At 73.6% G+C, this 56039-nt stretch carries 52 protein-coding genes, 1 tRNA gene, 1 other RNA gene and 1 pseudogene (2 of these 55 only partly in view); 40 read left to right on the top strand and 15 right to left on the bottom strand.

Going from position 1 to position 56039, the window contains the following annotated elements:
* From mtrB to hpf, 4 genes are all read left to right on the top strand, one after another.
* Window positions 1-1026, top strand: partial view of an MtrAB system histidine kinase MtrB gene (mtrB, locus tag ACZ6Q9_RS10665; RefSeq protein ID WP_393258792.1) — the 3' portion only. Its footprint begins 762 nt before the window's first position; the window shows 1026 of its 1788 coding nt (coding positions 763-1788); the start codon falls outside the window, past its left edge; it ends in the stop codon at window positions 1024-1026.
* Window positions 1023-2816, top strand: a complete 1794-nt coding sequence (locus ACZ6Q9_RS10670; protein ID WP_396828932.1) for an LpqB family beta-propeller domain-containing protein — start codon at window positions 1023-1025, stop codon at window positions 2814-2816. The genes mtrB and ACZ6Q9_RS10670 overlap by 4 nt, the downstream gene beginning before the upstream one ends.
* On the top strand, window positions 2816-3520 hold the full coding sequence (locus tag ACZ6Q9_RS10675; protein WP_396828930.1) for a ComF family protein: 705 nt from the start codon (window positions 2816-2818) through the stop codon (window positions 3518-3520). Before ACZ6Q9_RS10670 ends, ACZ6Q9_RS10675 begins: the two co-directional genes overlap by 1 nt.
* A 249-nt stretch (window positions 3521-3769) precedes the next feature.
* Complete coding sequence (gene hpf / locus ACZ6Q9_RS10680) at window positions 3770-4408, top strand: ribosome hibernation-promoting factor, HPF/YfiA family (protein WP_393258797.1); 639 nt, start codon at window positions 3770-3772, stop codon at window positions 4406-4408.
* 97 nt (window positions 4409-4505) lie between these two features.
* On the opposite strand, the gene ACZ6Q9_RS10685 is transcribed toward hpf, so the two are convergent.
* Together ACZ6Q9_RS10685 and ACZ6Q9_RS10690 are read right to left on the bottom strand one after the other, a co-directional pair.
* The gene (locus ACZ6Q9_RS10685) at window positions 4506-5615 is read right to left on the bottom strand and encodes a GNAT family N-acetyltransferase (protein ID WP_396828928.1); all 1110 of its coding nucleotides are present in this window, start codon (window positions 5613-5615) and stop codon (window positions 4506-4508) included.
* Window positions 5612-6775 carry a GNAT family N-acetyltransferase gene (locus ACZ6Q9_RS10690; RefSeq protein WP_396828926.1) on the bottom strand — a complete coding sequence of 388 codons (1164 nt, stop codon included), beginning with the start codon at window positions 6773-6775 and terminating at the stop codon, window positions 5612-5614. The genes ACZ6Q9_RS10685 and ACZ6Q9_RS10690 overlap by 4 nt, the downstream gene beginning before the upstream one ends.
* A gap of 161 nt (window positions 6776-6936) precedes the next feature.
* Between ACZ6Q9_RS10690 and secA the strand changes: the two genes are divergently transcribed.
* Window positions 6937-9858, top strand: coding sequence for a preprotein translocase subunit SecA (gene secA / locus ACZ6Q9_RS10695; protein WP_393258803.1), 2922 nt, complete (start codon window positions 6937-6939; stop codon window positions 9856-9858).
* 79 nt (window positions 9859-9937) lie between these two features.
* Here the strand turns inward: secA and ACZ6Q9_RS10700 are convergent, their stop codons facing one another.
* Entirely contained in the window at window positions 9938-10540 is a 603-nt protein-coding gene (locus ACZ6Q9_RS10700; protein WP_396828923.1) for an Rv3235 family protein, read from the bottom strand.
* A 102-nt stretch (window positions 10541-10642) separates the two neighbouring features.
* Window positions 10643-10870, bottom strand: a complete 228-nt coding sequence (locus ACZ6Q9_RS10705) for a helix-turn-helix domain-containing protein (RefSeq protein ID WP_350685633.1) — start codon at window positions 10868-10870, stop codon at window positions 10643-10645.
* A 216-nt stretch (window positions 10871-11086) separates the two neighbouring features.
* Here ACZ6Q9_RS10705 and ACZ6Q9_RS10710 point away from each other — a divergent pair, with 216 nt between their 5' ends.
* On the top strand, window positions 11087-11596 hold the full coding sequence (locus tag ACZ6Q9_RS10710; protein WP_393455764.1) for a DUF6912 family protein: 510 nt from the start codon (window positions 11087-11089) through the stop codon (window positions 11594-11596).
* 27 nt (window positions 11597-11623) lie between these two features.
* Here ACZ6Q9_RS10710 and ACZ6Q9_RS10715 read toward each other — a convergent pair whose 3' ends face one another.
* Entirely contained in the window at window positions 11624-12697 is a 1074-nt protein-coding gene (locus ACZ6Q9_RS10715; RefSeq protein WP_393455767.1) for a hypothetical protein, read from the bottom strand.
* 243 nt (window positions 12698-12940) lie between these two features.
* Between ACZ6Q9_RS10715 and pruA the strand changes: the two genes are divergently transcribed.
* The 10 genes from pruA to ACZ6Q9_RS10765 all read left to right on the top strand — a co-directional run bounded on the left by pruA (window position 12941) and on the right by ACZ6Q9_RS10765 (window position 21924).
* Window positions 12941-14569 carry an L-glutamate gamma-semialdehyde dehydrogenase gene (gene pruA / locus ACZ6Q9_RS10720; RefSeq protein ID WP_396828920.1) on the top strand — a complete coding sequence of 543 codons (1629 nt, stop codon included), beginning with the start codon at window positions 12941-12943 and terminating at the stop codon, window positions 14567-14569.
* 107 nt (window positions 14570-14676) lie between these two features.
* Window positions 14677-15480, top strand: coding sequence for a tryptophan 2,3-dioxygenase (locus ACZ6Q9_RS10725; RefSeq protein WP_350703156.1), 804 nt, complete (start codon window positions 14677-14679; stop codon window positions 15478-15480).
* Between the two features lie 117 nt (window positions 15481-15597).
* Window positions 15598-16113: a PadR family transcriptional regulator gene (locus ACZ6Q9_RS10730; RefSeq protein ID WP_350685626.1), complete on the top strand. Its 516-nt coding sequence runs from the start codon at window positions 15598-15600 to the stop codon at window positions 16111-16113.
* A 159-nt stretch (window positions 16114-16272) separates the two neighbouring features.
* Window positions 16273-17394, top strand: coding sequence for a peptide chain release factor 2 (gene prfB, locus ACZ6Q9_RS10735; RefSeq protein ID WP_393258813.1), 1122 nt, complete (start codon window positions 16273-16275; stop codon window positions 17392-17394).
* 118 nt (window positions 17395-17512) lie between these two features.
* Entirely contained in the window at window positions 17513-18193 is a 681-nt protein-coding gene (gene ftsE / locus ACZ6Q9_RS10740) for a cell division ATP-binding protein FtsE (protein WP_091097362.1), read from the top strand.
* Window positions 18194-18258: 65 nt separating this feature from the next.
* A complete protein-coding gene (ftsX, locus tag ACZ6Q9_RS10745) occupies window positions 18259-19134 on the top strand; it encodes a permease-like cell division protein FtsX (RefSeq protein WP_393258815.1) in 876 nt (291 codons plus the stop codon).
* 134 nt (window positions 19135-19268) lie between these two features.
* Window positions 19269-19748, top strand: a complete 480-nt coding sequence (smpB, locus tag ACZ6Q9_RS10750) for an SsrA-binding protein SmpB (protein ID WP_357867720.1) — start codon at window positions 19269-19271, stop codon at window positions 19746-19748.
* Between the two features lie 106 nt (window positions 19749-19854).
* Window positions 19855-20230, top strand: a transfer-messenger RNA (tmRNA) gene (gene ssrA / locus ACZ6Q9_RS10755).
* A gap of 209 nt (window positions 20231-20439) precedes the next feature.
* The gene (locus tag ACZ6Q9_RS10760) at window positions 20440-20910 is read left to right on the top strand and encodes a hypothetical protein (protein ID WP_393258817.1); all 471 of its coding nucleotides are present in this window, start codon (window positions 20440-20442) and stop codon (window positions 20908-20910) included.
* 39 nt (window positions 20911-20949) lie between these two features.
* Window positions 20950-21924, top strand: a complete 975-nt coding sequence (locus ACZ6Q9_RS10765; protein ID WP_396828916.1) for a hypothetical protein — start codon at window positions 20950-20952, stop codon at window positions 21922-21924.
* Between the two features lie 84 nt (window positions 21925-22008).
* Here ACZ6Q9_RS10765 and mdlC read toward each other — a convergent pair whose 3' ends face one another.
* Together mdlC and ACZ6Q9_RS10775 are read right to left on the bottom strand one after the other, a co-directional pair.
* Window positions 22009-23604 carry a benzoylformate decarboxylase gene (gene mdlC / locus ACZ6Q9_RS10770; protein WP_396828914.1) on the bottom strand — a complete coding sequence of 532 codons (1596 nt, stop codon included), beginning with the start codon at window positions 23602-23604 and terminating at the stop codon, window positions 22009-22011.
* Window positions 23605-23665: 61 nt separating this feature from the next.
* Window positions 23666-24469 carry an S-methyl-5'-thioadenosine phosphorylase gene (locus ACZ6Q9_RS10775; protein ID WP_393455782.1) on the bottom strand — a complete coding sequence of 268 codons (804 nt, stop codon included), beginning with the start codon at window positions 24467-24469 and terminating at the stop codon, window positions 23666-23668.
* Window positions 24470-24619: 150 nt separating this feature from the next.
* Between ACZ6Q9_RS10775 and ACZ6Q9_RS10780 the strand changes: the two genes are divergently transcribed.
* Together ACZ6Q9_RS10780 and ACZ6Q9_RS10785 are read left to right on the top strand one after the other, a co-directional pair.
* Window positions 24620-25210 (top strand): YqgE/AlgH family protein, encoded by a 591-nt coding sequence (locus ACZ6Q9_RS10780; RefSeq protein WP_396828911.1) that lies wholly within the window; start codon window positions 24620-24622, stop codon window positions 25208-25210.
* 89 nt (window positions 25211-25299) lie between these two features.
* A tRNA-Ala gene (locus tag ACZ6Q9_RS10785) sits at window positions 25300-25372 on the top strand.
* Window positions 25373-25498: 126 nt separating this feature from the next.
* Here ACZ6Q9_RS10785 and ACZ6Q9_RS10790 read toward each other — a convergent pair.
* Window positions 25499-26038 (bottom strand): hypothetical protein, encoded by a 540-nt coding sequence (locus ACZ6Q9_RS10790; protein ID WP_396828910.1) that lies wholly within the window; start codon window positions 26036-26038, stop codon window positions 25499-25501.
* 341 nt (window positions 26039-26379) lie between these two features.
* On the opposite strand from ACZ6Q9_RS10790, the gene ACZ6Q9_RS10795 reads away from it, so the two are divergent.
* Window positions 26380-26853, top strand: a complete 474-nt coding sequence (locus ACZ6Q9_RS10795; protein ID WP_396828908.1) for a hypothetical protein — start codon at window positions 26380-26382, stop codon at window positions 26851-26853.
* A gap of 101 nt (window positions 26854-26954) precedes the next feature.
* On the opposite strand, the gene mgrA is transcribed toward ACZ6Q9_RS10795, so the two are convergent.
* Together mgrA and ACZ6Q9_RS10805 are read right to left on the bottom strand one after the other, a co-directional pair.
* Window positions 26955-27944, bottom strand: a complete 990-nt coding sequence (gene mgrA, locus ACZ6Q9_RS10800) for an L-glyceraldehyde 3-phosphate reductase (RefSeq protein WP_396828906.1) — start codon at window positions 27942-27944, stop codon at window positions 26955-26957.
* Window positions 27945-27982: 38 nt separating this feature from the next.
* The gene (locus ACZ6Q9_RS10805; RefSeq protein WP_393258915.1) at window positions 27983-28435 is read right to left on the bottom strand and encodes a GNAT family N-acetyltransferase; all 453 of its coding nucleotides are present in this window, start codon (window positions 28433-28435) and stop codon (window positions 27983-27985) included.
* A 220-nt stretch (window positions 28436-28655) separates the two neighbouring features.
* Here ACZ6Q9_RS10805 and ACZ6Q9_RS10810 point away from each other — a divergent pair, with 220 nt between their 5' ends.
* From ACZ6Q9_RS10810 to ACZ6Q9_RS10840, 7 genes are all read left to right on the top strand, one after another.
* Window positions 28656-29153: a hemerythrin domain-containing protein gene (locus tag ACZ6Q9_RS10810; protein WP_396828904.1), complete on the top strand. Its 498-nt coding sequence runs from the start codon at window positions 28656-28658 to the stop codon at window positions 29151-29153.
* Window positions 29154-29241: 88 nt separating this feature from the next.
* Entirely contained in the window at window positions 29242-30486 is a 1245-nt protein-coding gene (locus tag ACZ6Q9_RS10815) for a sensor histidine kinase (RefSeq protein WP_393258919.1), read from the top strand.
* Window positions 30483-31151: a response regulator transcription factor gene (locus ACZ6Q9_RS10820; protein ID WP_350703124.1), complete on the top strand. Its 669-nt coding sequence runs from the start codon at window positions 30483-30485 to the stop codon at window positions 31149-31151. The genes ACZ6Q9_RS10815 and ACZ6Q9_RS10820 overlap by 4 nt, the downstream gene beginning before the upstream one ends.
* Before the next feature lie 98 nt (window positions 31152-31249).
* Window positions 31250-32317 (top strand): hypothetical protein, encoded by a 1068-nt coding sequence (locus ACZ6Q9_RS10825; protein ID WP_393258921.1) that lies wholly within the window; start codon window positions 31250-31252, stop codon window positions 32315-32317.
* A gap of 62 nt (window positions 32318-32379) precedes the next feature.
* Window positions 32380-33894, top strand: coding sequence for a magnesium chelatase (locus ACZ6Q9_RS10830; protein ID WP_396828901.1), 1515 nt, complete (start codon window positions 32380-32382; stop codon window positions 33892-33894).
* Between the two features lie 2 nt (window positions 33895-33896).
* Window positions 33897-35852 (top strand): VWA domain-containing protein, encoded by a 1956-nt coding sequence (locus tag ACZ6Q9_RS10835; RefSeq protein ID WP_396828899.1) that lies wholly within the window; start codon window positions 33897-33899, stop codon window positions 35850-35852.
* Window positions 35853-36594: 742 nt separating this feature from the next.
* Window positions 36595-37059: a hypothetical protein gene (locus ACZ6Q9_RS10840; protein ID WP_350703116.1), complete on the top strand. Its 465-nt coding sequence runs from the start codon at window positions 36595-36597 to the stop codon at window positions 37057-37059.
* A 151-nt stretch (window positions 37060-37210) separates the two neighbouring features.
* Here the strand turns inward: ACZ6Q9_RS10840 and ACZ6Q9_RS10845 are convergent, their stop codons facing one another.
* Window positions 37211-38182, bottom strand: a complete 972-nt coding sequence (locus tag ACZ6Q9_RS10845; RefSeq protein ID WP_393455815.1) for a GlxA family transcriptional regulator — start codon at window positions 38180-38182, stop codon at window positions 37211-37213.
* A gap of 19 nt (window positions 38183-38201) precedes the next feature.
* Here ACZ6Q9_RS10845 and ACZ6Q9_RS10850 point away from each other — a divergent pair, with 19 nt between their 5' ends.
* Window positions 38202-39557 carry an MFS transporter gene (locus ACZ6Q9_RS10850; protein ID WP_396828897.1) on the top strand — a complete coding sequence of 452 codons (1356 nt, stop codon included), beginning with the start codon at window positions 38202-38204 and terminating at the stop codon, window positions 39555-39557.
* Window positions 39558-39608: 51 nt separating this feature from the next.
* On the opposite strand, the gene ACZ6Q9_RS10855 is transcribed toward ACZ6Q9_RS10850, so the two are convergent.
* A complete protein-coding gene (locus tag ACZ6Q9_RS10855) occupies window positions 39609-39893 on the bottom strand; it encodes a DUF427 domain-containing protein (protein ID WP_393455821.1) in 285 nt (94 codons plus the stop codon).
* 166 nt (window positions 39894-40059) lie between these two features.
* On the opposite strand from ACZ6Q9_RS10855, the gene ACZ6Q9_RS10860 reads away from it, so the two are divergent.
* The 10 genes from ACZ6Q9_RS10860 (at window position 40060) to ACZ6Q9_RS10905 (ending at window position 50459) form a co-directional block, all read left to right on the top strand.
* Entirely contained in the window at window positions 40060-41460 is a 1401-nt protein-coding gene (locus tag ACZ6Q9_RS10860) for an FAD-binding oxidoreductase (protein ID WP_396828895.1), read from the top strand.
* Window positions 41457-42800, top strand: a complete 1344-nt coding sequence (locus tag ACZ6Q9_RS10865) for a class I SAM-dependent methyltransferase (RefSeq protein ID WP_396828893.1) — start codon at window positions 41457-41459, stop codon at window positions 42798-42800. Before ACZ6Q9_RS10860 ends, ACZ6Q9_RS10865 begins: the two co-directional genes overlap by 4 nt.
* Window positions 42801-42884: 84 nt before the next feature.
* Window positions 42885-43442, top strand: a complete 558-nt coding sequence (locus tag ACZ6Q9_RS10870; RefSeq protein WP_393455830.1) for a helix-turn-helix domain-containing protein — start codon at window positions 42885-42887, stop codon at window positions 43440-43442.
* Window positions 43435-44313: an SRPBCC family protein gene (locus ACZ6Q9_RS10875; protein WP_393455833.1), complete on the top strand. Its 879-nt coding sequence runs from the start codon at window positions 43435-43437 to the stop codon at window positions 44311-44313. The genes ACZ6Q9_RS10870 and ACZ6Q9_RS10875 overlap by 8 nt, the downstream gene beginning before the upstream one ends.
* 305 nt (window positions 44314-44618) lie before the next feature.
* Window positions 44619-45509, top strand: coding sequence for a CHRD domain-containing protein (locus ACZ6Q9_RS10880; protein WP_393455836.1), 891 nt, complete (start codon window positions 44619-44621; stop codon window positions 45507-45509).
* Window positions 45510-45676: 167 nt separating this feature from the next.
* Window positions 45677-46561 (top strand): sugar phosphate isomerase/epimerase family protein, encoded by an 885-nt coding sequence (locus ACZ6Q9_RS10885; RefSeq protein WP_466021398.1) that lies wholly within the window; start codon window positions 45677-45679, stop codon window positions 46559-46561.
* A gap of 48 nt (window positions 46562-46609) precedes the next feature.
* Window positions 46610-46843, top strand: a complete 234-nt coding sequence (locus ACZ6Q9_RS10890; RefSeq protein ID WP_393258936.1) for a zinc-ribbon domain-containing protein — start codon at window positions 46610-46612, stop codon at window positions 46841-46843.
* A gap of 274 nt (window positions 46844-47117) precedes the next feature.
* Complete coding sequence (locus tag ACZ6Q9_RS10895) at window positions 47118-47603, top strand: hypothetical protein (protein ID WP_393258938.1); 486 nt, start codon at window positions 47118-47120, stop codon at window positions 47601-47603.
* A 112-nt stretch (window positions 47604-47715) separates the two neighbouring features.
* On the top strand, window positions 47716-48828 hold the full coding sequence (locus ACZ6Q9_RS10900; RefSeq protein ID WP_357699782.1) for a hypothetical protein: 1113 nt from the start codon (window positions 47716-47718) through the stop codon (window positions 48826-48828).
* Entirely contained in the window at window positions 48825-50459 is a 1635-nt protein-coding gene (locus ACZ6Q9_RS10905) for a hypothetical protein (RefSeq protein ID WP_396828887.1), read from the top strand. Before ACZ6Q9_RS10900 ends, ACZ6Q9_RS10905 begins: the two co-directional genes overlap by 4 nt.
* Before the next feature lie 306 nt (window positions 50460-50765).
* Here ACZ6Q9_RS10905 and ACZ6Q9_RS10910 read toward each other — a convergent pair whose 3' ends face one another.
* Window positions 50766-51701, bottom strand: coding sequence for a S41 family peptidase (locus ACZ6Q9_RS10910; protein WP_396828885.1), 936 nt, complete (start codon window positions 51699-51701; stop codon window positions 50766-50768).
* A gap of 55 nt (window positions 51702-51756) precedes the next feature.
* Between ACZ6Q9_RS10910 and ACZ6Q9_RS10915 the strand changes: the two genes are divergently transcribed.
* The 3 genes from ACZ6Q9_RS10915 (at window position 51757) to ACZ6Q9_RS10925 (ending at window position 53459) form a co-directional block, all read left to right on the top strand.
* Entirely contained in the window at window positions 51757-52284 is a 528-nt protein-coding gene (locus tag ACZ6Q9_RS10915) for an ArsR/SmtB family transcription factor (protein WP_393258944.1), read from the top strand.
* 98 nt (window positions 52285-52382) lie between these two features.
* Window positions 52383-53141, top strand: a complete 759-nt coding sequence (locus ACZ6Q9_RS10920) for a MerR family transcriptional regulator (RefSeq protein ID WP_396828883.1) — start codon at window positions 52383-52385, stop codon at window positions 53139-53141.
* Window positions 53142-53174: 33 nt separating this feature from the next.
* A complete protein-coding gene (locus ACZ6Q9_RS10925) occupies window positions 53175-53459 on the top strand; it encodes a putative quinol monooxygenase (RefSeq protein WP_396828881.1) in 285 nt (94 codons plus the stop codon).
* Between the two features lie 98 nt (window positions 53460-53557).
* Here the strand turns inward: ACZ6Q9_RS10925 and ACZ6Q9_RS10930 are convergent.
* Window positions 53558-54546 (bottom strand): annotated as a pseudogene (locus ACZ6Q9_RS10930) (serine hydrolase).
* Between the two features lie 339 nt (window positions 54547-54885).
* Window positions 54886-56039, bottom strand: the 3' portion of a protein-coding gene (locus ACZ6Q9_RS10935) for a gluconokinase (RefSeq protein WP_396828879.1). It continues 382 nt past the right edge of the window; the window shows 1154 of its 1536 coding nt (coding positions 383-1536); its start codon lies beyond the right edge, outside the window — the gene reads right to left on this strand; its stop codon occupies window positions 54886-54888.

Below are 56039 nucleotides of genomic sequence, written 5' to 3' on the forward strand. Positions count from 1 at the left end.
GCCGCCCGGACGGCCCAGCGGCTCTCCGCCGGCCTGCTCGACCAGCGGATGGCGGTCAACGGCGAGGACGATCTCGCCCTGCTCGCCGCGTCGTTCAACCAGATGGCGACCAACCTCCAGCGGCAGATCCTGCGGCTGGAGGAGATGTCCCGGCTGCAACGCCGCTTCACCTCCGACGTGTCGCACGAGTTGCGCACTCCGCTCACCACGGTCCGGATGGCCGCCGACCTGATCTTCGCCGAGCGGGACGAGTTCGATCCGGCGGTGGCGCGCAGCGCCGAGCTGCTCCAGGCTGAGCTGGACCGCTTCGAGGAGCTGCTCACGGACCTGCTGGAGATCAGCCGCTTCGACGCCGGCTTCGCGATGCTGGACGCCGAGCCGACCGATCTGGTGCCGGTCGTGCACCGGGTGGCCGACCGGCTGGCCGGCCTGGCCGAGCGAGTCGGGGTGCCCATCGAGCTGGACGTGCCCACCACGCCGGTGATCGCCGAGGTCGACCCGCGGCGGGTCGAGCGGGTGCTGCGCAACCTGGTCGGCAACGCCGTGGAGCACGGCGAGGGCAAGCCGGTGCGCATCACCCTGGGGATGGACGACACGGCCGTCGCGATCACCGTCCGCGACCACGGGGTGGGCCTCAAGCCGGGCGAGGAGAAGTTGGTGTTCAACCGCTTCTGGCGGGCCGACCCCTCCCGGGCCCGGCAGACCGGCGGCACCGGGCTGGGGCTGTCGATCAGCCTGGAGGACGCCCGGCTGCACGGCGGCTGGCTGGAGGCGTGGGGTGCGCCCGGGCAGGGCGCCCAGTTCCGGCTCACCCTGCCGGCCCGGGCCGGCGACCGGTTGACCACCTCGCCGCTGCGGCTGGTCCCGGCCGACGCCGCCCTGCCCTTCGGCGGCCCCCGCGAGGGCGGCCTGCTGGCCATCGGCCCGGGCAGCGGCGGCGTGCTCGCGATCGGCCCGGCCGACGGCGTGGTGGCCGCCGGGCCGGGGCGGCAGGGGACCGGGGGGCGCGCGGAGGTGGGATCGTGAGGCGGCGCCTGCTCGCCACTGTGCTCGGCGGCACGCTGCTGCTGGGCGGCACGGCCGGCTGCGGCATCCCGGCCAACACCGAGGTCCGGGTGGAGGGCGCCGGGCCGGCGGCCGAGGCCGGCTCCACCAGCGGCATCCGGGGCGAGCCCCCGAACCGCAGCGCGAGCGGCAGCGTCCCGGGGCAGTTCGTCAAGAACTTCCTCTCCGCCGCGGCGGGCGAGCCGGACCGCGCCTACCAGCGGGTCCGGAACTTCATCACCCCGGAGGACCAGGACCGCCTCCAGGTGAAGGAGGGCAGCGAGGTCGCGCTGACCGTCGTCCGGCTCACGGAGGAGCCGGTGATCGTCACCGCCCCGAGCAAGATCGAGGTCACCCTCAAGGTGCAGCAGGTCGGCCAGCTGCGCGCCGACGGCACGCTGGCCCCGCCGGAGACGAGCACCACGTCGTACACGTTCGAGCTGCGCAACCCGCCCCGGCAGGAGGGCAAGGGGGAGCCGGGCCTGTTCGTGGCCAACCCGCCGAACGTGCTGCTGCTCAGCGTCGACGCGCTCGAGGCGTACTACCAGAGCCGGACCATCTACTTCTGGAACTCCAGCCGTACCCGGCTGGTGCCCGACCAGCGCTACCTGCCCCTCGCCGTGCCCGACGAGCGGCTGGTCAGCGAGGTGGTGAAGTGGCTGACCGCCGGCCCCTCCCTCTGGTTGCGCTCCGGGGTCACCGGGCTGCCGGACGGCACCCGCCTGATCAACAACGCCACCCGGACGGAGGGCCGCTGGGAGGTCGACCTGGAGATGCCGGACGAGAAGGTCCGCCTGGAGCAGCTCGCCACGCAGCTCGCCTGGTCGCTGCACGACGTCGACGGGCAGCTCGAGATCAAGATCCGTACCCAGCCCCGGAAGGACATCCCCGACCTGGAGGCGCACCGGCAGGCGAACCCGGTGTACCGGGTCGGCGACGGCTACCAGCGGTTCTGCGTCTACGAGGGCGCCGTCCACCCGCTGTCCGACGCCGCCGGAACGGTCGCCACGGTGCCGATGGCGGCCGAGGCGAACAGGAACGTCGTGTCGGCGGGGCTCAGCCGCGCGGAGGACCAGATCCGGGCGGCGCTGGTGGTCACGGAGGCCGGCCGCCAGTGGCTGTCCGTCGGCGCCGGGCTCGACCCCGTCGCCGTCTTCCACCGCAGCGCCAGGGGCTACGGCGCGATCGGCCGGCCGGTCTGGCTGCGCTCGACGGACCGGGGCGAGCCGGCCGGGTTGGTGGTCGCCGACGGCGCTCTCTACCGGTTCGACGCCCAGGCGCAGCTCACCCCCGTGTCGCTGGGCGTCCCCGGCACGGTGACCGCGGTGGCCGCCTCGCTGGACGGGCACCGGATCGCCGTCATCGCTGGCGGCGCGCTCTACGTCGCCGCCCTGACCCCCACCGAGGGCGGGGTCACCCTCGGTCCGGCCCGTCGGCTGCCCACCCGGCTGACCGGCCTGTCGGCCGTCGACTGGTACGGCGAGGACAAGCTGCTCCTCGCGGGGGAGGTCGGCCGCCCGGCGGTCTACGAGGTCAGCGTGGACGGCACCCGGGACAGCCGGGTGGAGGACAAGATCGGCGCCAGGGTGACCCACCTCGCCGCGTACCCGGCCAACACGGAGGTGCCACGCGGCGCGGCGATGTACGAGGCGAACGAGGTGGCGTACGGCAGCGCTCCGTTCGAGCGGATCCAGCCCGAGCAGGTGCAGGTGTCGCCGCCCTCGACCGGGACGCGCGCCGGCAACCCGACCGCCCCCTTCTTCCTCTACTGATGCCGGGCCTCGGCGGGCTCTGGTCGGACCTCACCGACCTGGTGCTGCCCGTGGAGTGCGCCGGTTGCCGGGAACGCCGGCAGGGGCTGCGGCAGGGCGTCTGCCCGGAGTGTGCGGCGGCGCTGGACGCGCTGCGGCCCCGGGCGGTACGCCCCACCCCGGCCCCGCCCGACCTGCCGCCCTGCCTTGCCCTCGGCCCGTACGCGGGCCCGCTGCGGGAGACGCTGCTCGCGTACAAGGACCACGGCCGGCACGGGCTGGCCCGGCCGCTCGGCGCGTTGCTCGCCGAGGTCGTGGCGGCGGCGGTCGGCGGGGCGCGGCCGGTGACGCTGGTGCCGGTGCCGGACACCGCGGCGGCGGCCCGCGCCCGGTACGGCGACCACCTCGGCCGGCTGACCCGGCACTGCGCGGACCGGCTGCGCCGGGCGGGCTGGCCGGTGCGGGTGCGGCGGCCCCTGCGCGCCCTGCCCCGCCCCGACTCGGTGACGCTGGACAGCGCCGGGCGGGCAGCCGCGGCCGAGTCCGCCTTCCGGGTTCGCCCCCGGGTCGCGCCCGCCCCGGACGGGGCCGCGGTCGTGGTGCTCGACGACATCCTCACCACCGGGTCGACCCTCGCCGCGGTGGCACGCGCGCTGACCGTGAGCGGGCTGTCGCCGACGGTCGCCGCCGTGCTCGCCGCGACCGAGAAACGGCACCGGTCGTAACCGATCGTGTTTCCGTTTCACCCGTTGGTGTATGAGGTGTGAAAAATTTCTGGCCGTCTCCGCGACCGGGGGTGACTGCCGGGCGAACAGGCGTTAGCGTTTTCCTGTCGGGGGTAGGAGGTCTTCCCACCCGCTCCCGGCGGTGAAAGGAGGCGTAGCCGCACTGACCGGTCGACGCCGAGTGGGACCTCCCCCAGATGCGCGCGACCGGATGCCGGATCGAACGACCGTCCGAACTAGGGAGGTCACGTGGACATCGTGGTCAAGGGCCGTAACGTCGAAGTGCCGGACCATTACCGGGTGCACGTAGCGGAGAAACTCGCAAAGATCGAACGCTACGACCACAAACTTATTCGTGTCGATGTCGAGCTTTTTCACGAGCGGAATCCCCGCCAGGCGGACCACTGCCAGCGCGTCGAGATCACCTGCGTCTCCCGGGGCCCGGTGATCCGGGCGGAGGCGTGCACGAACGACTTCTACAGCGCGCTCGACGCGGCCATCGCCAAGCTCGACACCCGGTTGCGCCGGGCGGCCGACCGCCGCCGCGTCCACCGGGGTCGGCACGCCCCGCTCTCCGTCGCCGCCGCCACCGCCGGCCTGCCGGTCGCCGACCTCGACGCGCCCCTGGGGGCGTCCGTCGACGGCGCCCGCGCCGGTACGGCCACGGCCGTGGCGGAACGGGTCGAGGAGGAGCACGACGACCAGCCCTGGCACATCGCGCGGGAGAAGGTGCACCCCGCCGAGCCGATGACCGTCGACGACGCCCTGTTCCAGATGGAACTTGTCGGCCATGACTTCTACCTGTTCCAGGACAAGGAGTCCGGCCGGCCGAGCGTCGTCTACCGGCGGCACGCCTACGACTACGGCATCATCTCCCTCGCCCTCTGATCCTCCGGCGCCGTGGTGGCGGCCCGCGCCGCCGCCACGGCCGACCGGACGACGGGCCTCCGGCCCACCGCACGCCTGAGGTGCGACCAGGCGCGGGTCAGCGGAGTTCGTCGGGGAGCAGCCCGAAGACCAGGTCGTCGATCCGGGTGCCCGCCAGCCCCGGCAGCCGGCCGCGCAGCAGCCCCTCCCGGCGGAAGCCGACCTTCTCCAGCACCCGCTGCGACGCGACGTTGCCGGGCAGGGTGGCGGCCGTCAGCCGGGCGGCCCCCACCGGCCCGAACGCCCAGCCGGCGAGGAGCCGCACCGCCCGGGTGGCCAGCCCGCGCCCCCGCGCGGTGGGCAGCAGCGCGTAGCCGATGCTCGCCTCCCCGGCGGCGGCGTCGAGGTAGGACATCCCGCAGCTGCCGACCGGTTCGCCGGTGGTCGCGTCGAGGATCAGCAGCCGGGCGATGCTGCCGGTCAGCCACCCGCTCTCCGACAGCCGGCAGCGTCGCGCGATCGCCGCCCGGGTGGGCGGCACCGGCGGGGCCTGGTTCGCCACCACGTCCGGCAGTGTGTGCAGGTGGTACATCAGGTCGACGTCGTCCGGGCCGAGCGGGCGCAGGGTCACCACGCCGTCGGTGAGCCGGCCGTCGGGCAGGCCGGGCAGCAGCCGGGGGGCGGGGCCGGGCGGGTCGTCGGCGAGGCGTACCCAGGCCATCAGGTCCGCCCGGCCGCCGCCGCGGAGCTGGCCGGCCGCCCGGCGTACCCCCTCGTGGCGGAAGCCGGCGGCGAGCGCCACCCGCTGGCTGGCCGGGTTCTCCGCGTGGGTCAGCAGCTCCAGCCGGTCGAACCCGCACCGGAACGCCGAGTCGGCCAGGGCCCGCGTCGCGGCGGTCGCGACGCCGCGACGCCGCGCCCAGGGCGCGACCCAGTAGCCCACCTCGGCCTGCCGGCGCAGCGTCACGACCTGGCCGAGGCCCGCGCCGCCGACCAGCCGGTCGGTGGCGCGGTCGGCGATGGCGTACGCGGCCCCGCCGGCGGTCCAGGCCGCCGGGGCGCCCTCGGCGATCCACCAGCGGGCGTCGGCCTCGGTGTACGGCTCCGGCAGGCCCGGGTTGAACCGCAGGTTGACCGGGTCGGCGCAGGCGGCGGCCAGGTCGGCGGCGTCCTCGGGGCGGAACGGCCGCAGCCGCACCCCGTGGGCGTCGATCACCTCGGGCGTCACGTCAGGTCCCCGGCGAGCAGCGCGCCGACCCAGGCGTCCACCCGTTCGCCCCGGTGCGTGAGCCCGCCCCGGGCGGTGCCCTCGACCGTGAAGCCGGCCTTCTCGGCGACCCGGCGCGAGGCGGTGTTGCCGACGTTGGCCCGCCACTCGATCCGGGCCAGGCCCAGGGTGGTGAAGCCCCAGGTGGCGAGGGCGGTCAGCGCGGCCGGCATGAAGCCCCGGCCCCGCCTCGCCGGCGCGGTCATGAAGCCGACGTCGGCCAGCAGCGGGTCGGCGGGGGAGAGCCGCAGGTCGATCGAGCCGGCGTACCGGTCGTCGGCGTCGGCGACCACGAAGCAGGCGCAGGTGCCGGCCGCCCAGGTGCCGCGCGAGTAGACGAGGTAGGACTCGGCCTCGGCGGGGTCGTACGGGTCGGGCACGGTGGTCCACCGGATGGTCCCCGGGTCCCGGCAGGTCTCGACGACCGCGTCGAGGTCGCGCTCCTCCATCGGGCGCAGCCGCAGCTCGTCGCCGCCGGCGGTGGCGAAGAGGACGGGCTGGGGGCGGCCGAAGACGGCGGCCCGCCGGGCCTCCAGGGTGCCGGGCCCGGCGGGCCCGGTCTCGCCGGGGGCGGGCACCTCGCCGGGGAACAGCGAGCCGATCCAACCGTCCGGCCCGCCCTCCGGCGCGGGGTCGGCCAGCCGCAGTTGCCCCTCGACGCGGAAGCCCGTCCGGATCGCGACCAGGCGGGAGGCGTGGTTGCCGACCTCGGCCTGCCAGATCAGTCGGCGCAGTTTCCGCGTGTCGAGGGCCCAGCGCGCGACGGCCCGGGCGGCCCGTACGGTGACGCCCCGGCCCCGGGCCCAGGGCGCGGTCCAGTACCCGATCTCGCCCGTGCCGTGGCCGGGGTCGATCGAGACCAGCCCGCAGGAGCCGAGCACCTCGCCGGTGGCGGCGTCGCAGACCGCGAACGGCGCTCCGGTGCCGGCCGCCCAGTCCCCCGGGGCCACCTCGGTGACGAACCTGTGCGCGTGTTCGGGCAGGTACGGGCGAGGTACGGTGGTCCAGCGCTGGATGTCCGGGTCCTGGCACGCCCGGTGCACCGCGTCGGCGTCGGTCGCCCGCCAGGGTCGCAGCAGCAGGCCGTCCTCGGTGATCTCCACGGGTTCCACCCGAGCCATCGTGCCGGATCGTTCGCGGACGGCGTAACCGGATTACGGCGGAGGCGGCGCGCGTCGAGCGAGTTATGTCGGTTTCGCCGGGTCGGAGGGCCGCCACCAGTGACCATCGCGCCGATGGAGCGCCTACGATGGTTCGAGACTGTCTAGGGGAGCGTTGATCCGTGTCGATTCTGGAAAGGGTCCTCCGCGCGGGCGAGGGCCGTATGGTGCGCCGGCTGAAGGCCATCGCCGCCGCCGTCAACTCGATCGAGGACGACTACGTCAACCTCAGCGACGACGAGCTGCGCGGCATGACCGACCAGTTCAAGGAGCGGCTCGCGGACGGCGAGACCCTCGACGACCTGCTGCCGGAGGCCTTCGCGGTGTGCCGGGAGGCGGCTGCCCGGGTGCTCGGCCAGCGCCCGTACGACGTCCAGGTGATGGGCGGCGCGGCGCTGCACTTCGGCAACATCGCCGAGATGAAGACCGGTGAGGGCAAGACGCTGACCTCGGTCATGCCGGTCTACCTCAACGCGCTCTCCGGCAAGGGCGTGCACGTCATCACGGTCAACGACTACCTGGCCCAGCGCGACGCCGCCTGGATGGGCCGGGTGCACGAGTTCCTCGGCCTCACCGTCGGCGTGGTCCTGCCCAACCGGCCGGCCGCCGAGCACCGCGCCGCGTACGAGTGCGACGTCACCTACGGCACGAACAACGAGTTCGGCTTCGACTACCTGCGCGACAACATGGCCTGGTCGCGGGACGAGTTGGTCCAGCGCGGCCACAACTTCGCGGTGGTCGACGAGGTCGACTCGATCCTGATCGACGAGGCCCGCACCCCGCTGATCATCTCCGGCCCGGCCGAGCACTCTGCCCGCTGGTACACGGAGTTCGCGGGCGTGGTGGCCCGGCTCCAGGCCGGCAAGGACGGCGAGGGCGACTACGAGGTCGACCACGCCAAGCGGACCATCGCCGTCACCGAGCGCGGCGTGGCCAAGGTCGAGGACCGGCTGGGCATCGACAACCTCTACGAGTCGGTGAACACCCCGCTGGTCGGCTACCTCAACAACGCCATCAAGGCCAAGGAGCTCTTCAAGCGCGACAAGGACTACATCGTCAGCGACGGCGAGGTCCTGATCGTCGACGAGTTCACCGGCCGCATCCTGCACGGGCGCCGCTACAACGAGGGCATGCACCAGGCGATCGAGGCCAAGGAGGGGGTGGAGATCAAGCAGGAGAACCAGACCCTGGCCACCATCACCCTCCAGAACTACTTCCGCCTCTACGAGAAGCTCTCCGGCATGACCGGTACGGCGCAGACCGAGGCGGGCGAGTTCAACAAGGTCTACAAGGTCGGTGTCGTGACCATCCCGACCCACCGGCCGATGGTCCGGCAGGACCGGCCGGACGTGATCTACAAGACCGAGAAGGCCAAGTTCAACGCCGTGGTGGAGGACATCGCCGAGCGGCACGCGATCGGCCAGCCGGTGCTCGTCGGCACCGTCTCGGTGGAGAATTCCGAGATCCTCTCCCAGCTCCTGCGCCGCCGCGGCATCCCGCACTCCGTGCTGAACGCCAAGTTCCACGCGCGTGAGGCCGAGATCGTCGCCCAGGCCGGCCGCAAGGGCGCCGTCACCGTCGCGACCAACATGGCCGGTCGCGGCACCGACATCCTGCTCGGCGGCAACGCCGAGTTCCTCGCCGCCAACGAGCTCCGCCAGCGTGGCCTCGACCCGATCGAGCACGAGGAGGAGTACGCCAAGGCGATGGAGGAGGTCCTGCCCAAGTGGAAGCAGGCCTGCGACGCCGAGGCGGAGGAGGTCGCCGACGCCGGCGGCCTCTACGTGCTGGGCACCGAGCGGCACGAGTCCCGCCGGATCGACAACCAGCTGCGCGGTCGGTCCGGCCGGCAGGGCGACCCGGGCGAGTCCCGGTTCTACCTGTCGCTCCAGGACGAGCTGATGAAGCGCTTCCGCTCCGGGGCGGTCGAGGCGGTCATGGAGCGCTTCAACATCCCGGAGGACGTGCCCATCGAGTCGAAGATGGTCACCCGCCAGATCAAGAGCGCGCAGGCCCAGATCGAGGGCCAGAACGCCGAGATCCGCAAGAACGTCCTCAAGTACGACGAGGTGCTCAACAAGCAGCGCCAGGTGATCTACGCCGAGCGCCTGCGGGTGCTCAACGGCGAGGACCTCTCCGACCAGGTCCGCAACATGATCGACGACGTCGTCGAGGCGTACGTGCGGGGGGCCACCTCCGAGGGCTACGGCGAGGACTGGGACCTGGAGCAGCTCTGGTCCAGCCTCAAGCAGCTCTACCCGGTCGGCGTGACGATCGAGGAGCTGGAGGAGGAGGCCGGCGGGTCCCGGGCGGGCATCGACGGGGACTTCCTGCTCGCCCGCCTCAAGGAGGACGCGCACGCCGCGTACGACCGGCGCGAGGAGCAGCTCGGGGCGGAGGGCACCCGCGAGCTGGAGCGGATGGTCCTGCTCCAGGTGATCGACCGCAAGTGGCGCGAGCACCTCTACGAGATGGACTACCTCCAGGAGGGCATCAGCCTGCGGGCGTACGCCCAGCGCGACCCGGTGGTGGAATACCAGCGCGAGGGCTTCGACATGTTCGCCACCATGATGGACGGCATCAAGGAGGAGACGGTCGGCTTCCTCTACAACGTCGAGGTCCAGGTCAACGAGCCGGAGCCCGCGGCCGAGGAGGTGCAGCTGCTCGACAAGCCGGTCGAGATCCGGGCCAAGGGCCTGGGCCGGTCGCCGCAGCAGCAGGGCCTCCAGTACTCGGCGCCGACCATCGACGGCGAGGCCGGCGCGGGTGCGGTGGCCGTCGAGCGCGCCGACGAGCAGGCGCCGGCGCTCGGCGTCGGCCGGCCGGAACCGGCCGCCCCGGCCGCACCGGGGACGACGGCCCCGGCCGCGCCGCAGCGCCCGGCGACGGGCCTGCGCGGCCCGGCCGTCGCGGCGAGCGCCGCCCGGCGCCCGGCGCCCGGGCAGGCGGAGGCCGGCAACGGCCCGTCCCGCAACGCGCCGTGCCCGTGCGGTTCCGGCCGCAAGTACAAGCGCTGCCACGGCGCCCCCAACGGCGGCGCCTGACCGGCAGGTGAGCGGGGCTGCGCCCCGTGTCGAAGCGCATCGAGCCGCGGTCCTCGCCGACCGCGGCTCGATGCGCGTTTCACAGCACCTGGAGGGCGGTGCAGAGCCAGGTGCCGCGGCGGTGCTCCAGGCGCAGCGCCATCGCCCAGGTGCGCCCGCCCGCGCCGGCGAGCACCGCGGCCGCCTCCACGGCCGCGGCGCGCGGCTCGCAGACCCGCAGCCGACGCAGTCGCACGGCGGGCCGGGTGGACCGGCGGCGTGCCGGGCCGGACCGGGCGGTGGCGCGGGCGAGCTCGGGCAGCAGCCCGGCCGCCCTGGTCGGGTCGAGTAGCGGGCGGAGCTGCCCGGGCGGGCGGTAGCCGTTGAGCACCTCCAGGCAGGTGCTGACGAAGCGGTGGGCGGCCCGGGTGGCCTCGGGGGTGGCGGTCACCAGCGCGCCCGGAGGCAGCGGGGCGGCGGACCCGCGGCCGGGTCCCGCCGGGGCGGGCGACACCCGGGCCCGGCGGCCGGGCGGCCGGTCGGGGTCGCGGCGGGCCGGCTCGAACAGGTCGAGGACGAGTTGGGCGTGCGCCGGGGCGGGCCAGTGTGCGGCGTCGTCGTCGGCGAACGGCGGCTCGAACGAGGGCGCGGGACGCAGCCGGACGGGAGGGCGCGGCGGGCCGGGGCGGCGCGAGTCGGTCATCCGGACCTCCCGTGATCTTGCGTTTGCTTCCGTTTGCCTTCGACTGGCTCCATTCTCGGACACGGCAGAGCCGGCGGTCAATGCCTGGGAGCGTTCGGGTGGTTACTCCGGGTCGCGTTCGGCCAGCGGGTTGCTCCGCACCCACTCGGCGGTCTCGGCGTACTTGCGCTCGATGTACTCCTCCAGCCGGGCACGCTCCACGCGCCACTGGCCACGCCCGCCGATCTTGATCGCCGGCAGCTCGCCGCTGCGCACCATGTGGTAGACCTGCGAGTCCGACACGTTCAGCTCGGTGGCCACGTCGGAGAGCAGCAGGAACCTCGGTTCCACGGAAACTCCCGGGGTCGGCGTCGTTTGGCTCAGTTTGCCACCGACCGCCGACGTCGCCCAGCCGGCGGACGGGACCTGCGGCGACGCGTCCGGCGGGACACACCGGCCGGGAGCTTCCGTCGCGCAGGTCCGAGGTGTATGACGGTCACGGCGTACGGCATGATCGGCGCCGGACCGGCGGAGGCCGGCGGAGGACCTGAGCGGGGGAGACGACCGGTGACCGAGGAGCTTGTCCGGGTGTACGTGCCGGCGACCGTCCCGATGCTGACCCTCCTGCGCGGGCCCGGGCTCCCCGTGGCCGCCGCGCACGCGGTGACCCCCGCCCTGCGCGAGTGGTACGCCGAGGGCGACGAGGAGGAGTTGGAGTACGTCGCCTTCACCCGCGCCGCCCAGGACGCGCTGCAACTGCTCCGGGCCGATCCCGACGCGCCCCGCCGCCGGGTGGTCGTCTCGGTGGACCTGCCCGCCTCGGCAGTGGGCCGGGGCGACGGGGAGCTGGGCTCCAGCGCGGTCGAGCTGAGCGCGCCCGTGCCCGTCGCCGCCGTCGCCGCGATCCACGTGGACGGCGCCGACGCGGCCGAGGACGTGGCCGCCGCGGCGGAGGTGGTCGTCGAGGCCCTCGCCGGCGACCCGGACGCCCAGTTCACGGTCGACGGGGCCGAGGACCACGAGCTGGAGTGGTACGACGTCTCCGAGCTGGACCTGCTGCTCCGCGCCGCCTCCTGACCCCGCCGTCGCCGGCGGTGCCGGGCGTCAGCGGGTGGGGGCGGCCTCGGCCGGCTCGTCGTCGTCGGCGTGGGCCGGGCCCAGGGTGCGGCCGAAGGCGATCATGGCGGTCAGGGCGCCGACGAAGAGCACCCAGATGCCGTTGTCGACCCGGGAGGTGCCCAGCGAGGTCTGCGCCACCGCGTCCGCCTCGCTCAGGGCGCCGGCCAGGTCGAGCAGGGAGCGCCCGCCGACCCGGATGATCACTTCGGCGAGGAGCAGGAGCAGGCCCGGGCCGGCCCCGGCCAGCAGGTACGCCGGCCAGCGCGGCGCGGGCGTCGCCGCCTCCCGCCGGGCGGCCCGGCGCCGGGCCCAGGTCAGGTAGCCGAAGGCGAGCAGCCCCGCCAACAGGCCGGCGAGCAGCGACTCGGTGCGCGACACCCACTTGGCGGCGGTGAGCAGCGACTCCTGGGTGTCGCCGGCGCCGAAGAGGTCGAACAGGGGGTCGCGGGCCCGGCTGAAGGCCACCACGAAGACGAGCGTGCCGAGGGCGGCGGCGACCACGGCACCGACCACGGGCGCGCTGCGGGCGCCGGCGATGGCCCCGCCGATCGTCGCCGCGGCGGCGGTGGTGCCGGCGATCACGTTGGTGGTCGCGTTGTCGGCGTACGTCAGGTTGATCGCGAACGCGGCGGCCAGCGCCACCAGCAGGCCGGTGCCGATCGCGGCCACGAAGCGCAGGGTGACCCGGTCGCTGCCCCGGCGGGCGAGCAGGTCGACGCCGAAGAGGGCGAAGGCGGCGCCGGCGACCAGCGCAGCCGAGATCACCCCCGGCAGGGCGAAGGCGGAGAGGCTGATCGCGGTGATCCCGGCGGCCGCCGAGTTGATCGCCTCGCGGGTCGACCAGAGCATCGCGGTCAGCCAGCCGAGCGCCAGGAGCGCGAGCACCGGTGCGCCGGGCGCGAGCGCCGGAGCGAACCCGTCGCCGTCGGCGGCCGGCCGGTCCGACCCGTCGGCGTCGGCCGGGCCCGGCTCCCGCCCCGGTTCGGCAGCGGTGGCGTCGGCGGCCGGAACCGGCTGGTCCGACTCCGCGGCGGCGGAGCTGCCGGGCTGCTTGGTCATCGTCTTCCCTCCGACGGACGCCCGGCCCTCGGCGGGGCCGGCAGTTCACCGGCCACCCAGCGTACGCGCCCGCCGGGCCCACCCCGGTCGGTCGGTGGTGGGGGCGGGGACGGGGGTCGCGCCGTGGAACAATCGGGCGAGGTCCCGCCGCCGCGACCACCCCTGCGGCGTCCGGCGCCGGTCGTCCGGCCGGTGCCAGCGGGTCCGATTTCGCCACCGCTGTCGAGATCGCCAGGAGCCCTGATGGACGCCGTGTTCTCCGTACCCGAGCCGCGCAACGAGCCGGTGCGCAACTACGAGCCGGGCAGTGTCGACCGGGAACGGCTCCAGCAGCGGCTGGCCGAGCTGGCCGCCGAGCGGATCGACCTGCCGATGACCATCGCCGGTGAGCAGCGGATGGCCGGCGGCGAGTCGATCGACGTGGTGCAGCCGCACAAGCACGCGCACGTGCTGGGCGTCACCGCGCACGCCGACCACGAAGACGCCCGCGCGGCGGTCAAGGCCGCCAAGGACGCCGCCCCGATGTGGCGGGCCCTGCCGTTCGAGGAGCGCGCCGCGATCTTCCTGCGCGCCGCCGAGCTGCTCGCCGGCCCCTGGCGGGACACCCTGAACGCGGCCACCATGCTCGGCCAGTCGAAGACCGCCATCCAGGCCGAGATCGACTCGGCCTGCGAGTTCGTCGACTTCCTCCGGTTCAACGTGCACTTCGCCCGGAAGCTGCTGGAGGAGCAGCCGATGTCGTCGCCGGGGGTGTGGAACCGCTTCGACCACCGCCCGCTGGAGGGCTTCGTCTACGCGATCACCCCGTTCAACTTCACCGCGATCGCCGGCAACCTGCCCTCGGCGCCGGCCCTGCTGGGCAACACGGTGGTCTGGAAGCCGGGCCCGACCCAGCAGTTCGCCGCGCACTTCACCATGCGGCTGTTCGAGGCGGCCGGCCTGCCTCCCGGTGTGATCAACATGGTCACCGGGCGTGGCGAGGAGGTCTCCGACGTCGTGCTCGCCGACCCGGACCTGGCCGGCATCCACTTCACCGGCTCCACCAAGGTCTTCCAGCACCTGTGGAAGACCGTCGGGGAGAACATCTCCCGCTACCGGGGCTACCCGCGCCTGGTCGGCGAGACCGGCGGCAAGGACTTCGTCGTCGCGCACACCAGCGCGGACGTCGACGCCCTGCACACCGCGCTGATTCGGGGCGCCTTCGAGTACCAGGGCCAGAAGTGCTCGGCGGCCTCCCGGGCGTACGTCCCGCGGTCGCTCTGGGAGGGCGGGCTGCGCGACCGGCTGGCCGCCACCACGGAGTCCCTCACCTACGGCGACGTCACCGACTTCGGCAACTTCGGCGGCGCGGTGATCGACGCCAAGGCGTTCGACCGGCACACCGCCGCGCTGGAGCTGATCTCCGACGACGACGCCTGCCGTGTGCTCGCCGGCGGCACCGCCGACGACTCCGTCGGATACTTCGTCCGGCCGACGCTGTTCGAGTGCACCGACGCGGCACACGAGACGTTCACCACCGAGTACTTCGGGCCGATCCTCGGCGTGCACGTCTTCGACGACGCCCGCTTCGACGACGTGGTCGCCCAGGCCGAGTCGATCGCGCCGTACGCGCTGACCGGGTCGATCTTCGCGACCGACCGCCGGGTGGTCGACGCGGTGGCCGAGAAGATGCGGTACGCCGCCGGCAACTTCTACATCAACGACAAGCCGACCGGCGCGGTGGTCGGGCAGCAGCCCTTCGGCGGCGCCCGGGCCAGCGGCACCAACGACAAGGCCGGCTCCTGGCACAACCTCGTCCGGTGGATGTCGCCCCGGACGATCAAGGAGACCTTCGTCGCGCCGACCGACCACACGTACCCGCACATGGGCTGAGGTGTAAGGAAGGGGCCCTTCCTATCGTTTTTTGGATAGGAAGGGCCCCTTCCTTACACCCGTAGCGGGAGAGGCGGGGGCGGCCGGGCGGCGGTACCGTGGCCGCTGTGACCCACCCCACCCCCGCGCACGACCCCCGCTTCGGCGAGCAGGGTGGCCTGCTCACCTACAGCGACTACCTGCGGCTGGCCGACCTGCTCGCGGCACAGGTGCCGGAGTCCGACCCGGCCTCCCACGACGAGCTGCTCTTCATCACCATCCACCAGGTCTACGAGCTGTGGTTCAAGCTGCTGCTCGCGGAGCTGACCGACGCCCGGGACCGGATGCTGGCCGGCGAGACCTACCTGCCCCGGGTGCGGCTGGAGCGCTGCCACGCGGTGGAGCGGGTGCTGATCGGCCAGGTCGACGTCATCGACACGATGACCCCGCAGGACTTCCTGGCCTTCCGCACCAAGCTGGCCCCGGCGTCGGGCTTCCAGTCCGCCCAGTTCCGGGAGATCGAGTTCCTCTCCGGCCTGAAGGACCCGGACTACCTGCGCCGGTTCCGGGGGCTGCCCGCCGTCGAGCGGGAACGGCTGGAGCGGCGGCTGGCCGAGCCGAGCCTCTGGGACGGCTTCCTGGCCGTGCTCGGCCGGGCCGGCTTCGACGTCTCCGAGGCGGAGGCGCGCTTCGCGGCGTACGCGACGATCGCCGCCGACCGGGAGCGGTTCGGGCCGCTGTGGGACCTCGCGGAGGCGCTGGTCGCGCACGACCAGGCGTTCTCGCTGTGGCGGGCCCGGCACGTGCTCATGGCCGAGCGGCAGATCGGCACCAAACCGGGCACCGGGGGCTCGGCCGGCGGGGCGTACCTGCGCTCCCGGGTCGAGAGCCGGTTCTACCCCGAGCTGTGGGAGCTGCGCAGCCGGCTCTGAGACATCGACGCTCCGGCGCGGACTGTCTCGCGCCGACAGTGCACATAGGAAGCCCTACCGGGTGGCGAAACCGTGAAATCCTGGACGCCACGTCAGCAAAGTGGCAGCGTGATGGGCATGGCGGATTCCGGAGTCAACCCCACGGCGGCGGCCCTGCTCGGGCTGCTCCATGAGGGCCCCATGACAGGTGGCCAGTTGATGGCCGCCGCCGAGCGCCGGCTGGCGCCGTACTGGTCGATGACCCGTAGTCAGGTCTACCGGGAGCTGCCGGTGCTGGCCGAGCGGGGTCTCGTCCGGATGGGCAAGCCCGGGCCGCGCTCCAGCCAGCCGTACGCGATCACCGCAGCCGGGAAACGGACATTTTCCCGCTGGTTGACGGAGGATCCGGGGCGGGACACGATCCGCAACCCGATCGCCCTGCGGATCGCCTTCGGCGACCTGCACTCCGCCAGCCAGCTCAAGAACCTCCAGGCCGCGGCCAACGAATACCACACCGAGGCGCTCGCCAAGGTCCGCGAGCAGGTCAAGAACGCCAAGAAGGAAGGCGAGACGTACGACGCCAGCGCGCTGGAGTTCGCCGTCGCCTACCACAAGGCGGCCCTGTCCTGGCTGAAAAGCGCCCCGGTCGGCTGATCGGGCTCGCAAGCTCACTCCTCGCACGAGCTGGGTCATCTTTTTGCTCGTGACTGCGGGGCTCGCAAGCTCACTCCTCGCACGAGCTGGGTCATCTTTTTGCTCGTGACTGCGGGGCTCGCAAGCTCACTCCTCGCACGAGCAGTACCCTTGTCTGTCGTGACCGCTGCCGATTACGCCGAACAGCTCAAGGACCTCGACGCCACCCTGCGCAACATCGAGTCGGTGCTCGACGTCGACCGCCTGCAGGAGGACAAGGCGCGCCTGGAGCAGGAGGCCTCCGCGCCCGACCTGTGGGACGACCAGGCCAAGGCGCAGCAGGTGACCTCCCAGCTGTCGTACGTCAACGGCGAGATCAACAAGCTCTCCAGCCTCCGTTCCCGCCTCGACGACGCCGGGGTGCTGCTGGAGCTGGCCGAGGCCGAGTCCGACCCCGGGGTGCTCACCGAGGTCGAGTCGGAGATCGCCGGGCTGACCAAGGCCATCCAGGAGATGGAGGTTCGCACCCTGCTCTCCGGCGAGTACGACTCCCGGGAGGCGCTGGTCGCCATCCGGGCCGGCGCCGGCGGCGTGGACGCGGCGGACTTCGCCGAGATGCTGCTGCGGATGTACCTGCGCTGGGCCGAGCGGCACGGCTACCCGACGGAGGTCTACGAGACCTCCTACGCCGAGGAGGCGGGCCTCAAGTCGGCCACCTTCACCGTGAAGGTGCCCTACGCCTACGGCACGCTCAGCGTCGAGTCGGGCACCCACCGGCTGGTGCGGATCAGCCCGTTCGACAACCAGGGCCGCCGGCAGACGAGCTTCGCCGGGGTCGAGGTGCTGCCGGTGGTGGAGCAGACCGACCACATCGACATTCCCGAGAACGAGATGCGGATCGACGTCTACCGCTCCTCCGGCCCGGGCGGGCAGAGCGTCAACACCACCGACTCCGCCGTCCGGATCACGCACATCCCGACCGGGATCGTGGTCACCTGCCAGAACGAGAAGTCCCAGCTGCAGAACAAGGCGTCCGCGCTGCGGGTGCTCCAGGCGCGGCTGCTGGAGGTCAAGCGCCAGGAGGAGCAGGCCAAGCTCCAGGGCCTGAAGAAGGAGACCACCGGCGCGTGGGGCGACCAGATGCGCTCGTACGTCCTGCACCCCTATCAGATGGTGAAGGATCTGCGGACGGAGCAGGAAACCGGCAACCCGTCCTCGGTCTTCGACGGTGATCTGGACAGCTTCATCGAGGCCGGGATCCGGTGGCGCAAGCAGCAGGAGATGGCCGGCGACGCTGCGTGATCATCCGCAGGCGGAGCGCGTCTTCGATCTCCGCGTAACCCCACAAATAGATGACGCGACTCGCAACGGCGGGGCGTGGGGCTTGGCTCCACGGTTACACCGCGTAGACTCACCACCCGTGATTCAGCTTGAGCAAGTGACGAAGACGTACCCGAAGGCGTCCCGGCCTTCGCTCGACAACGTGTCCGTCTCGATCGAGAAGGGCGAGTTCGTCTTCTTCATCGGTCCATCCGGCTCCGGCAAGTCCACCATCATCAAGCTGCTGCTGCACGAGGTCTCGCCCAACAAGGGCCGGGTCATCGTCAACAGCAAGGACGTCACCTCGATGCGTTCGTGGAAGCGACCCCACTTCCGGCGCTCGATCGGCTGCGTCTTCCAGGACTTCCGGCTGCTGCCGAACCGCACCGCGTACGAGAACGTGGCGTTCGCCCTCGAGGTGATCGGCAAGACCAAGGCGGTCGCCCGCCGGGTCGTGCCGGAGGTGCTGGAGCTGGTCGGGCTCGGTGGCAAGGAGCACCGCTACCCGCACGAGCTCTCCGGTGGCGAGCAGCAGCGGGTGGCCGTCGCCCGGGCGTTCGTGAACCGCCCGCTGATCCTGCTCGCGGACGAGCCGACCGGAAACCTCGACCCGGACACCTCGATCGAGATCATGCGCCTGCTGGACCGGATCAACCGCACCGGCACGACCGTCGTGATGGTCACGCACGACTCCAACATCGTGAACCAGATGCGCCGCCGGGTCATCGAGATCGAGAGCGGCCGCATCGTGCGCGACCAGGCCCGCGGCGTCTACGGCTGAGCCGACGCCACCCCTGCGCAGCCTGACGACGAACACCTCATGCCGGAGACCCGGAGGAAATCCCGATGCGCGTGAAATACGTCCTGTCCGAGGTACTGGTCGGACTGTGGCGCAACGTGACCATGACCATCGCGATGATCATCACGATGGCTGTCTCGCTGACCATGCTCGGCGCCAGCGGTCTCATGTACCGCCAGGTCGACGACATGAAGGACCTCTACTACAAGAACATCCAGGTCTCGATCTTCCTGGACCAGGAGGTGACCCCCGAGCAGCGTGACGCCCTGGACGGCCAGCTGAAGGGTGACCCGCTGGTCAAGGAGGTCATCTACGTCAACAAGGACGAGGCGTACAAGCGCTTCCAGGAGATGTTCCAGGACGCTCCGGACCTGCTCAGCGCCGTCAAGGCGGACAGCCTGCCCGAGTCGTTCCGGCTCACGCTGAACAACCCGGAGCAGTACAAGAGCATCTACGACCAGTACAAGGACGCCGAGGGCGTCGACGAGATCGTCGACCAGAGCCGGTTGCTGGACAAGATCTTCGACATCCTCACCTCGATCCAGAACATCGCCCTGGCCGCCGCGATCGTGATGGCCATCGCCGCGCTGCTCCTGGTCGCCAACACGATCCAGGTCGCGGCGTACAGCAAGCGGCGTGAGGTCGCGGTCATGAAGCTGGTCGGCGCGTCGAACTGGTTCATCCAGGCGCCGTTCGTGCTGGAGGCCGTGGTCGCGGGCCTGATCGGCTCGCTGCTCGGCCTGGTGGCGCTGATCGCGGCGAAGTACCTCCTCTTCGACGGATCGCTGCAGGCGCTACAGGGCCTGCTCTCCCCGGTGGGCTGGGGCGACATCCTGGTGATGTTCCCGCTGATGGCCGGCGTCGGCGGCCTGGTCAGCGCGGTCACCGCCTGGGTCACCCTCCGCTTCTACCTGCGGGTCTAGCCTCCGCACGGCTCGACGGGCCCTTCCGCGCCAGGAATAAACGGCGCGGGAGGGTCCTTGTCGTTCGGGTAGCATGATCTCCGCCCCGCGGCCGGTCACTCCGGGCGCGGTCACACGGAAAGGGGGTGGCGCCGATGCCACGGGAAAAGGGGCGCAAGGTCGTCGCCTCCAACAAGAAGGCCCGGCACGACTACTCGATCCTCGACACGTACGAGGCGGGCATGGCGCTGACCGGCACCGAGGTCAAGTCGCTGCGGGCCGGGCGCGCGTCGCTGGTCGACGCGTTCGCCCAGGAGCGCAACGGCGAGCTCTACCTGCACGGGATGCACATCCCGGAGTACACGCAGGGCACCTGGACCAACCACGAGCCGAGGCGGACCCGCAAGCTGCTGCTCAAGCGGCTGGAGATCGACCGGCTGATCGGCAAGACCCGCGAGGGCGGCCTGACCATGGTGCCGTTGCAGGTCTACTTCTCCGACGGCTGGGCCAAGGTCGAGATCGCCCTGGCCAAGGGCAAGAAGTCGTACGACAAGCGGCAGGACCTCGCCAAGCGGGACGCGGACCGGGAGATCGCCCGGGTCGCCGGCCGGCGCGGCAAGGGAATGGATGACTGATCTGTCCGCCTCTGTCCGGGTCGGCGCGCCGAGCCGGGGCTCGGGATGAAACCCGTTGCGGCAGGCGTTACGCTTGTCAGTGCCGCCACAACCGGCGGCCTGTCGAGGGGGTGACTGGTTTCGACTTCGTACGCAGCGACAGGGGAAGCGAGCCGAGGAAGCCGACGTCGTCTCGAGAATCGGTCGTCGGAAACCAATAAGCGCCAAGAACAATCGCGCTGACTTCGCTCTCGCCGCCTGAGGCGAGTAGCAAGTCTGTCGGCCTGGGAGCGCCTTCGACCCAGTTAGCCGGCATCAGCTAGAAGGCTGGCCAACCGGACCCGGTCGCGGGGTCCGTGCGGCGAGATCAATCAGCGACTGGGCCCGTCACACCAACTTGCTCGCGTGAGCGGTGGGGCCGAGTAGAGGCACAGCGAGCTGCGCTCGGAGAAGCCCTGACAAACCGGCGAAGGACCCGGGTTCGATTCCCGGCACCTCCACCACCAGTCGATGCGCCCCGGTCCACCGGACCGGGGCGCATCGTCGTCTCCGGCCCCGGACGCGGGGACGGGAGGGCCCGGACGTGGGACCGGTGGGGCGCGAGGGGCTGCTGCGGCCGACGGGGCGGATGAGGTGCCCCCGCCTCTGGACAGGGCAAACGCGCCGGGTCCACCATCGCAGTACGCGGTCAGACGCGACGCGGGAGGTGCCCATGGTCACCGGTCCGATCCAGCAGCCGTCCACCGTTTCCGGGGCGCTCCGGCCGCCCGCCGCCCGCCGGCCCCCCGCCACCCTGCTCGGGGACCTGCACGCGCTCACCCGGGCCCTGGCGGCCCCGCCGGCCGAGCCGCGCTGGCGGGAGCGGGTCCTGCTCCGGCTGGGGCCCGTGCGGCAGGGCTTCGCGGAGCACGTCCGGGTCACCGAGGGGCCCGCCGGACTCTACGCCGAGCTGCTCGGCCAGGCGCCCCGGCTGGAACACGGGGTGCGGCTGCTGGCCCGGGAGCACGCCGCCATCGCCGCCGCGCTGGCCGCCCTGCACCGGGCGGCGGAACTGCCGGACGCATCGGCCGACGACCTCCTCGGCCGGGCCGGGCACCTGGCGCGCGCCCTCGCCCGGCACCGGCAGCGCGGCGCGGACCTCATCTGGCAGGCGTACGAGACGGATCTCGGTGGGGAGACCTGAGCGCGGGAACCGGCGGCGGTGCCCCGGCGTCCAACCGACATGCGCCGTACCGCCGCCCTGCTGGGCCTGCCACTGTTGATGATCGTCGCCGGGTGCGCCCCGGCCGGCTCCGAGCCGGTCGCTCCCGCCGACTCCGACTCCCGCCGGGACGCGTTCACCCAACGGGCCACCGAGGTGGCCGAGGCGTGGCGACCGGCCCCGGCGTGGACGACCGGATACGTGCCGGTGCAGGACCCGACGGTGCTGCTCGGCGATCCGGGCTTCACCGAGGCGACCAGGACGGCCTTCCAGAGCGGCTGGTACCGCGACCAGATCGACCTGCCCGCCGACCGGCCCGCCGACGGCACCATCCGGTTCCCGGACGGCACGCTCACCGTGCCGCTGATCAGCGCGGCCACCGCCTACGGGCAGCTCGACCAGGGCGACCCGCCGCCGTGCGGGGGCCGGCCGAAGGGCCCCGCCGGGCCGAACGGCCCCGGCCGGCCCGGCCCCGGTGGCCCTACCATCGAGCCGGGCCCCGACGGGCCGGTCAGCAGCACCCCGCACACCGCCTGCGTCCCGCTGACGGTCACCGCCGTGAAGCTGGGCACGGCGCCCGTGCGCACCAGCCGCGGCGAGGCGCAGGTGCCGGCGTGGCTGTTCACCGTGGAGGAGCTCTCCGTGCCGGTGGCCCGGGTCGCCGTGGCGCCTTCGGCCGTCACCGCCCTGCCCGAGCCGGTCGCGCCGGCGAGCCCGGCCCCGCAGGGCGTGGTCGGCGCCCAGGACCTGCGGTCCGTCGACGGTGCCACGCTGACCTGGCGGCTCGGCGTGGGCAGCTGCGACACCGGGATCACCCCGCTGGTGCAGGAGCGCGACGACGTGGTGGTGGTCGGCGGCGGCGTCACCACCGCCACCGGCCAGTGCACCATGATGCTGAAGCTCGAGCCGGTCACCGCCACGCTGAAGGCGCCGCTCGGCGACCGGCCGGTGCTCGACGTGCTCACCGGCGCGCCGCTGCGACTCACCACGAGCTGACGGGGCGCCGGCTCGCGGGAGGCGGGCCGGTGCTGCCAGGGTGGCGACGCACGGCCCAGGTCGTCGCTGTGCCCGGGTGGCGGGTCACAGGAGCCGGGGCACCTCGGTGCTGACCGGCACCGGCAGCACCGTCGGGCCGTCCGCCCGCAGTCCGGCGGCCAGGGCGTCGCCGAGCTGGTCCGGGTGTGTCACCACGGTGGCCGTGCAGCCGTAGCCGCGGGCGATGGCGGTGATGTCCAGCCCCGGCAGGTCCAGCCCGGGCACCCCCGGGGTGTCCTTGAAGTCGGCGAACGACTTCAGGATGGCGTACTGCTGGTTGACCGGCACGACGACGACCAGCGGCAGGCGCAGCCGCGCCGCGGTCCAGAGGGCCTGCACGGAGTAGTGGAACGAGCCGTCCCCGATGACCGCGACCACCGGCCGGCCCCGGCCGGTGTCGCGCTGCGCCAGCGCGATGCCGACGGCCGCCGGCAGGCCGTACCCGAGACCGCCGCTGGCCATGGTGAAATACGACCCGGGCCGGGTGCTGCGCAACCGGCGGCGCAGCGCCGGCAGGTTGGACGGCGACTCCTGCACCAGGATCCCGTCGGCGGGCCAGTGCCGGGCCAGGGCCGCGAAGAGCGCGTCCGGTGCCGGCGGCAGCCCGTCCGGCGGCGGGGGCGGATCGGGGCGCGGCGGCGGCGCCGGCCGGTCGGCCGCCGGCAGCAGGTCGACGAGGGCGGCCAGGGCCAGCCCCGCGTCGCCGAGCAGGCTGTCGCCCACCGGGGCGCGGGCCGCCTCCTCGGGGTCGTCGGTGACGTGCAGCAGGCGGGCGCCGTCGGGCAGATGGTCGCCCGGCACGTGCGGGTAGTAGCGGAACACCGGCGCGCCGACGACCAGCACGGTGTCGCGCCCGTCCAGCGCCTCCGCCAGCGGCCCCGTCGCGAAGGGCAGCACCCCGCGGAAGTGCGGGTGGTCCTCCGGGAACGCGGCCCGCTCCGGCGCGGGGGCCGACCAGACGGGCGCGGCGAGCCGCTCCGCCAGCGCCACCGCGGCCGGCCACCCGCCGGCCCGGTCCACGGCCGCGCCGAGCACCAGCGCGGGCGCGCGGCTGCCGGCCAGCACGGCGGCGAACTCCCGCAGCCGCTGCGGGTCGGGCGCGAACCGGGTGGCCACCGTCCGCACCTGCGGGGGCGGGTCGGCGGGCTGCGCCCAGTCGTCGAGGGGCAGGGAGAGGAAGACCGGCCCGGCGGGCGGCTGCACCGCGGTCGCGTACGCCCGCATCAGCGCCGCCGGAACGTCCTGCGCACGGACCGGCTCGTGGCTCCACTTCACGTACGGCTGGGGCAGCTCGGTGGCCCGCCTGCTGGTCAGCCGGGGCTCGAGCAGCAGCATCTCCCGGGTCTGCTGGCCGGCGGTGACGATCAGCGGGGTCCGGTTGTGCCAGGCCGTGACGAGGTTGCCCATGCCGTTGCCCGTGCCGGGCGCGGTGTGCAGGTTGACGTGCGCCGGCCGGCCGGTGGCCTGCGCGTAGCCGTCCGCCATACCGACCGCCGACGCCTCGTGCAGGGCGAGCACGTAGTGGAAGTCGTCCGGGAAGTCCCGCAGGAACGGTTCCTCGGTGGATCCCGGGTTGCCGAAGACGGTGGTCAGGCCGAGGGCACGGAGCAGGTCGTACGTGGTGTCGCGGACCGTTGCCATCGCCCCCCAATCTATCGGGGCTCCCCGGGCAGCTCGGGCTTTTCGCCGCCTCCCCCGCCCGTCAGGGGAGCGTGATGGGAAGGGTGATGCCGTCCAGCGCCCGCCCGCAGTCGCAGTCCCGTTCGGCGGGCAGCGCGGCGACCGCGTCCAGCAGGAGGCCCCGCAGCCGGTCGGTGTTCTCGCCGAAGACCCGGAACACCTCCTCCTGGGTCACCGCGCCGCCACCCTCCACGCCCGCGTCGTGGTCGGTGACCAGGGCGATCGAGGAGTAGCAGAGGGCCAGCTCGCGGGCGAGGACCGCCTCCGGGTGCCCGGTCATGTTGACCACCGCGCCGCCCATCGAGGCGAACCAGCGCGACTCGGCGCGGGTGGAGAAGCGGGGGCCCTCGACCACCACCACCGTGCCGCCGTCCACCGCCGGGACGTCCCGCCGTGCCGCCGCGGCGAGCAGCGTGCGACGGCCGGCCGGGCAGTACGGGTCGGCGAAGGAGACGTGCACCGCGCTCTGGTCGTAGTAGCTCTGCGCGCGCCCGCTGGTGCGGTCGATGAGCTGGTCCGGCACCACGAACGTGCCCGGCCCCAGTTCCGGCCGCAGCCCGCCCACCGCGCACGGGGCGAGCACCTGGCGTACCCCGAGGGAGCGCAGCGCCCAGAGGTTGGCCCGGTACGGGATCAGGTGCGGCGGGTGGCGGTGGTCCCGGCCGTGGCGGGGCAGGAAGGCCACCCGCCGGCCGCCCACGTCGGCGATGGTGACGGCGTCGGACGGCGGCCCGTACGGCGTGTCCACCTTGTGCTCGGTCGCGCCGTCGAGCAGCGCGTAGAGCCCAGAGCCCCCGATCACCGCGAGTTCCGCCGTGACGCCCATCGGTCCTCCCTCAGGTCTGTCGATCACCCGACCGTCAGACCTTAACCACCGCCCCGGGGGCAGGCTATGGTGCCAGGCATGGCGTTGACGGCGCGGACGGCACCGGTGCCCCCGGGCGTCCCGGTGCGGTCGGTCTGACGGGGGTCCGGCATGCAGGGAGAGGGGCAGGCGATCGGCGGGCGGGCTACGGGGTCGATGGCCGGGCGGCTGCTGGTCGCGACGCCGGCGCTGAAGGACCCGAACTTCGACCGTACCGTCGTGCTGCTGGTCGCCCACGAGCCCGGCGGCGCCCTCGGCGTGGTGCTCAACCGGGCGACCGAGGTGCCGGTCGCCGACGTGCTGGGCGACTGGAGCGACCTGGCCCGCGATCCGGCGGTGCTCTTCGAGGGCGGCCCCGTGCAGCCCGACTCGGCGATCTGCCTGGCCCGGATGCGCCACCCGGTGCAGCGGCTCAAGGGCTTCCACCAGATCTCCGGCGCGGTCGGCACGCTCGACCTGTCGGTCGACCCGGAGCGGCTGCGGGAGGGCATCGGCGGCATCCGTGTCTTCGCCGGCTACTCGGGCTGGGGCTCGGGCCAGTTGGAGCAGGAGATCGAGGACGGCTCCTGGTTCGTGCTGGACGCGCTTCCCGGCGACGCCTTCGTCGACCGGCCCGACGACCTGTGGCCGATGGTGCTGCGCCGGCAGGGCGGCATGATGGCGGCGGTGGCCCACTTCCCGCCGGACGTGGCGCTCAACTGAGCCGCCGGCGGGTGGGGACCCCGCGAGATGACCATGCGGCGGGGCGTGTGTATAGTTCTCTCGTGCCCGGGCGACCGGGACAACCGCAAGGGGCCGTGGCGCAGCTGGTAGCGCACCACACTGGCAGTGTGGGGGTCAGGGGTTCGAGTCCCCTCGGCTCCACCCTTGAGAAACGCCCTGGTGAGGGACATCCTCCACCAGGGCGTTTCGCGTTCCTGCTGCGCTTGGCCCGCTACGTGCCCCAGCCGGTTGGCGCCGGCAGGTGTCGGCTGGCAGTGGTGTGGCGCTTCAGGCGGATGTGACCTGGTAGCCGCCGCTTCGCACCGTGAAGAACGGCGCGGGCGCCATGACGGGTGCGTTCGGGCTCCCGGCCATGCACTTTGCCAGGTTCTCCAGTGGTCCTGTCGACCCCATCTGGTCGAGGCTGCGCCCGGAGTCGTCGTCACCACCGTCGAAGACGGTGAAGCCGAGGTGCTTGCCCAGCCAGCTCTGATTCAGCTCGGGCGAGGTCTTCGTGACGATCGCGGTCAGTGTCGAGGCCCGGCCGCTGGTCATCACGCAGTTCACCTCCCCTTCGGCCCAGAGGGTGAGATCCAGGGCGGCCACCCGGTGGTAGACGCGGACCGTTCCCTCGGCATCGGCCGGGTAAGGGACCTGGCCCGCGGCGGGGGAGACGGCGCGGGCGTCGAAATTGAAACGGACGTCGTCGTCGGGCGCCTGGGGGTAGAAGACCCGTGCGGACCCGGTCACGCTCGCGGTCGACTGCGTCCGGATGGAGGCCACCCCCGGCGTGGCGGCCGGGATGGCGGACGCGGTCACCGTCGCCACGCTGAGGGCCACCAACGTACGCAAGCCTGCTCTGGTCATGCCTTCTCCTCGGGTGAGCGGATTGTGTTCTCGACTCGCAGCATCACAAGCCCGCTCGGACCGCCGCCTCCCCCGCACGAGTGATCTCGTGACGGCGGCGGAAATTGATCGTGGGATTGGTCATAATCTAAGAACGTCAATGGAGGCGCCGTGCCGTCGCTGGTGAAATGGTCGGGGTGGCCCTCGGGCACACATCGGTTCCGTCGTGGTGTCGGGCCCGGACATACATCGTTGCGTGCCGGAATTGCCACGCTGTCCCGGCAACCAGATCGCTCGGTGAAGGGGGAGAACGGGTGTTCCGAATGATGCGGAGAATTGCGGTCGCGGTGACGGCGGTGGCGGCGCTGGTCGGCGTGGCGGGTGCCCCGGCGCAGGCGGCAGTCAACCCGTACACGCCGGAGGCGGTGTGCGGTGTCGGCTACACGCGGATCGACCAGGACCCGATCCGCAAGGACACCGGCGAGCTGCTGGGTACGCTCCACCTGCTGCGCAACAACCTGACCGGCTACGCGTGCGTGGTGACGCTCAAGTCGGCGTACGTCGGGGTGGCGACCCGCACCGGGGTCTACGCCGACACGGACTACGCGTCGCCGGTCCAGGACGAGGGGCTGAAGTTCTACTACGCCGGCCCGGCCAAGACGTACGTGGGCCTCGGTGGCTGCGTTCTGTGGGGCGGCTCGATGGCGGACTCGTCCGGCACCGTCTGGTACCACGCTCGGGCCAACCCGGCCATCGGTGGAATCGTCACCTGCGGGGACGTCTCGCACCCGCAGTAAATGAACTGCCAAGTGTGTGGACGGGCCGGTGGTGCGATTCCACCGGCCCGTCCGGCAATCACGTCGACACCATTTCCGGACCTCCCGGGAACCGGCGCGGCTCAGCCGAGGTGACGGTCGATCTCGGTCAGCTCCTCGGCGGTGAAGTCGAGGTTGTCCAGCGCGGCGATGTTCGCCTCCAGCTGGGGCACGCTGCTCGCCCCGATGATCAGGCTCGTCATCCGCGGATCGCGCAACGCCCAGGCGAGCGCGAGCTGCGCCAGGGACTGGCCGCGCCGCTCGGCGATCGCGCCGAGCGCCCGGACGGTGGCCATCTTCTCCTCGCCGAGGTCGCTCTCGCTGAGGAAGACGCTGGTGCGCACCCGGGAGCCCGCGGGGATCCCGCCGAGGTAGCGGTCGGTGAGCAGGCCCTGGGCGAGCGGGCTGTAGGCGATGCAGCCCGCGCCGACCCGCTCCAGCGTGTCGAGCAGGCCGTCGTCCTCCGTCCAGCGGTTGAGCATCGAGTAGGACGGCTGGTTGATCAGCAACGGCGTGCCCAGCTCGCGCAGGATCGTGGCGGCCCGCTCGGTCTGCTCCGAGTCGTAGTTGGAGATGCCGACATAGAGCGCCTTGCCGGAGCGGACGACGGCGTCGAGCGCGCCCATCGTCTCCTCCAGCGGCGTGTCCGGGTCGAAGCGGTGCGAGTAGAAGATGTCGACGTAGTCCAGCCCGAGGCGGCGCAGCGACTGGTCCAACGAGGAGACCAGGTACTTGCGGGAACCCCATTCGCCGTACGGGCCCGGCCACATCAGGTAGCCGGCCTTGCTGGAGACCACCAGCTCGTCCCGGTACGCCCTGAGGTCCGTGGCGAGCATCCGGCCGAAGTTCTCCTCGGCGGCGCCCGGCGGCGGGCCGTAGTTGTTGGCCAGGTCGAAGTGGGTCACGCCGAGGTCGAAGGCACGGCGGACGATGTCCCGCTGCCGCTCGTACGGGCGGTCCGGGCCGAAGTTGTGCCACAGCCCGAGCGAGATCGCGGGCAGCCGCAACCCGCTGCGCCCGCTGCGCCGGTAGGCCATCGTCTCGTAGCGGTCGTCCGCTGCCAGGTACGTCACGCCCCGACCCTAGACCCCCGCCCGATCCGACGCGGAGGTCAGAGGTCGTAGCGGAGGCGGGGCAGGGTGCGGCCGGTGGAGGGGGAGACGCGGGTGCCGGCGGGTACCGCGCCGACGTGCCGGTAGAAGGCCTCGGCGCCCGGGTCCGCCTCGATCCACAGCGTACGGGCGCCAGCGGTGCGGGAGGTGGCCACGGCGTGGTCGAACAGCACCCGGCCGGCGCCGGTGCCGATCGCCGGCGGGTCCACGAAGAGCATGTCCAGCTCCAGGTCGGGCGGCGCGCCGGCGAGCACCACCAGGCCCACCACCCGGCCGTCCCGCTCGGCCACCGCCACGTGTCGGGCAGTCACATCCGCCGGCGTCAGCGTCAGCTCCGTCCGGCAGCGGGCCAGGAACTCGGTGTCGTATCCCCAGTGGCCCTTGGAGCGCAGCGCCAGCTCGGTCAACTCGGTCGCCTCGTCGGGCCGGGCGGGCCGGATGAGGAATCGCACCCGACCATTGTGCCGGAGGTGCGGCGAGCGGCACCTGGCGCTGCCGCTCTCTGCGCGAGCCCGAACGGGCGTACCGTCCCTCTTGTCCGGGTAGGTTCGGTGCCATGCGCTTCGTCCAGCTCGACACCCCGAAGCCCCTGTCCAAGATCGGCCTCAACACCTGGCAGTTCGGGTCCCGGGCGATGCCCCGCCTGCTGCACCGAACCGGAAAGTGAGCCCGATGGACGACATCACCGCGCTGATCCTCGACGACCACGCCGCCTTCCGGCGGGGCTTCGCCCGCCTCGACGACGCCCGCGACGAGCACGAGCTGCTGGCGATCTGGGACGCACTCGCCCTGCACCTCGACATCCACGCCGAGGCGGAGGAGACGATCCTCTACCCGCACCTGGTGCGCCACGGCGACGACGGCGAGGCCGAAACCGTCGACGCCATCGGCGACCACAACAAGATCCGCGACGCGGTCGCCGAGTCCAAGCTGCACCCGGTGGGCTCCGACCAGTGGTGGGCGGCAGTGGGTACCGCCCGCCGGGAGAACAGCGAGCACCTCGCCGAGGAGGAGGACGAGGCGCTGCCCGACTTCCGCCGGAACGCGAGCGACGAGCTGCGCGCCGAGCTGGGCCGCCGCTGGCTGACCTTCTACGGCGAGCACAAGAACGGCCGCGACCTGCCCTTCACCGACAAGGACCCGCAGCGCTACGTCGACGAGCACCGCTGACGCGCCCCTCGTCCGACCGGCGGCCGGGCCACCGATCTCCCCGACGCGGGGGAGTCGGCGCGGGGCGGCCCCGGGACAGAATGGGCGGGTGAAGCCCCGCACCGTCCTCGCCCCGCTGGTGGCCGGCAGCACCTGGCGGCGCGGAGTGTTCCTGCTGCTCGGCGGGGTGCTCGTGCTGCCGTACGTGCTGCTGGCGGTGGCCTTCGCGCAGCTGCTGACGCAGCCCGACGTGCCCCGGCCGCTGGTGCTGGGGCTGCTCGTCGTCGCGGCGACCATCGCGGCGGTCCCGGTCTTCCTCGACGGCCCCCGGGCGCTGGAGATCGCAGCCGCGCGGGCCCTGCTCGGCGTCGACCTGCCCGACCCGGCGCCCGGGCACGCCGCCGACCGCGAGACCCGGCTGCGTTCGGCGCTCTGGATCGGGCTGCACCTGGTCAGCGGCGGGCTGGTGGTGGCCGCCCTGTTCAGCGCGGTGCCGATGGCGCTGGCCTTCATCGGCCAGCAGTTCGGCCTCGACACCGGGATGACCGGCGGAGACCGGTTCGGGCCGTTCGACGGGCGGGACACCGGCTGGCTGACCCTCACGGGCATCGTGGTGCTGGTGGCGCTCGGCTACACCGTCGCCGGGCTGGGCGCGCTGGCCGTGTCGATGGCCCCGGTGCTGCTCGGCCCGGCCCAGGCGGAACGGATCGCGGCCCTGGAGGCCCGCGCCGCCCGGCTCGCCGAACGCAACCGGCTGGCCCGGGAGCTGCACGACTCGGTGGGGCACGCCCTGACCGTCGCCACCCTCCAGGCGGGGGCGGCCCGCGAGCTGCTCGACCGGGACCCGGAGTTCGCCCGGCGCGCGCTGACCGCGATCGAGGAGGCCGGGCGCACCGCCATGGACGACCTGGACCACGTGCTCGGGCTGCTGCGCGAGCCCGCGGGCGGGCGGGCCGCGCCCGCCCCGCAGCGTACGCTCGCCGACCTGGACCGGCTGGTGGCCGACACCCGCACGGCCGGCCTGCCCGTCGACACGCGGTGCGCCGGCGACCTCGCCGACCTGCCCGCGGCCGTCTCCCGGGAGGGCTACCGGATAGTCCAGGAAGGGTTGACCAACGCCGCCCGGTACGGTCGGGGGCCGGTCACGCTGCGCCTGGGCGTCCACGCCGACGCGCTGGAGCTGGAGCTGGACAACGCGGTGGGCCGCCGGCGCCGCGCCGACCCGGGCCGGGGCGGCCGGGGCCTGGACGGGATGCGGGAGCGGGTGCTGCTGCTCGGCGGCCGGCTGACCGTCGGGCCCGACGGCGACCGCTGGCGGATCCAGGTACGGCTGCCGTTCGAGGGGACCCGATGACCGACACCGCGACGACCACCACCGGCGTGCTGATCGTCGACGACGACGAGCTGATCCGGGTCGGGCTGCGGGCCATCCTCGACGCCCAGCCCGACCTGCGGGTGCTCGGCGAGGCCACCGACGGCGCGGAGGTGCCGCCGCTGGTCGCCCGGCTGCGCCCCCAGGTGGTGCTGATGGACGTGCGGATGCCCGGCATCGACGGCATCCAGGCCACCCGGCGGCTGCTCGCCACCTCGGCCGACCCGCCCCGGGTGCTGGTGGTGACCACGTTCGCCAACGACGAGTACGTCTACGACGCGCTCCGCGCCGGGGCCAGCGGGTTCCTGCTCAAGCGGGCCCGGCCGGCGGAGGTGGTGGAGGCGGTCCGGGTGGTCGCGCGGGGCGAGTCCCTGCTCTTCCCCGCCGCCATCCGCCGCCTCGCCGGGGCGTACGGGGGGCGGGGCGCCGACCGGCTGGAGGCCGCCCGGCTCACCGACCGGGAGGCCGAGGTGCTGCGGCTGATGACCACCGGCCTGTCCAACCCCGAGATCGCCGCGCACCTCGTGGTGGGCGTGGAGACGGTGAAGACCCACGTCGGCAACGTGCTGGCCAAGCTCGGCGTGCGCGACCGCACCCAGGCGGTGATCGCGGCGTACGAGTCGGGGTTCGTCACCCCGTCGGGCTGAGGGCCCTTCCTGGTTCAGCAGGTGGTTCCCTCCGGAGGGGGAGTGGGTTCACCGCCGCACGGGAGGGAACGCGGGGCCCGCCGGCCGAGGCTGAAGGCATGACGACGACCCTTCCGCCCACCCGCCGGCCGGCCGTGCACCGGTCGGCCCGGCTCGCCCCGCTCGCCGCCGCCTGGTTCGGCCTGTGGGGCGTGCTCGCCCTCGTCTCCACCGTCACCGGCGCCGGCTACCCGTTCGGCGCGAACGACCCCGGCGGGGACACGAACCTGCTGCGGCTGGTCCCGACCACCGTCGGGCCACCGCTGTTCGCCGCGCTGCTGCTCGGTGCCGCCGTCGCCGCGCTCGCCATGACCGGCCCGCAGCGTCCGGGCCGGTCGCTGCGGGCGCTGCTGTCGGCGTACGCCTGGACGGTCGCGTTCCTGCTGGCCGTCGTCGTGCCGGACGTGGGAGTGCTGACCATCCTCGGATACGCCCCTATCCTGGTCATCGGTGCGCCGTTCGGCTGGCCGCCGGTGGACTACGCCGACGTCTTCACCTGGGCGCTGTTCGCCCGGTTCGCGGCCGTCGTCAGCGGGGTGCTGCTCGCCGGGGCCGTGCTGGGTTGGCAGCGGCGCACCGCCGGCGCCTGCCCGGAGTGCGGGCGCGACGGCACCGACCACGGCTGGACCTCGCCCGCCTCGGCCACCCGCTGGGGGCGCTGGGCGGCCTGGGTCGCGGCCACCATCCCGGCCCTGTACGCCGTCACCCGGCTCGCCTGGGCGGCCGGCATCCCGCTCGGCATCGAGCAGTCGTTCCTCGACGAGATGCGGGCGAGCGGGCTGGTGTGGGCGGGCGCCGGGCTGGGCGGGTTCGCGCTGGTGGGCGCGATCCTCACAGTGGGCCTGGTGCAGCGTTGGGGCGAGCGGTTCCCGCGCTGGATGGTCGGCCTGGCCGGGCGGCCGGTGCCGGTGAAACTCGCCGTGGTCCCGGCCACCCTCGTCGCGGTGGCGGTCACCGCGGCGACCCTCGGCCTGCTCGCCACCCCCGACTTCTGGGACTTCGGCGAGGTCAGCCTGGCCACCGCGCCGATGCTGCTGTGGCCGTTCTGGGGCGTCGCCCTCGGCGCGGCCACGTACGCGTACCACCTGCGCCGCCGGGGCGCCTGCGGGGACTGCGGCCGAGGCTGAGCCGTACCGACGGCGGGGGCGCCCGGTCGACGGACCGGGCGCCCCCGCCTCCGTGAGCTAGCGTGGGTCGGGTGACTGCGCCTTCCCCGGTTACCCCGGTCCCACCGGCCGACCTACCCTGCACGCTCGGCGCGCTGCGGGCGGCCGGCCACGCGTACCGCACGGTCAAGCAGGAACTCCGCGACAACCTCCTGGCCCGGATGCGCTCCGGCGCCGACCGCTTCCCCGGCATCGTCGGCTACGACGACACCGTGCTGCCCGAGGTCGAGCGGGCGCTGCTCGCCGGCCACGACATGGTGCTGCTCGGCGAACGGGGCCAGGGCAAGACCCGTCTCATCCGCTCGCTGGTCGGGCTGCTCGACGAGTGGACCCCGGTGATCGCCGGCTCGGTGCTCAACGAGCACCCGCTGCACCCGCTCACCCCGGCCTCCCGGGCGCTGGTCGCCGAGGCCGGCGACGACCTGCCGGTCGCCTGGCTGCACCGCTCGATGCGCTACGGCGAGAAGCTGGCCACCCCGGACACCAGCGTCGGCGACCTGATCGGCGACGTCGACCCGATCCGGGTCGCCCAGGGGCGCACCCTCGGCGACCCGGAGACCATCCACTTCGGTCTCGTGCCGCGCACCAACCGGGGCATCTTCGCGGTCAACGAGCTGCCCGACCTGGCCGAGCGAATCCAGGTGGCGCTGCTCAACGTGCTGGAGGAGCGGGACATCCAGGTCCGCGGCTACCAGCTGCGGCTGCCGCTGGACCTGTTCCTGGTGGCCAGCGCCAACCCGGAGGACTACACCAACCGGGGCCGGATCATCACCCCGCTGAAGGACCGCTTCGGCGCGGAGGTACGCACCCACTATCCGGCCGACCTCGACCTGGAGCTGGCCCTGATCCGGCAGGAGGCCGACCCGGTCGCCGAGGTGCCGGAGCACGTGCTGGAGGTCCTCGCGCGGTTCGCCCGCGCGGTACGCGAGTCGCCGTCGGTGGACCCGCGCTCCGGCGTCTCCGCCCGGTTCGCGATCGCCGCCGCCGAGACGGTCGCCGCCGCCGCGCTGCGCCGCGCCGGCCTGCTCGCCGCCGCCCCCCACCCGCCCGAGGTGTTAGGAAGGGCCCCCTATACAACCGAAGGCGATAGCAAGGTGCCCTTCCTTTCACCGGAGGTGCCGGTTGCGCGGGTGGGCGACGCGGTGTCGGTGACGAGCACCCTGCGCGGGAAGGTGGAGTTCGAGAGCGGCGAGGAGGGGCGGGAGGTCGAGATCCTCGGCCACCTGCTGCGGACCGCGACGGCCGAGACGTTCCGGGCCCGGCTGGCCGGGCTGGACCTGTCCGGCTTCACCGCCCTGGTCGACGAGGACGCGGTGATCGAGACCGGTGAGCTGGTCAGCTCGGCGGAGCTGCTGCGCCAGGTGGGCACCGTCCCCGGGCTCGCCAAGGCGCTGGACCGGCTCGGGCTGGGCGACGCGCCCACCCCCGAGCAGGCCGCCGCCGGCGTCGAGTTCGTCCTGGAGGGGCTGCACCTGACCCGCCGGCTCGGCAAGGACGTCACGGACTCCGGCCGGACCCGATACGGCGGCCGGGCCTGAGCATGGCCGGCAACCGGTTCCGGTACGGGCAGTGGCGCGGCGGCCCCGACCCGCTCGCGCCCCCGTACGACGTGCGGGGCGCGGTGGACGCCGTCGGCGCGGAGGTGCTGGCCGGCGGCAGTCTCCGGGAGGCGCTGCGCGACCTGCTGCGTCGGGGCCCGCACGGGCGCGGCGGCCTCGACGACCTGGCCGCCCGGGCGGGGCGGCTGCGCCGGGAGGCGCTGCGTCGGGGCGACCTGGACGGTGCGGTCACCCGGGCCCGGGCCCTGCTCGACCAGGCGCTCGCCGCCGAACGGGACGAGCTGCGCGGGCGCGACGGCGACGCCGCGCGGTTCGCCGAGGCGGTGCTGGACAACCTGCCCCGCTCGACCGCCCGGGCGGTGGCGGAACTGGCGGGCTACGGGTGGGCCAGCGACGAGGCGCGCCGGACGTACCAGCGGATCCTGGACGGGCTCCGCGACGACGTGCTGGGCCAGCGCTTCGCCGGGCTGCGGGACGCCGTACGCGCCTCGGCGGACCCGGCCGCCCAGCGGCGGCTGGCCGAGATGATGCGCGACCTGAACGACCTGCTGGCCCGGCACGCCCGGTCCGAGGACACCACCGACGCGTTCGCCGAGTTCATGCGCCGGCACGGCGAGTTCTTCCCGGAGCAGCCGGCCGACGTCGACGAGCTGGTTGACGTGCTGGCCCGCCGGTCGGCCGCCGGGGAGCGGCTGCTGCGTTCGCTGTCCGACCGGCAGCGGGAGGAGCTGGCGGGCCTGATGCGGCAGTCGCTCGGCGACCGGCTCGCCGGGGAGCTGGCCGCGTTGGACGCCAACCTCCGTGCGCTCCGGCCCGACCTGCACGGGGGCCGGGGCGAGCGGGTGCGCGGCGACCGGCCGCTCGGCTACGGCGAGGCCGCCGGCGCGCTCGGCGAGATCGCCGAACTGGACGAGCTGCTCGACCAGCTCGACCAGGAGCACCCGGGCGCCACCCTGGACGACGTCGACGTCGACGCGGTGGCCCGGACGCTGGGCCGGGACGCCGCCGAGGACGTACGCCGGCTGCGGGAGCTGGAGCAGGAACTGCGCCGGCAGGGATGGGTGAGCCGGGACGCCGACGGGTTGACCCTGAGCCCGAAGGCGCTGCGCCGGCTCGGCGGCACCGCGCTGCGGCGGGTCTTCGCCGACCTGACGGCCGGGCCGCGCGGCCAGCACGACCTGCGCTCGGCGGGCGCCGCCGGTGAGGTCAGCGGGGGCTCCCGCCCGTGGGAGTACGGCGACGAGCAGCCCCTGGACGTGGTGCGGACGCTGACCCGGGCCGTCCGTCGCGCCGGGACGGGCGTGCCGGTGCAGCTGGCCGTCGAGGACTTCGAGGTGGTGGAGACCGAGCGGCGGGCGTCGGCGGCGGTGGCCCTCTGCGTCGACCTTTCCTACTCGATGATCTCGCAGGGCCGGTGGGGCCCGATGAAGCAGACCGCGCTGGCGCTGGCGCACCTGATGGCCACCCGGTTCCCGCAGGACGCGCTGCAGATCGTCGGGTTCGGCCGGGAGGCGCTGCCACTGACGCAACAGGAGTTGGCCGCCGTCGAGCCGGACACGCAGCAGGGTACGAACCTCCAGCACGCGCTGCGGCTGGCCGGCCGGCACCTGCGCCGGCACCCGGGCGCCGAGCCCGTGGTGCTGGTGGTCACCGACGGGGAGCCGACCGCCCACCTGGACCCGGACGACGGGGAGGCGCTGTTCCACTGGCCGCCCCTGCGGGAGACGATCGAGGCGACCGTCCGCGAGGTGGACCGGCTGACCCGCTACGGCGCCACGCTCAACCTGTTCATGCTCGGCGACGACCCCGGCCTGCGCCGCTTCGTCGACGCCGTCGCCCGCCGTTCGAAGGGCCGCATGTTCACCCCCGACCTCGAAGACCTCGGCGAGTACGTCGTCTCCGACTACCTCCGCGCCCGCCAGCCCCGTCGCCGCTGACCCCGCTGCCCCTTTTGGCCCGCTCCCCTGGCGGCCCGCTGACCCCGGCTGGCCCGCTGACCCCACTGCCCCTTGGTCCGCTGACCCCGCTGGTCGACTGGTCGGCTGGTCCGTTGGCCGGGCTGGCGCGGGCGCAGCGAAATCGGACCGGCCGGCCTGATTCTGTCCTGCGGCTCAGGCTGCGCGGGCTCGACCAGCAGCGCCCCGGCCCCGGCCCCCGGCGCCCGCCTCCCACCTGTGCGGCACCGCCGTCGTCAGGGGACACCGTCGCTGTCGAGCTGCCCCGTCCATGAGACCACCGGGCCGCAGCGACGGCTGGATCCCTCGGACGGCTCGGCTCCTGGACGGGCTGGCCCGCTGGGCCGCCGCGACGGCTGGTTGCTCGGACGGCCGGCCGCACCGGCGGCGGGGCTGTACGGACAATCTCGCCGCTCGTGGATCGTTCCGGCGGTTGCTGCCGCCAGCCGGAGTGCGGCGTCAGTGCGTGGGACGGCTCGGCAGGATGGCGGCTCCTGGTCTCATTCGTGGGGCAGCTCGACAGCGCCCGCAGACCACAGGCAGGCGGCGAGGGTGGCTGGCGGCCGTTCACTCAGCGCCCGGCCGAGTTCGCCGTCCGCTGGCCGCGTTCGCCGTCCGCTGGCTCCAGGTTCAGGTCCGGGCCGCGTTCCCGGTGGGCCCCGTCCGGGTGAACCACGTGCGGGAACGCTGGGGCGGACGGCGCTGGGCGGGATTCACTGAGGGCATGGACAGCGGGGCGTTGCGAGGGGCGTACGAGGAGGTGCTCGCCGAGGTCGACGCGGGCGGGTTCGGGCCGCCGCCGGCCGGGCAGCTCAGCGCCGAACAGATCGTCGCCCACCTCGCCGCCAACGACGAGCTGATGACCGAGGCGACGGAGGCGGTCATCGCCGGTTCGCCGTTCGCGTACTACGACCTGGAGACCATCCACCGTCCGCAGGTGGACGCGCTGGTCGTCGAATGCGGCGGGCTGGACGGGCTGGCCACCCTGCTGCGGGCCACCAGCCAGAAGCTCTGCGTGTTGACCGAGCGGCTCGGCCCGGCGGCGGAGACCCCGGTCGAGACGCACCTGCGCGAGGGCTTCGACCTGGTCGTCGACGACACCCTGCCCTGGGGTCGCACCCTCGACCTGCACACCCGCGTCCACCTCCCGAAACACCTGGCCCAACTCCGCATGCTCCGCACCCCCTGACCTGACCCGACCCGTCCCTACTCCGCGATCTTGCACTTGCCGCCCCGACAAAATGTGATGAAAGCGGACGAATCACGGGCCGAAAGTGCAAGATCGCGGGGGATGGCGGGCGGGCTGGGCGCGGAGGATGGCGGGCGGGGAGGGGGAGGGGTCAGGGGTGGTGGAAGGTGCGGCGGTAGGTCGACGGGGTCACGCCGATGCGCTGGTGCAACTGTTGCCGGAGCGCCGCGGCGGTGCCGAAGCCCGAGCGGCGGGCGACCTGGTCGACGGTGAGGTCGGTCGTCTCCAGCAGTAGCCGGGCGTGGTCGGTGCGCTGCTGGAGCAGCCACTGCGCCGGGCTCATCCCGGTCTCGGAGCGGAAGCGCCGGGTGAAGGTCCGCACGCTCATCCGGGCCTGCCCGGCCAGGTCGCGCAGGCTGACCGGCTCGTGCAGCCGATGGCGGGCCCACTCCCGCGCCCCGGCGGTGCCCGCGTCCGCCGTCTTCGGCACCGGCCGCTCGATGTACTGGGCCTGGCCGCCGTCGCGCCACGGCGGGACCACGCAACGCCGGGCCGCCCGGTTGGCCACCTCGCTGCCGTGGTCGGTGCGGATGACGTGCAGGCAGAGGTCGATCCCGGCGGCCACCCCGGCCGAGGTGAGCACCCGGTCGTCGGCGATGAAGAGCACGTCCGGGTCGAGGTCCACAGTCGGGTGGAGCCGCCGGAAGCGGTCGGCGTACGCCCAGTGGGTGGTGGCCCGCCGGTCGTCGAGCAGCCCGGCGGCGGCCAGCACGAACGCCCCGGTGCAGATGGACATGATCCGGGCGCCCCGTGCGTACGCCCCGCGCAGCGCGTCCGCCACCGCCGGGTCGAGCGTCCCGTCGCGCATCGGTGGCCCGCCGTGGATGCCGGGGACGACCACCGTGTCGGCGGCCTCCAGCAGTTCCAGCCCGTGGTCGGGGAGCACCTGGTAGCCGGCGGTGCTGCGCACCGGGAGGGCGCCCGCGGTGCAGGTGTCGACCAGGTAGAGCGGTACGTCGTCGGCGTCGCGCGCGGTGCCGAAGACCTGGGCGGGGGTGCCGAGGTCGAGGCCGACGACCTGGTCGGTGGCGAGCACGGCGATCCGGTGCGGGCGGACGGTCATGGCCCGATTATTGCGCATGATGGCTTTCCGGCCACTCGTCGTCGGCCGGCCCGATCCGCAGACTCGAGCCGTGAACCGACCTCGTCGCCTGCACCCGGCCTGGACCGTCGCCGCCGTCGCGTTCGTCGCGCTGGTCGGCGCGGCGGGTTTCCGCGCCACCCCCTCGGTGCTGCTGCATCCGCTGCACGCCGAGTTCCGCTGGCCGCTGGCCACCATCTCCGCCGCGGTCTCGGTCAACCTGCTGCTCTTCGGGCTCACCGCGCCGTTCGCCGCCGCGCTGATGGACCGGTTCGGCATCCGGCGGGTGGTCACCGGCGCGCTCCTGATGGTCGCGGCGGGCAGCGGGCTGACCGTCTTCATGACCGCGAGCTGGCAACTCGTCCTGTGCTGGGGCGTGCTCGTCGGGCTCGGCACCGGGTCGATGGCGCTGGCCTTCGTGGCGACCGTCACCGGGCGCTGGTTCGTGCACCGCCGTGGCCTGGTCACCGGCGTGCTCACCGCCGGCGGCGCGACCGGCCAGCTCGTCTTCCTCCCGCTGGTCGCCATGCTCGTCGACGCGCACGGCTGGCGGGCGGCGGCGCTCGTGGTCGCCGGGGCGGCGCTGGCGGTCGTACCGCTGGTGGTGTGGCTGCTGCGCGAGTACCCGGCGGATCTCGGCCTGCCCGCCTACGGCGCGGCCGAGGTCGTGCCCCCGACGCCGCCGGCGGGCGGGGCGGCGTCGCGGGCCGTCGGCGCGCTGGCGCAGGCGGCCCGGACGCGGCCGTTCTGGCTGCTGGCCGGCGGCTTCGCGATCTGCGGCGCGACCACCAACGGACTGGTCGGCACGCACTTCGTGCCGGCCGCGCACGACCACGGGATGCCGCAGACCACCGCCGCCGGGCTGCTGGCGCTGGTCGGGCTCTTCGACATCGTCGGCACGGTCGCCTCGGGTTGGCTGACCGACCGGGTGGACAGCCGGCTGCTGCTGGGCGCCTACTACGCGCTGCGCGGCGGTTCGCTGCTGGTGCTGCCGGGGCTCTTCGCGGCCACGGCCGAGCCGAGCATGCTGGTCTTCATCGTCTTCTACGGGCTGGACTGGGTCGCCACGGTGCCGCCCACGGTGGCGCTGTGCCGGGAGTACTTCGGCGCGTCCGGCGCGGTGGTCTTCGGCTGGGTCTTCGCCGCGCACCAGGTCGGCGCAGCGGTCGCCGCCACCGGGGCGGGGCTGGTCCGGGACCGGCTCGGCGACTACGCGCCGGCCTGGTACGCGGCGGGGGCGCTGTCGATCGGCGCGGCCGTGCTGTCGCTGCTGCTGCGCCGTCGCCGCGAGGCGCCGCCCGCGCCGGCCCCGGCGGTCGCCGCCGGGGGCCGGCGGGCGTGGAGCTACCGGGGCTGACGGTCGGCCGACCGTCCACTGCCGCTCCGACCGCCGGTGCGCGCGGGTGGCTCACTCGACGACCCGGACGTCCTTCCAGAACGCGACCCGGTCGCGGACCATCTCCGCCTCCGCCTTCGGGTCGGGGTAGTACCAGACGGCGTCGGGGCTGGTCCGCCCGTCGTGGACGAGCGTGTAGTAGGAGGCGGTGCCCTTCCACGGGCAGACGGTGTGCGTGTCGGACTCCCGGATCAGGTCGTCGCGCAGGGCGGTCCGCGGGAAGTAGTGGTTCCCCTCCACCAGCACGGTGTCGTCGCTCTCGGCCACGACCACGTCGTTCCACACAGCTTTCGGCATGGCTCCCACGCTATGCCGACGGGACCCGCGCGGCCACGCGGTCGTCGATCCGGAACCGCCGGATCCACCGCCCCACCGGGCGACGGGCGACGGGCGGCGGTCGCGGCGCGAAACGGCCACCGTGGACATCCCACGGGGAAGAGCGGCGGGAGCGTACAGTGATCTCATGTGCGCGGTGCGTGTGGATCATCACCCGGTCGACCACGACGGCGCGGTGGCCCAGCTGCGACGGTCGTACGCGGCGGTGCCCGCGGGCGAACCGGTCCGGCTCGCCAAACGCACCTCCAACCTGTTCCGCCCCCGGTCCGCCCCCCGCGTGCCGGGGCTGGACGTCAGCGGGCTCACCGGCGTGCTCGATGTGGACCCGTCGGCCCGCACCGCCGACGTGCAGGGCATGTGCACCTACGAGGACCTGGTCGACGCGACCCTGCCGCACGGGCTGATGCCGCTGGTGGTGCCGCAGTTGCGCACCATCACCCTCGGCGGGGCGGTCACCGGGCTCGGCATCGAGTCGACCTCGTTCCGCAACGGGCTGCCGCACGAGTCGGTGGTGGAGTTGGACGTGCTCACCGGGGCCGGCGACGTCGTCACGGCCCGCCCGGAAGGCGAGCACGCCGACCTCTTCGCGGCCTTCCCCAACTCGCTCGGCAGCCTCGGCTACGCCACCCGGCTACGCATCGAGTTGCAGCCGGTACGCCGCTTCGTGGCCCTGCGCAACGTCCGGTTCACCCGGCTGGAGGCCCTCACCGACGCGGTCGCCGAGGTCACCGCGACCCGCTCCTGGGCGGGCGAGGCCGTGGACGCGATGGACGGGGTGATGTTCAGCCCCGGCGAGGCGTACCTGGTGCTCGGCACCTTCACCGACGACGTCCCGCACGCCAGCGACTACACGGGTCAGGACATCTACTACCGGTCGCTGCGCCGGCGCACCAGCGACGCCCTGACCACGTACGACTATCTCTGGCGCTGGGACACCGACTGGTTCTGGTGCTCGGCGGCGTTCGGCGTGCAGCACCCCGTGGTCCGGCGGATCTGGCCGGCGCGGTGGCGGCGCAGCGACGTCTACCACCGGCTGGTCCGGTTGGAGCACCGGCACGGTGTGGCCGCCCGGATCGACCGGCTGCGGGGCCAGCCGGCGCGCGAGCGGGTGGTGCAGGACGTGGAGATCCCGCTGGACCGGACGGCGGAGTTCCTGCGCTGGTTCGCCCGGGCCGTAGGGATGACCCCGGTCTGGCTGTGCCCGCTGCGGCTGCGCGAGCCGGCCGGCCCGGAATCGGCCCGCGCCTGGCCGCTGTATCCCCTCCGGCCGGGGCAGGACTATGTGAACATCGGCTTCTGGGGGAGCGTGCCGATCGAGGGCGGCGCCGCCGACGGCGACGTCAACCGGGTGATCGAGCGAATGGTGTCGGAGCTGGGCGGGCACAAGTCGCTCTACTCCGACGCGTACTACGACCGGGAATCCTTCGACCGGCTCTACGGCGGCGCGACGTGGCGCGCGGTGAAGGACCGCTACGACCCGGACCACCGGCTCACGGGACTGTACGAGAAGGCGGTAGCACGAAAATGAGCCTGACCGATCGAGACCAGGGAGCGGCGAGCGCTCCCGCCTCCCCGCCGGCGGGGGGCCGGCGCCCGGGCCCGCGCGTGGCGGACGTCGTCCGCGCGTTGACCACCGGGGGCCTTCCGGTGCGGGTCACCGGGTACGACGGCAGCGCGGTGGGCCCGGCCGACGCCGGGATCACCCTGTCGATCCGTTCCGAGCGGGGCCTGACCTATCTGCTCACCGCCCCTGGCGACCTGGGCATGGCCCGGGCGTACGTCAGCGGTGACCTGGCGTTGCAGGGCGTGCACCCGGGCGACCCGTACGAGGCGCTGCGGGTGCTCAAGGACGAGTTGCGGCTGCGTACGCCCCCGCTGGCCGAGGCGCTGGCCCTGGTGCGCGGGCTGGGCTGGGAGCGGCTGATGCCGCCGCCGCCCCCGCCGCAGGAGGCGCAGCCGCGCTGGAAGCGGCTGGTGAACGGGCTGCGGCACTCCCGGATCAGGGACAGCACGGCGATCTCCCACCACTACGACGTCTCCAACGCCTTCTACGAGAAGGTGCTCGGCCCGTCGATGACGTACACCTGCGCGGTCTTCCGCTCGCCCGACGACACGCTGGAGCAGGCCCAGGCGGCCAAGTACGACCTGGTGGCGCAGAAACTCGCGCTCAGGGCCGGGATGCGCCTGCTCGACGTGGGCTGCGGGTGGGGCGGCATGGTCCGGCACGCGGCCCGCGAGTACGGCGTCAGGGCGCTCGGGGTGACCCTGTCCCGGGCGCAGGCCGAGTGGGCCCGGGCGGCGATCGAGCGGGAGGGGCTGACCGGTCTGGCGGAGGTGCGCCACCTCGACTACCGGGACGCGCCGCGCGAGCAGTTCGACGCGGTCTCCTCGATCGGGCTGACCGAGCACATCGGGGTGCGCAACTACCCGGCCTACTTCGCCACGCTGCGGGACCGGCTGCGGCCGGACGGTCGGCTGCTCAACCACTGCATCACGCGGGCCGACAACCACGCGCCGCACCGCTCGGGCGCGTTCATCGACCGGTACGTCTTCCCCGACGGTGAGTTGGCCGGCCCGGGGCGGGTGGTCAGCGAGATCCACGACGTCGGGCTGGAGGTGCAGCACGAGGAGAACCTGCGCCGGCACTACGCGCTGACGCTGGCCGGCTGGTGCCGCAACCTCGTGGAGCACTGGGACTTCTGCGTCTCAGAGGTGGGGCCGGGCACGGCCCGGGTGTGGGGCCTCTACATGGCCGGCTCCCGGATGGCGTTCGAGCGCAACGGCATCCAGTTGCACCAGGTGCTGGCCACCCGCAACGGCCCGGAGGGGGCGAGCGGCTTTCCGCTGCGCCCCGACTGGCTGCCCTGATCCGGACGAAAGCCGCGCCGGCCGGCGCGGCTTTCGTCGAACCCATTGACAAACAAATTTTGTACGTACAAACTGATTTTTGCCATGAGAGATGTCCTGTACCTGGAGCAGATGGAGCAGGCCGAGGCCCTGCTCAAGCCGCAGCGCGTCGAGGTGCTGCGGCAACTGGCCGAGCCGCGCACCTGCACCGAGGTCGCCGCCCGGCTGGAGCAGACGCCGCAGCGCGTCTACTACCACGTCAAGCAGCTCGTCGCCGCCGGGCTGGCCGAGCAGGTCAGCGAGCGCAAGGTCCGGGGCATCACGGAGGGCATCTACCAGGCCGCCGCCCGGTCCTACTGGCTGTCGCCCCGGCTCGTCGGCCGGATCGGCCTGCGCCGGGCCCGCGACGAGCTGAGCCTCGGTTACCTGCTGGACCTGATGGAGGAGGTCCAGGCCGACATCGCCGGGCTGGACCGCGCCGCCCCCGAGCTCCCCTCGGTGGGGGTGGCCGGCGAGATCCGGGTGCCGGCGGAGCAACGTCAGCAGTTTCTGCACGACCTGCAGACGACCCTGCAGGACCTTTTCACGCGTTACGGGGGCGCCGAGGGCGACGCCTTCAAGCTTGCCGTGGCCTGTTATCCGAAGGGGAAAGACCGTGAGTGAACCGATGAAGGTGCCCGTCCGCCTCGCCGCGCCGGTCGCGACCGTCCGCCGCGCCCTGACCGACCCGGCCGAGCTGCGCGTCTGGCTCGCCGAGCACGCCGAGGTCGAGCTGCCGCACCGGTACGAGTTCTGGGGCCGGCACACCCCCGAGGGCGACGCGCCGCACCAGCGGCTGCTGCACGTCGACGACGACACCCTGCGCTTCGCCTGGCTGCTCGACGGGGTCGAGACGACCACCGAGTTCGCCCTGCGCGCCGAGGGGCCCGACAGTACGGTCCTGACGCTGACCCAGAGCCACTTCGACTTCGCCGAGATGATGAGCGGCAGCAGCATCCGCGGCGTGCTGCAGACCTTCTGGAGCCTGTCGCTCGCCAACCTGGCCGCCCACCTGGAGGGCGACCCGCTGCTGCCGAAGGTCGACTTCACCTCCGCCGAGCTGCGCGGCGAGGTGCTGATCGACGCGCCGGCGGCCAAGGTGTTCGAGTCGCTGACCGATTCCGCGCAGGCCAGCGCCTGGTTCGGCTATCCGATCGGCATCGAGCCCTGGGTCGGCGGCCGCTACGCCATGGGTGGCTTCGAATCCGGTCACGCCGCCAAGGTCGTCGACCTGGAGCCCGGCCGGAAGCTCTCGGTCGACTGGGGCCCGATCGGCGTCAGCACCTGGGAGCTGGCCGAGTCGCAGGGGAAGACGAAGCTGACCTTCGTGCAGTCCGGCTTCGACGAGCAGAACCCCCCGTACGCGGGCTGGGCCGGGTCGCTCTCGGGGCTGTTCGAGCTGCGCCGCTTCCACGAGATGAAGGACTGGCAGCCCATCTGGCTACCGGCCGAGGTGCCGGGCCTGGAGCCGGAGGTCGCTCAGGCGACGAGCTGACCTCGGGAGCGGGAGCCCCCTGTCACCCCATCGGGGTACAGGGGGCTCTTGCCTGTCCAAGCGCCGCAGAGCCGGTGCAGGCGGTCCACAGGTCGCGAAAGTCTCTCACGGTCGGATCGGGGAAGCCGCGACGGCATATGGGAAATATGGGACAATTTCATCATAGGGGCGCCTGCTCAGCCTGAGCCGTCGGCATCGTGACTCCGTTCTCGGCTGAACGGCGCCTTCCGCCTGCGCCTCCGACGGATCGGTCGACGGCCGTCCGTGAGCTTGGGCCAGGCCTCGCCTAGGAAGGAGCAGCAGTGATGGTGGGACGTACTCGACTGTGGGCAGTTGCGGTGGCGGCCGGCGCGGCGGTGGCGGCGGTCGCCGTCGGAAACGCCGCCATGGGCGACGGACGGGACGACTCGCGCGACAAGCACGAGTCGCGAGAGTCGCAGAACTCGTGGGACTGGGACGACTCGCGGCGCGGTGAGGACACCGTGCGGGCGAAGCTCAGCGGCTACCAGGAGGACCCGCTCACGATCTCCACGCCCGGTTCGGGCCGGTTCGAGGCGCACATCGACGAACGGAACAAGGAGATCAAGTGGCGACTGAGCTACGACGACCTGAAGGACGTCGAGCAGGCGCACATCCACTTCGGAGGAAGACACCAGAGCGGCGGCATCGCCGCCTTCCTCTGCTCGAACCTCAAGGACGCGAAGGGCGGCGCGCCACAGGGCACCCAGGCCTGCCCTCCCGCCCCTGCCAAGATCGAGGGGACCATCAGGCCCGCTGACGTGGTGGGCCCCGCCGACCAGGGCATCGAGCCCGGGGAGTTCGACGAGCTGGTCGACGCGATCGAGGCCGGCGTCACGTACGCCAACGTGCACACCAAGAAGTACCCGAAGGGCGAGATCCGGGGCCAGATCAAGAGCGACGAGCGGGACCACGACAAGCGTGACGACTCGGGCCGTGGCGAGGAGCGCGACGAGTGGGGCCAGGGCAAGGGTGACGAGTGGGGCCAGGACGAGCGTGACGACTCGGGTCGCGACGAGGAGCGCGACGAGTGGGGTCAGGACAAGGGTGACGAGTGGGGCCCGGACAAGGGCGGCGAGTGGGGCCAGGACAAGGGTGACGATCGGAGCCAGGACAAGCGCGGCGACTCCGGCGAGCAGAAGCGCGACGACTGGGACCGGCAGATGAGCGACGCCTGACAGCGACGTACTCATCGTCGGCCGTCGTGCCTGTGCGAGCCTGCCGTCGCGGCGGGCGGGCCACGGGCCCGGCAGGGGCATCCGCTCGTTTGCCACGAGCGGATGCCCCGGTGTCGGCCGGCCGTGGCGCCCCCACGATCCTCTACAGTCGACGGATTCCGTCGACTGTGGAGGGCGAGAGGGCGGGCATGAAGATCGGCATCAACACGTGGGCGTGGGTCGCGCCGCTGACCGACGAGGAGCTCGCCCGACTCGCCCCACGGATCAAGGCGTGGGGCTTCGACGCCGTCGAGTTGCCCATCCAGGCCCCGGGTGACTGGGATCCCACGGTGGCCGCGGAGCTGCTCGCCGGGCTGGACCTGGCCCCCGCCGTCTGCGCCGGCCTGCTGCCCGAGCACGACCTGCTCGCCGACGACGAGCAGGTCGTGCGGCTCACCGAGGACTTCGTCCGGCACTGCCTGCGGGCCGCGAGCCAGGTGGGGGCCGACGTCGTGGCCGGCCCGCTCTACGCGCCGGCCGGTCGGACCTGGCTGCTCGACGCGGACGCGCGGCGCGCCACCACGGCGCGCCTCGTGGACCGGCTCCGGCCGCTGGCCGCCGAGGCCGCCGAGCGGGGCGTCACGATCGCCCTCGAACCGCTCAACCGGTTCGAGACCAGCCTGCTCAACACCGTCGAGCAGGCGTTGGAGGTGGTCGACGGGATCGACGGCCTGGGGCTCGCGCTGGACACCTTCCACCTGAACATCGAGGAACGCGACCTGCCGGCGGCCATCCGGGCGGCCGGTGACCGGCTCGCCCACGTGCAGGTGTGCGGCAACGACCGCGGCGTGCCCGGCGGGGACCACCTCGACTGGCGGGCGATGCTGGCCGCCCTCGCGGACATCGACTACGCCGGCCAGTTGAGCATCGAGTCGTTCACGGCGCCGGCCCTGGCCGTGCCGATGTCCGTGTGGCGACCGCTCGCCACCGGCCCCGACGCGCTCGCCGTCGAGGGGTTGGCCTTCCTGCGCGGGCTGTCGGCCGTGCCGTCCGCCAAGAATTCCCGCTCCTGACCCCGGTCGCGGGGTGATTGCGGGCCCGGCAGTGGGTACTGCCGGGCGATGTTCTTCATCTTCGGGCTCCGCACCAAGGTCAGCCAGTCGGGCGTGGTGCGGCAGGTCTGCCGCAACTGCGGCAACCACGCCGCACAGGTGATCACCCGCCGGTCGACGAAGTTCAGCCTGTTCTTCGTCCCGATCATCCCGATCCGCACCCGCTACGTGCAGCAGTGCACCTTCTGCGGCGCCCAGTACGACATCCCCACGTCCGAGGCCGAGCGCCTCGCGGTCGGCTGAGCCCACCGATGGCCCGCTTCCTCTGCTGGCTGATCGGCCGGCAGCCCGCCGCGCCCGCCCCGGCGCCCGTGCACACCGTCTCCCGGCCGCCCTGCACCCCGGGGCGCCGCCGGCGTCGCCGAGACCGCCGCCCGACGGCCGGCACCGCCCTGCCCCGCTCGCCCTGGAACCGCTCCTCCGGCCGTTGACCGCCGCGTGACCCGTGGGTGCCGGTGTCAGCCGGCCCGACAGCGCGCGCCCCGGCCCGCGTGCCGGGGCGTGCCAGGATGTGGCGATGTCGTATCCCCCTCATCCGTCGTACCCGCCGGGGCCCGGCGCGGTCACCCCGCTGGTCGCCTACCCCCACCCGATCCCGCCACCCCCGGGCCACGCCGTGCTGGCCGTCTCGGTCAACCGCGGGCCGTACCTCGTCCCCGCCCCCTCGACCAGCAAATTCAAGGTCGACCGCCAGGTCGTGCCGATTCCCGGCGAGGGCACCTGGCACGTGGCCGTCCCGGCGGGCCCGCACGACGTCCGCTACACAGACTTCATGGGCATTCCCGTGATGACCACCGCGCTCGTCGCCCATCCCGGCGCGGTGCACCACCTGTCGTTCCGCTTCGGCGGGTGGCGCAACCGCGTCCACGACGGGCAGGGCACCGACGTGACGAAGTTCGGGATGTGGTCGAACTACAGCATCCTGCTGGTCACCTTCCTCGTGCTCGGCGTGGTCTGCTGCGGCGGCTCCGCGCTCCTGGCCGGTCTCTCCGGCTCGGCCTGACCGGGCTCCGGCGCGGTTTGGCCGGGCACGCGCGCACCGGGCGGCGTCCCGCGCTCTTCGCGCCGGGGCGTCGCCCGGCGCGACCGGCGGGGACCGCCTATCGTGGCGGATCGTGACGAGCAGCGAGGAGCGACTGGCGGCGATCCGCGGCGGCGTGCCACCCAGGCGGCACAACGCCCGCACCATCGCCGCGTTGACCGGCAACCCGGGCTGCACCCGGCGGGCCGTGCTGGACGGCGCCGGGGTGGACAAGCCGAAGCTGGCCGAGCGGATCGGTTTCCCCGCCCGGTTCGGGCAGTCCCGGTTCGCCATCACCCGCGGCAACGCCTTCGAGGCGCAGGTCAAGGCCGACGGCGGGGCCGAGCTGCTGCGGCTGGTCGCCGAGCGGTTGGGCGTACCGGTGCCGGCGGCGGCGACCTGGACGGACCTCGGCGACGGCGTCGAGGACGACACGGCAGCCCGGCACCGGCGCTCCGCCGAGCTGCTGACCGGGGCCACGCCCGGCGACGGGACGGGCGACGCCGCCGCGCTGTTCGACCATCCCCTGCTCGGCCTGGACGTCGCCGGCCGCCGGGTGCACCTGGAGCCGGACCTGGTCGCCGCCCGGCTCGCCGGTCGGTTCCACGTGGTCGAGATCAAGTCGTTCCCGGTGGTCGACGGCCAGGCCGACGCGGCCAAGGTGTCCGCCGCCGCGACCCAGGCCGCCGTCTACGTGCTGGCCCTGCGCGAGCTGCTCGCTTCCGCCGGCCACGACCCCGAGTTGGTGTCGCACGACGTGGTGCTGGTCTGCCCGCGGGACTTCGCCAACCAGCCGGTGGCCAGCCTGGTCGACGTGCGCAAGCAGTTGCTGGTGCTGCGCCGGCAGCTCGACCGGATGGCCCGGCTCGACGCGCTGCTGGCCGCCGTGCCCGAGGACTTCACCGCCGACCTGGCCGCCGAGCCCGCGGCGCTGCTCGCCGCACTGTCCCGGGTGGAGGCCCGCTACGCGCCGGAGTGCCTGGCGGCCTGCGAGCTGGCGTACTTCTGCCGGCACGAGGCGCGCGGCCACAGCGGGGCGTTGGGCCGGCCGGTCCGGGAGGCGCTGGGCGGGATCGCGGACGTCGACGAGGTGCTGGCGCTGGCCGCCGGCGAGCGCACGCCGGACCCGGGGCAGGAGGAGGCCGCCGCGCTGCTGCGGGCCGCCGCCCGGCTGCGCGCCGACGCCCTCGCCGGGACCCCGGCATGAGTACGCTCCGCGCGCTCGCCAGGGCGCAGGCGCTCGCCGCCGGGGTGGCCCAGCCGGTGGCGACCGTCCGGCACCTGCACCTGGCCGAGCGCCCGCTGGTGCTGGCGCCGCTGGCGATGGCCGGCGAGGCGAACGCCCCGTTGGCGGCGCTGGTCGGCGACGCGCCCGACGCGGCGCGGCTGCTGATCGTGCCGCAGCCCCGCAACCGCGACCAGCGATACCGGTTCGCCGCCGAGCTGGCCGCGATCGTGCTGCCGTACCTGGACGGGTTCCGGGGGGTCGCCGAGGCGGTGCCGATCGACCGGGGCAGGGACGTGCGCTACCGGTACGTCGACGCCCCGCAGCTGCTGGTGCCGAACCCGGCCGGGGTGACCTTCCTGCGGCTGCTCGGCCGCTCCACCCGCTTCCGCCGCCCCGACGGCGAGCATCCGGTGCACCCGTCGGTGCCGGTGCTCGGGCGCTGGCTGACCTTCTTCGCCGAGCGGGCCGAGCATCCCGGCTCGTCGGCGCTGGTGGCGATGACCGACGCGCTGGCCCTGCACTGGGCCACCGGGCAGAGCGTGGTGGAGGACCTGCACCTGCCGGCGCTGCTCGGCTGGATCGACCCGCCGGCCGGGCTCACCGGCCCCGAGGCGGCGGCCCGGGCCGAGGACCCGGCGCTCTGCCCGCCCGCCGGGCCGGCCACCGACCCCGACTTCGACAACCACCGCCTCGCCCCGGCCATCGCCGCGTACGCCGCCGCCGAGGACGATCCGGAGGTGCGCGCCGGGGCGTACGCGGAGCTGGAGCGACTGCTGCGCGACCAGCTCGCGCCCACCTGGGAACTGATGTGGCGCGGCGTGGGGTTGCTGCGCGGCCTGCCGCCGGGGGCTCGGGTGGCCGGCCGGTGGGACGGCGACAAGGACGCGTTCACCGGGTATGCCGAGCACGTCGACGCGGGCGGCCCGCCGCAGCCCCGCCGCGACGGGGCGGTGGCCGCCGCCCAGCGGCTGCACCGGCTGGAACGGGCCCTGACCTCGTACGCCGTCCAGCGCGCCTACGACGACCCGCTGGTGATGGCGGAGCACCGGCTGACCGGCGAGGCGTTCGTGGGCGAGGTGACCCTGGCCGACCCGAAGCGGGTGGACGACACCGGGAAGCGGCCGGTGCTGCGCCCCCGCGTCCAGGTCGTCACCACCGAGCCGGTGCCGATGCCGGTCGGCGCCACGCTGTACTCGCCGGCCCGGCCGGCGCAGAAGGCCAAAGTGGTCTTCGTGACCCCGGCGGCGGACGGCAAGACCGAGGTGGTGCTGGAACTCTCCGGCGGGATGGGCCGGGGGCTGACGGCCCCGCCGGGCACGGTGCCCGAGGTGGGGGAGCGGCTCTGCTACACCACCCTGTCGGACTCCTTCATGCCGGCGGGGACCTTCCCTGCCGTCGAGGAGACCCCGTGGACCCACGGGGGCCCACCGGTCCCCGCGCCTGTGCCGTCCGACCCCGCCCCGGACCCCGGCCCGGCCGCTGTGCCGCCTGGCCACGGGCCGGCCCGTGCGCCTGAGTCGCACGGCCCTGCCTCGGGCTCCACCGACCGCGCGGTCGCGGCGGCCTCTTCGTCCGACGTGTACGGCGACCCCGACGAGGAGTGGGCCTGACCGGCTGACGCGTAGCTCTCCCACCCGCCCGGGCCTGGGCTGGATTCCCGTCACCGGTCCAGCGCCATCTGGCCCGGAACTCGCCGCCACTCTCCGTTACCTTCGTGCGTTTCCGGGACCTACCCCTCCGCGCGCTTTGCTCTGCACCCACCGACGCGCCAGGCACGCTGCGTGAACTCCGCGAACTGCCCGCTGATTGGATATGTCCAGGTCCAAGACCCGTGGTGCGGTCATGGGTGCAGAGCAAAGGGGCGACGGGGCGGTGCGGTCCTCCGGCCGTGGCGTGACACTGCGTGACGAGGAGTGCTAGGTCACGATGAGTGATGGCGGGGTGGTGCGCAGGACGGTCCGGTGAGCGGCGTCGAGCGCCTCGGCCGCCGGCACCTCGACGTCCGGAACGACGCCCGTGCCCTCCCAGTTGGTCCCGGAGACCGGGTTGACCGGGCTGGCGACCGGCACCGAGAGGTGCAGGTGCGGGTGGACGGGGAACCCCGTCCGGGGGTGGGCGCCGCCGCCGGTCCGCTCGCCGACGACCGTGGCCCGGCCGTGCTGCTGGAGCGCGTAGGCAAGCGACTCGCCGCCGGAGAAGGTCGTCGCGCTGGTCAGGACGGCCAGCGGCCGGTCGCCGCCGAAGCGGGCTCCGGCCAGCGGTGCGGGGCTCCAGAACTGGCGGTCGGGCAGGTGGCGCTGGCGCATGGTGTAGATGTGCGTCGGGCGGTCGAAGAGGTGCCCGCAGACCAGCGCCTCCATCTCCGGGTCGCCGCCGATCGTCTCGCGCAGGTCGAGGATCAGGGCGTCGGCGTCGGCGACCAGGCGCAGCGCGGCGGTCATCGCCTCCCCGGCCAGCGTGGGGGAGAACAGTGCGGGCTCGATCCGCACCAGGCCGACGTTGTCGGGCAGCCGCTCCACCCGGTGGATGCCGCCCAGGCTGGCCCGGGCCATCCCGGGCAGCGCGTCGGCGAGCGGATCCCCGCCGTCCTCCGGCAGCGGCCGGTCGTGGAACTTCACCCGCAGGTGGCGGTCGCCGTTGACCGACCGGAGTGTCCGGGTGAGCGAGTCGGCGAGCGCCGACCAGGATGCTGCCTGCCGGTGCTGGTCCGTCTCCGCCCGCAGCAGCCCGGCGAGCCGGGCCGCGACGTCGGCGAAGACGTAGTGCTCGCCGACCAGCCGGGCCGTGCGCTCGACGACCTCGGCGATCTCGATCTGCGATGCCGGTTGTTCCCGTGTGTCGAGGGTTGTCATGCCCGCAGTAGATCAGCGCTTTGACAAAGCGTCAAGATACGTAGACACTTTAGGTATGACGCCGACGCCCACGGAGCAGCCGCTCGACGACCTGCTGGAGGTCACCACCCCGGCGCAGTTCAAGGCGCTCGGGCATCCACTGCGGCAGCGGCTGCTCTTCGCGCTCGGGCAACGCCCCGCCACCATCAGCCAACTCGCTGCGGCGCTCGGCGCGGCCAAGGGCAACGTGGCCCACCACCTCAAGGTGCTGCGCGACGCCGACATGATCCGCGTCGCCCACACCCGTCAGGTCCGCGGCGGCACCGAGCAGTACTACCAGCGCAGCGCCCGACGGATGCGCGTGGCGCCCGGCCACGCCGCCGCGACCGCCGCGATGCTCGGGGCGGTCGCCGAGGAGGTCTCCGCGGCGCCCGGCGAGCCGCTGCTGCACCTGCGCCACCTGCGCCTCACCGCGGCCCAGGCCGAACGGCTCGGCGCCGCGCTCAGCGAGCTGCTCGACACCGCCGAGGACGCCGGCGAGGGCGAGGACCGCTACGGCGTGCTGGTCAGCCTCTACCGGCAGACCCCGCCGCCACCGGCCTGACCGGTCCCGCCGACGGGCCGCCGCCCGCCGGTCCAGAATCGGGCTTGACCCTCACGTAACGGCAGGCGGGAGCCTCGTTGGCGGAAGGGAGGGAAACCATGGCGTACACGGTGGGACAGGTGGCGAAGTTTGCCGGGGTGACCGTGCGGACGCTGCACCACTACGACGAGATCGGGTTGCTCTCGCCCAGTGGCCGCAGCAGCACGGGCTACCGGCGCTACGACGACGCCGACCTGGAGCGGTTGCAGCACATCCGCTACTACCGGGAGCTGGGGTTCCCGCTGGAGGAGATCGCCGCGATCCTCGACGACCCGGCGAGTGACCCGGCGGCGCACCTGCGCCGCCAGCACGAGCTGCTGACCGTACGGATCAAGAGGCTCCAGGAGATGGTCACGGCGATCGAGTTCGCGATGGAGGCGAGCAAGTTGAACATTGCACTGACCCCGCAGGAGCGGTTCGAGGTCTTCGGCGACTTCGACCCGGAAGCGCACGCCGAGGAGGCCGAGCAACGGTGGGGCGGCACCGAGGCGTACCGGGAGTCGAACCGGCGCGTGTCCCGCTACACCAAGGACGACTGGCTGCGGAACAAGGCCGAGAACGAGGACTGGGGGCGGCGGTTCGTCGAGGTGATGTCCTCCGGCGCGCCGGCGGACAGCCCGGCGGCGATGGAGTTGGCCGAGGAGCACCGGCAGCTCATCAGCCGCTGGTTCTACGAGTGCCCGTACGAGGTCCACACGGGGCTGGCCGACATGTACGTGGCGGACGAGCGGTTCACCGCGTACTTCGAGAGGATCAGGACGGGGATGGCGGCGTACCTGAGCGAGGCCATCCACGCCAACGCGATCAGCCGCGCCTGATCGTGCGGTCCGTCCGCACCCTGGAGGTCACCAGTGCTCATCGTCGCCGGCAGTCTCTACGTCGACCCTGACGAGCGGGACGCCTACCTCGCCGACTGCGTCGAGGTCGTCCGGCAGGCGCGGTCCGCGCCGGGCTGCGTCGACTTCGCGATCAGCGCCGACCTGGTCGAGCCGGGCCGGATCAACGTCTACGAGCGCTGGGAGTCCGACGCGCAACTGCTGGCCTTCCGGGGTGCGGGGCCGGCCGAGGAGCAGGCGGTGGCGATCCGCGGCGCCGAGGTGCACAGGTACCGCATCTCCGGCGTCGAGGCTCCCTGACCGGGGCCGGCCGGACGCTGCCGCGCCCGGCCGGCCCCGGATCAGCTCGGGCTCGGCCGGCCGAGCCCGGCTGGCCGTGCGGCCGGCCGGAGCGGGGCTCACCGTCCATCGGCGACGTGGTCGTAGACGGTGCGGGCGAGGCGGCGGACCACCTCGTCGCCGGTGGCGATCGGGCCGGAGGTGAGGAACGCGACCGCGACCTCGGAGCCGGGGATGAGGTAGTAGCCCACGTCGTGGGAGGCGTCCGGCAGGTCGCCGGTCTTGTGGGCGACCGGGACGCCGGGCGGCAGCGCGGCCGGGATCTTGGTGTTCAGGGTCTGCCGCCGCATGAAGTCGATCAGCAGGTCCCGGGAGCCGGGCGTGAGGATCTGCGCGTCCCAGACCGCGCCGAGCAGCGAGACGACGTCGTCCGGGCTGGTGTAGTTCTCCTCGCCCCGCCGGGCGGCGTCCTCGTCGAGGAACTTGCGGCCAGGATGGTCTGCCACTGGTTCATCGAGTCCGCCAGGGCGTTGACCGGCCCGAACCCGCGCAGGTAGCCGATCAGCACGTTCGCGGCGGTGTTGTCGCTGTAGACGATCGTGTACTCGGCGAGCCGACGCAGGCTCACCACCTGCGGGAACGTCTCGTGCTGGAGCTCGCCCGTGCCGTCGACCACGTCGGCCGGGGTGACCAGCACGCCCTCGTCCAGCGACACCTGGCCGCAGTCGACCCGGCGCAGCAGCTCCACGAGGATCCACAGCTTGATCACGCTGGCCGCCTTCGGCCGGAACGTGCCGTTCACCGCGACCTGCTGGTCGCCGTACCGACCTGAGAGGTCGCGGACCGTGACGCCGGCCGGGTTGGTGCCGGCCGTGGCGTCGACCACCTGCCGGAGCCGGTCGGTCAGCGGCAGCAGCCGGCGGCCGGCGGCCGGGTCGGTGGGCGGCGGGGGGTCGGTGACCACCGGGCCGGCCAGCCGCTGCGGCCGGGCGCCGGGGCGGGCCACCTCCAGGGTGCCCCACCGGCGGCCGACGAGCGGGACGTCGTAGGCGTAGGTCGTACCGTCGAGGGTCAGCGTGCCGCGCGCGGACCGGCCGACGACCCGCATGCCCGGGTCGGCGGCGCGGCCGGTGTCGCCGTCGCAGGCCCGGTAGCGCACGGTGCGCGTGCCGGTGTCCACCGAGAACACCCCGCCGGGGAAGGGCAGCCAGGCCGCCGTGCTGGCCGACGGGCGCCCGGGCCCGGGCTCCGGCCCGCCGCCGTCCGCCGCCGCCGGCCCTGCCGCCAGCGCCAGCAGGGTGACGACCGCCAGCGGTACGCGCACCGCGCCCCGCCAGGAAGATGAGCGCTTCTTGTCCGTTTTCCTCACGTTTGTACGATATGAAGGCCGGCGGGTCGCCCGGCATCGCGCCCCAGCGGTGTCACCCGTCCGGGGCGCGGGCGGCGGCTATCGCGGCGACCGCTCCGGCGGCAGGCCCGGGGCGAGCCGGCGCAGCGAGGCGAACGTGGGGACCAGCGCGTCGTACAGCTGGGAGAACAGCGGCAGCAGGGCGGCGTACGTGGCGGCGGCGGCCGGGTCGGGGCGGACGGTCTCCTCGAGGTGCACCAGGTCGGCGGCGACGTCGACGGAGGCGACCAGCCCCAGCGCCTCCATGCCGAGCAGCGCCGCCCCGAAGCTGGAGCCCTCGCGCTCGACGGGGAAGCGCACCGGCATGCCGAGCACGTCGGCGAGCATCTGCCGCCACAGCGGGCTGCGGGCGAACCCGCCGCTGGCCCGGATCTCCCGCACCTCGTTGCCGGCGGCCCGTACCGAGGCCAGCACCAGCGCCAACTGCTGGCAGACCCCCTCCAGCCCGGCCCGCACCAGGTGCGCGCGGCGGTGCCCGTGGGTCAGCCCCACGTACGCGCCGCGCGGCAGCGCGCTCCAGTGCGGCGCCCGCTCGCTCAGCAGGTACGGCAGCATGATCAACCCGCCGGAGCCGACCGGGGCTTCGGCGGCCACCGCCAGCAGCTCCCGCTCGGCGTGCTCGCCCAGCTCCGGGGCGAGCGCGTCGCCGGCCCAGTCGAGCACGAGACCGCCGTTGTTGATCGCGCCACCGACCACCCAGCGCTGCTCGGTCAGCGCGTAGCAGAACACCCCGCCGAGCGGGTCCACGCCGGGGCGTTCCACCATCACCCGCATCGCGCCGCTGGTGCCGATCGAGCAGGCCATCACGCCCGGGGCCACCGCGCCGAGCCCGAGGTTGGCCAGCGGGCCGTCGCCCGCGCCGACGACCACCTTCGTGTCGGGCGGCAGCCCGGTCGCGGCGGCCGCCTCGGCGGTGAGCCCCGGCAGCACGGCGGTGGTGGGCACCAGCTCGGGCAGTTGCTCCTCGGTGATCCCGGCGATGCCGAGCGCCTCGGAGTCCCACGAGAGCTGGTGGATGTCCATCAGGCCGGTCGCGGAGGCGACCGAGTGGTCGGTCACCAGCGCGTCGCACAGCCGCAGCAGGACCCAGTCCTTGATGCCCACCCAGTAGGCGACCCGCCCGAACAGCTGCGGATCCTGCTCGGCGTACCAGAGCAGCTTGGGCAGCGGCGCCATCGGGTGGACCGGGGTGC

It is taken from the genome of Micromonospora sp. NPDC049139 (assembly GCF_055586845.1).

Bases quoted from the DNA above. Each gene is read 5' to 3' on its own strand.
- ACZ6Q9_RS10675 (WP_396828930.1), top strand. From the start codon at position 2,816: ATGCCGGGCCTCGGCGGGCTCTGGTCGGACCTCACCGACCTGGTGCTG.
- ACZ6Q9_RS10690 (WP_396828926.1), bottom strand. From the start codon at position 6,775: ATGGCTCGGGTGGAACCCGTGGAGATCACCGAGGACGGCCTGCTGCTG.
- ACZ6Q9_RS10700 (WP_396828923.1), bottom strand. From the start codon at position 10,540: ATGACCGACTCGCGCCGCCCCGGCCCGCCGCGCCCTCCCGTCCGGCTG.
- ACZ6Q9_RS10715 (WP_393455767.1), bottom strand. From the start codon at position 12,697: ATGACCAAGCAGCCCGGCAGCTCCGCCGCCGCGGAGTCGGACCAGCCG.
- pruA (WP_396828920.1), top strand. From the start codon at position 12,941: ATGGACGCCGTGTTCTCCGTACCCGAGCCGCGCAACGAGCCGGTGCGC.
- ACZ6Q9_RS10730 (WP_350685626.1), top strand. From the start codon at position 15,598: ATGGCGGATTCCGGAGTCAACCCCACGGCGGCGGCCCTGCTCGGGCTG.
- ftsX (WP_393258815.1), top strand. From the start codon at position 18,259: ATGCGCGTGAAATACGTCCTGTCCGAGGTACTGGTCGGACTGTGGCGC.
- smpB (WP_357867720.1), top strand. From the start codon at position 19,269: ATGCCACGGGAAAAGGGGCGCAAGGTCGTCGCCTCCAACAAGAAGGCC.
- ACZ6Q9_RS10760 (WP_393258817.1), top strand. From the start codon at position 20,440: ATGGTCACCGGTCCGATCCAGCAGCCGTCCACCGTTTCCGGGGCGCTC.
- ACZ6Q9_RS10765 (WP_396828916.1), top strand. From the start codon at position 20,950: ATGCGCCGTACCGCCGCCCTGCTGGGCCTGCCACTGTTGATGATCGTC.
- mdlC (WP_396828914.1), bottom strand. From the start codon at position 23,604: ATGGCAACGGTCCGCGACACCACGTACGACCTGCTCCGTGCCCTCGGC.
- ACZ6Q9_RS10775 (WP_393455782.1), bottom strand. From the start codon at position 24,469: ATGGGCGTCACGGCGGAACTCGCGGTGATCGGGGGCTCTGGGCTCTAC.
- ACZ6Q9_RS10780 (WP_396828911.1), top strand. From the start codon at position 24,620: ATGCAGGGAGAGGGGCAGGCGATCGGCGGGCGGGCTACGGGGTCGATG.
- ACZ6Q9_RS10795 (WP_396828908.1), top strand. From the start codon at position 26,380: ATGATGCGGAGAATTGCGGTCGCGGTGACGGCGGTGGCGGCGCTGGTC.
- ACZ6Q9_RS10810 (WP_396828904.1), top strand. From the start codon at position 28,656: ATGGACGACATCACCGCGCTGATCCTCGACGACCACGCCGCCTTCCGG.
- ACZ6Q9_RS10820 (WP_350703124.1), top strand. From the start codon at position 30,483: ATGACCGACACCGCGACGACCACCACCGGCGTGCTGATCGTCGACGAC.
- ACZ6Q9_RS10825 (WP_393258921.1), top strand. From the start codon at position 31,250: ATGACGACGACCCTTCCGCCCACCCGCCGGCCGGCCGTGCACCGGTCG.
- ACZ6Q9_RS10835 (WP_396828899.1), top strand. From the start codon at position 33,897: ATGGCCGGCAACCGGTTCCGGTACGGGCAGTGGCGCGGCGGCCCCGAC.
- ACZ6Q9_RS10840 (WP_350703116.1), top strand. From the start codon at position 36,595: ATGGACAGCGGGGCGTTGCGAGGGGCGTACGAGGAGGTGCTCGCCGAG.
- ACZ6Q9_RS10845 (WP_393455815.1), bottom strand. From the start codon at position 38,182: ATGACCGTCCGCCCGCACCGGATCGCCGTGCTCGCCACCGACCAGGTC.
- ACZ6Q9_RS10850 (WP_396828897.1), top strand. From the start codon at position 38,202: ATGGCTTTCCGGCCACTCGTCGTCGGCCGGCCCGATCCGCAGACTCGA.
- ACZ6Q9_RS10855 (WP_393455821.1), bottom strand. From the start codon at position 39,893: ATGCCGAAAGCTGTGTGGAACGACGTGGTCGTGGCCGAGAGCGACGAC.
- ACZ6Q9_RS10860 (WP_396828895.1), top strand. From the start codon at position 40,060: ATGTGCGCGGTGCGTGTGGATCATCACCCGGTCGACCACGACGGCGCG.
- ACZ6Q9_RS10865 (WP_396828893.1), top strand. From the start codon at position 41,457: ATGAGCCTGACCGATCGAGACCAGGGAGCGGCGAGCGCTCCCGCCTCC.
- ACZ6Q9_RS10870 (WP_393455830.1), top strand. From the start codon at position 42,885: ATGAGAGATGTCCTGTACCTGGAGCAGATGGAGCAGGCCGAGGCCCTG.
- ACZ6Q9_RS10880 (WP_393455836.1), top strand. From the start codon at position 44,619: ATGGTGGGACGTACTCGACTGTGGGCAGTTGCGGTGGCGGCCGGCGCG.
- ACZ6Q9_RS10890 (WP_393258936.1), top strand. From the start codon at position 46,610: ATGTTCTTCATCTTCGGGCTCCGCACCAAGGTCAGCCAGTCGGGCGTG.
- ACZ6Q9_RS10895 (WP_393258938.1), top strand. From the start codon at position 47,118: ATGTCGTATCCCCCTCATCCGTCGTACCCGCCGGGGCCCGGCGCGGTC.
- ACZ6Q9_RS10905 (WP_396828887.1), top strand. From the start codon at position 48,825: ATGAGTACGCTCCGCGCGCTCGCCAGGGCGCAGGCGCTCGCCGCCGGG.
- ACZ6Q9_RS10910 (WP_396828885.1), bottom strand. From the start codon at position 51,701: ATGACAACCCTCGACACACGGGAACAACCGGCATCGCAGATCGAGATC.
- ACZ6Q9_RS10915 (WP_393258944.1), top strand. From the start codon at position 51,757: ATGACGCCGACGCCCACGGAGCAGCCGCTCGACGACCTGCTGGAGGTC.
- ACZ6Q9_RS10920 (WP_396828883.1), top strand. From the start codon at position 52,383: ATGGCGTACACGGTGGGACAGGTGGCGAAGTTTGCCGGGGTGACCGTG.